A 54761-nucleotide genomic window follows, 5' to 3' on the forward strand; every position below is an offset into this window, starting at 1 on the left:
GCGCGCTCAGGCGTCGTGGGCAGCCGCACATCGACGGCGCGCTCCTGCTGCTCGCGCAGGGCGCGTTCGCGGTCCTGCTGGCGCAGTTCTTCGATGAAGGGCTGGGGGGCCGAGGGGGCGGTCTGGGCTGCGGCACCACCGGCAGCCATCAAGAGGCCGAGGGTTGCTGAGGTTCGGCGAAGAACGCCGTGGCGATCACGAGAAACGGGCGAAATTCGAAGCGGCATTGCGGGCAAAAAGAAGCGGCCCATGCCGCACCCGCAGAATTTTCCCGTTACACCTGATAAATAATTGTCACGAATCCTTGCCCAAGCGCTCTATGCCGAAATTCGTGCAACGATTGTGAATTAGTTGCAATTTCGCTCTAACGGCTTTGAATTCTTTGGTTCTCACCAGCGCACCTGCAAAACCGGAAGGCCGGCGAGCATCGCTTGCAAAGGCGAGTCCAAAAAGAATCCCAGCACTTACTTCACCTGCTGCTTCCCCAACTTGCGCGCCAGCGTCCGCCGGTGCATGCCCAGGCGGCGCGCGGTCTCGGAGATGTTGAAGCCGGTCTCGGCCAGGGTCTCATGGATGCGCTCCCATTCGAGCGTCTTGATCGAGGTCGAGCGGTTGGTCAGCTCGACGTCGATCGAGCCTTCGGCGCGGCCGAAGGCGGCTTCGATGTCGTCGGTGTTCGACGGCTTGGCCAGGTAGTGGCAGGCGCCCAGCTTGATGGCCTCGACGGCGGTCGCGATGCTGGCGAAACCCGTGAGCACCACGATCAGCATGTCCGGGTCGTGCGCATGCAGGCGTTGCACGCAGGCCAGGCCCGAGGCCTCGCCGCCGAGCTTCAGGTCGACCACGGCGTAGCGGGGCGAACCCGGCGCCTTCGTCAGGTCTTCCACGTCCTCCAGGCTGGTCGCGAGCATCACCGCATAGCCGCGCCGCTCGAAGGAGCGGCCCAGCGTGCGCGCAAAGGCCGCGTCGTCCTCGACGATCAGCAGCCGGCGTGCGGGCGGCCCGGGATCAACTTGCATTCGGTTCCTCTTCTTCCAGAACGACGGCGGACAGCGGCAGCGAGATGCGCACCTGCGCCCCTCCCTCGGCGAGGTTGTGCGCCGTCACGTTGCCGCCGAGCGTGCGCAGCACATTGACGACCAGGAACAGCCCGAGCCCGCCACCTGGCCGGCCCTTGCTCGACTGGTAGGGCTTGCCCAGCTGCGCCAGCATGTGCGGCGCAAAGCCGGGGCCGGCATCGGTCACCGTCAGCATCAGGCGATCGTCCAAGCGCTCGACTTCCAGCTTCACGCGGTGCGGCGATGCCTCCAGGGCATTGTCGAGCACGTTGTGGATGGTCTGCTTCAACGCGGAATCGGAGACCATGGGCAGGTCGTGGCCGAAGCGGTTCTCGTAGAGGAAGGCGGTCACGGGGCGGCTGTCGCGCCACTCCTGCACCAGGTCGTCGAGGAAGACGCGGACGGTGGTGGCCGCGGACGATTCACCGCGCGCCTCCCCGGCCGACAGCAGGATGCCGCTCACGATGGTCTTGCAGCGCTTGAGCTGCGCCTGCATCTCGTTGACCTCCTGCAGCAGCTCGGGGTTCGAGGTGAACTCGGGCATGCGCTTCCAATCGCCCAGGATCACGGACAAGGTGGCCAGCGGCGTGCCCAGCTCGTGCGCAGCGCCCGATGCGAGCAGGCCCATGCGCACGATGTGCTCCTCTTCCGCCGCGCGCTGCCGCAGGCTCGCCAGGCGGGCATCGCGCGCGCGCAGGTTGGCGTTGATGCGGGTGATGAAGATCAGCAGCAGCGACGCGTTGAGCGCGAAGCACAGCACCATGCCCTGGATGTAGGGGCTGGCCAGGCCACGGTCCAGGTCGAGCGGCAGCGCCAGCGGCCGCGAGAAGAGCGCGAGCCCGACCAGGCACAAACCGGTGATCACCACCAGCGTGGCGCTCGACCAGGCCTGCAACAGCACGGCGCCCAGGATCACCTGCAACAGGTAGAGCGATGCGAAGGGATTGGTGGCGCCACCGCTCAGGTAGAGCTGCGCCGTGAGCGTCGCGACATCGACCAGCATGGCCACGAAGAGCTCGGTGTTGGTCGCCTCGCGCCCGGTGCGCCAGCGCAGCAGGCTCGCCACGTTGAAGCCGATGAGCACGGCCAGCACGATGAGCATCGGCTCCAGCGGCAGCGGGATGCGAAAGCCGTAATGCGCCACCTCGATGGTGACGACCTGGCCGAACACGGCGAGCCAGCGCAGCTGGATCAGCTGCTGCATGTTCTTCAGGCCGGTGCGGTCACCGGGCGCGTCTTCCAGGTTGTCGGTCGGCCACATGCCGGGCAGACCCGGAGCCTCAGTCGTGCGCGGCATCCTTGCTTTCGGGGTCGATGGAGTGCGCATTGTCCCCAATGTGGCGGCGCCTGAGCCGGCGCTCGTCACGCGCCACGTAGGCTGCGCCCAGCGCCACCATCAGCGCCAGGCCGTACCAGGTGACGGCATAGACGAAATGGCTGTTGGGGAACGCGATGACGGTGAGACCCCCGACCGGCCAGGTGCCGGGCGGGCCGGCGTCGGCGTCGACGAAGTACGGCGCCACGGCGCCCAGCCCGCTCAAACCGCGTGCTGCCGCGATGGCCGGCAGTTCGCGCGAGAACCAGCGATTGGCGGCGGGGTCGTTGCGCCGCGGGAAGAAGCCGTCGCGCTCGCTCATGCGCAGAAAGCCGGTGACGGTCACGGTGCTGATCGGCACCCCGCCGCGCGAGGCGGGGTCGCGTTGTTCCGGCGGGACGAAGCCGCGGTTGACCATCACCAGGCTGCCGTCGGCGACACGCAGCGGCGTGAGCACCCAGAAGCCGGTGCCGATGGCCGTGGAGGCCTGCACCAGCGTCTCGCGGTCGTGCAGGAAGGTGCCGATGAGACGGACGCGGCGGTATTCATCTCGGTTCGCGTCGACCTGGGGCCACGCAACCTGCGCCGGTGCCTCGACCGGCGCGGCGTGGATGCGCTGGGCGACGCGCTCGATCAGGTCGAGCTTCCAGGCACGCCGCTCGACCTGCCAGGTACCCAGGGCGACGAAGCCGCAGAAAACGACGAGCGCCAGAAACGCCAACGCGGCCAGGAAGGCCGCGGAGCGGGGGCCACGTTCGGCGGCCGGGTCGGCTTGCACGTGCAGGCTCAAGGCATGTTCTTCATGTCGTGCAGCGACGGCATCATGTTGTGGTTGAGGTGGTACATCACCCACAAGGAGCCGGCCAGCGTGATGACCACGAGCACCAGCGTGAAGATCAGCGCCAGCATCGACCAGCCGCCTTCGACCTTGGTGTTCATGTGCAGGAAATAGATCATGTGCACCACGATCTGGACGGCTGCGAAGCCGAGGATGACGAAGGCGGTGGTGCTTGAGCTGTCGAACACCTTGCCCATCACCAGCCAGAACGGGATGACGGTGAGGATGACCGACAGCACGAAGCCGATGGTGTAGCCCTTGAGGGTGCTGTGCGGCACGCCCGCGTCTTCGTGGTGATCGTCGCCGTGGCTGTCGTGGCCGTGCGTGTCGTGACCTGCGCTCATGGCAGCACTCCCATCAGGTAGACAAAGGTGAAGACGCCGATCCAGACCACGTCCAGGAAGTGCCAGAACATCGACAGGCACATCAGGCGGCGGCGGTTTTCCATGGTGAGGCCATGGCGCGACACCTGCACCATCAGCGTGACCAGCCAGATGATGCCGAAGGTGACGTGCAGGCCGTGGGTGCCGACCAGCGTGAAGAAGGACGACAGGAAGGCGCTGCGCTGCGGCACCGCGCCTTCATGGATCAGGTGGTGGAACTCATACAGCTCGAGTCCGATGAAGGCCGCACCGAACAGGCCGGTGATGGCCAGCCACACAAGCACCTGCTTCACCTGCTTCTTCTGCATGGCGATCATGGCGAAGCCATAGGTGATCGACGACAGCAGCAGCATCGACGTGTTGAGCGCGACCAGCGGCAGGTCGAACAGGTCGGCACCCGACGGGCCGGCCGCGTAGCTGCGGCCCACCACCGCGTGCACCGCGAACAGGCACGCGAAGATGAGGCAGTCGCTCATCAGGTAGAGCCAGAAGCCCAGCAGCGTGCCGTTCTCCGGATGATGGTCGCCAGGCACGTAGAAGCGCTGGTTGTCGGGCGCGTGGACGTCGCCCGAATGCAGGGTGGCGGCGGTATCAGACATGGCTGGCAAGGAGACGGGTGCGGGCGCCTTCGGTGCGGATGACTTCGTCCGCATCGATGTGGTAATCACGCTTGTAGTTGAAGGTATGGAAGATGGCGGTGCCGATCAGCAGCACGAAGCTGAGCACGGCCACCGGCCACATGTGCCAGATCATCGCGAAGCCGAAGACGGTGCTCAGGCCGGCGAGCACGATGCCCGCCCAGGTGTTCTTGGGCATGTGGATCGGGCGGAAGCCCTGCAGCGGACGCTCGTAGCCGCGCTGCTTCATGTCCGACCAGGCGTCGTTGTCATGAATGACCGGCGTGAACGCGAAGTTGTAGGCCGGCGGCGGCGACGAGGTCGACCATTCCAGCGTGCGGCCGTTCCACGGGTCGCCCGTGAAGTCGCGCAGCGACTCGCGGCGGCGGTAGCTCACCACCAGCTGGATCAGGAAGGACGCGATGCCCAGCGCGATCAGGAAGGCGCCGAAGGCGGCGATCTGGAACCAGATCTGCAGCGACATGTCCTCGAAATGGCTCACGCGGCGCGTGACGCCCATCAGGCCGAGGATGTACAGCGGCATGAAGGCCATCCAGAAGCCGATCAACCAGAACCAGAAGGACATCTTTCCCCAGAACGCGTCCAGCTTGTAGCCGAAGGCCTTCGGGAACCAGTAGTTGATGCCGGCCATGAGGCCGAACAGCACGCCACCGATGATCACGTTGTGGAAGTGGGCGATCAGGAACAGGCTGTTGTGCAGCACGAAGTCGGCCGGCGGCACGGCCAGCAGCACGCCCGTCATGCCGCCGATCACGAAGGTGACCATGAAGCCGATGGTCCACAGCATCGGCACTTCGAAGCGGATGCGGCCGCGGTACATCGTGAAGAGCCAGTTGAAGATCTTCGCCCCGGTCGGGATCGAGATGATCATGGTCGTGATGCCGAAGAAGGAATTGACGCTGGCGCCCGAGCCCATCGTGAAGAAGTGGTGCAGCCACACCAGGTACGACAGGATGGTGATCACCACCGTGGCGTAGACCATCGACGCGTAGCCGAACAGGCGCTTGCCCGAGAAGGTCGAGACGATCTCCGAGAACACGCCGAACAACGGCAGGATCAGGATGTAGACCTCCGGGTGGCCCCAGATCCAGATCAGGTTCACGTACATCATGGCGTTGCCGCCGAAGTCGTTCGTGAAGAAGTTCGTGCCGACGTAGCGGTCCAGCGACAGCAGCGCGAGCACGGCGGTCAGCACCGGGAAGGCGGCCACGATCAGCACGTTGGTGCAGAGCGACGTCCAGGTGAATACCGGCATCTTCATCATGCCCATGCCCGGCGCGCGCATCTTCACGATGGTCGCGAGCAGGTTGATGCCCGAGAGCAGCGTGCCGACGCCGGCGATCTGCAGCGACCAGATGTAGTAGTCGACCCCCACGTCGGGGCTGTGCAGGATGCCCGAGAGCGGCGGGTAGGCCAGCCAGCCGGTGCGTGCGAACTCGCCGACGAACAGCGAGGCCATGACCAGCACGGCGCCGCTGGCGGTCATCCAGAAGCTGAAGTTGTTGAGGAAGGGGAAGGCCACGTCGCGTGCGCCGATCTGCAGCGGCACCACGTAGTTCATCAGGCCCGTCACCAGCGGCATCGCCACGAAGAAGATCATGATCACGCCGTGGGCCGTGAAGATCTGGTCGTAGTGGTGCGGCGGCAGGAAGCCCTGGTTGTCGCCGAAGGCCATGGCCTGGTGCAGCCGCATCATGATCGCGTCGGCAAAGCCGCGCAGCAGCATGACGATGCCCAGGACCATGTACATGATCCCGATCTTCTTGTGGTCGATGCTGGTGAACCAGTCACGCCACAGCGTGCCCCACACCTTGAAATAGGTGAGCGCGCCCAACAGCGCGATGCCGCCCAGTGCGACGGCCGCGAAAGTCGCCAGGAGGATCGGCTCGTGCAGCGGGATGGCTTCCCAGCTGAGTCGGCCGAAGATGAGCTTCGTGAGGTCGAGTGATTCGAACATGGGGATCCGGGAGAACAATTACAGCGGCTGCGTGGCAGCGGGCGCGGAGAGCGGGAACGCATCCACCGGATCGTTCACCGAGCACATGGCGCCGACGTAGGTGCGTGCGCGGCCCAGCTCGACGCCGGGTGCCAGACCCTGGCGCGCCCGCGTGGCAGCGTCCATCGAGGCGACGTTGAAGGCGCCGGGGATGCCCTGGCCGCCGTTGGCGTCGATCGCCATGATGTCCTTCATGCACATCCGGTTGGCTTCGACGCAGCGGTTCAGGATGGCGTCGTACAGGCCGGGCGCGACCGTGGCGAAGCGGCGCACCGGGTCGCGCTCGGACGGCTTTTCCAGCTGCAGGTAGGCGCCGCGGGTGAGTTCGCTGCCGGCCGCCTTGTTGCGCTGCACCCACTTGTCGAAGTCGGCGTCGTTCAGGCCGTGGAACTTGAAGCGCATGCCCGAGAAACCGGCACCGCTGTAGTTGGCGGAGAAGCCCTCGTACTCGCCCGGCTTGTTGATGACCGCGTGCAGCTTGGTCTCCATGCCCGCCATGGCGTAGATCTGGCCGGCCAATGCGGGGATGAAGAAGGAGTTCATCACCGTCGACGAGGTGATCTTGAACTGGATCGGCCGGTCGACCGGGGCCGCCAGCTCGTTGACCGTCGCGATGCCCTGCTCGGGGTAGAGGAACAGCCACTTCCAGTCGAGCGCCACCACCTCGACCACCAGCGGCTTGGTGTCCGCCGGGATCGGCCGCTGGGCGTCGATGCGCGCCAGCGGGCGGTACGGGTCGAGCGTGTGGGTGCTGATCCAGGTCAGGGCGCCCAGCGCGATGATGATCAGCAACGGCGCACCCCAGATGGCCAGTTCGAGCTGGGTCGAGTGGTCCCAATCGGGCGAATAGGTCGCTTCCTTGTTCGACTGGCGGTACTTCCAGGCGAAGAACAGCGTCATGGCGATCACCGGCACGATGATCAACAGCATCAGCATCGTCGAGATGACGATCAGCCGCCCTTGCTGCGACGCGATGTCGCCCGAGGGGTTGAGCAGCACCATGTTGCAGCCCGCCAGCAAGCTCAGTGGCAGCAGGAACAACACACGCGGAATCTTGAAGGAATGCATGCCAGGGAAAGGGAGCTTGTAATGGGGCGAGAAGCCTGCGAATCTACGCCGATCGGGGCCCGACGGGCATTGGACGTTTTGTCCTACGGCATCGGAGGTCTCCTGGTGCAAAATTTGCGCCGAATGCAATGTGCGTTCGTCCCAAGTCGGCTGCGACGTCCATTTTCCGAAGTTCTTGTAGGCATCCCATGACAACGTCCTCCATCGCACACCCAGGGGGCCAGCCCGGCCAGACCGGCAACGCCACCGGCCGGGATATCGCCCATGCCGTTGGCGGCGACACCGAACACGTCGATCCGAGCGACGTCGCCGTCGGTGTGGTGATCGGCCGCGCTTCCGAATATTTCGACTTCTTCGTCTACGGGATCGCCTCCGCGCTGGTCTTCCCTTCGGTGTTCTTCCCCTTCGCCGACCGTCTGACGGGCACGCTCTACGCCTTCGCGATCTTCGCCCTCGCCTTCATCGCCCGCCCCTTCGGCACCGCGCTGTCGATGGCCATCCAGCGCCGTTATGGTCGCGAGGCCAAGCTCACCGCCGCGATCTTCATGCTCGGCACCGCGACCGCGGGCATCGCCTTCCTGCCGACGTACGAGAGCGCGGGCGCCACGGCCATCGTCCTGCTGGCGGTCTTCCGCATCGCCCAGGGCATCGCACTGGGCGGCAGCTGGGACGGCCTGCCGTCGCTGCTCGCAATGAGCGCTCCGCAGAACCGGCGCGGCTGGTACGCCATGCTCGGCCAGCTCGGCGCCCCCTTCGGCTTCCTGACGGCGGCCACCCTGTTCGCCTTTCTCACGGCCAGCATCCCGGCGGAGGATTTCCTGTCGTGGGGCTGGCGCTATCCCTTCTACGTCGCCTTCGCCATCAACGTGGTGGCCCTGTTCGCCCGTCTGCGCCTGGTCGCGGCCACCGAATACTCCAAGCAGCTGGACGAGCGCGAGCTCGAACCCACCGGCATCGTCGAGATCGCGCGCGCCCAGGGCGGCAACATTCTCATCGGCGCCTTCGCGGCTTTGGCCAGCTACGCCCTCTTCCACATCGTGACCATCTTCCCGCTGTCGTGGATCACGCTCTACTCCGAGCAGTCGGTGAGCCAGTTCCTGGTGATCCAGGCCATCGGTGCCTGCCTGGCCGCACTGGCGATGGTCGCCTCCGGCAAGATCGCCGACCGCATCGGCCGGCGTCGCACGCTCGGCTCGCTGGCGGTGGCGATCGCGGTCTTCAGCGGCTTCGCGCCGACGCTGCTGGACGGCGGCAACATCGGGCAGGACACCTTCATCCTGGTCGGCTTCGTCCTGCTGGGCCTGTCCTACGGCCAGGCCTCGGGCACCGTCACCTCGAACTTCGCCGCCCGCTTCCGCTACACCGGCGCGGCCCTGACGGCCGACGTGGCCTGGCTCATCGGCGCGGCCTTCGCCCCGCTGGTGGCGCTCGGCCTGTCGGCGCACTTCGGCCTGGGCTACGTCAGCGTCTACCTGCTGTCGGGCGCGGCCTGCACGCTCACCGCGCTGTGGGTCAACCGCGCGCTCGAGCAGCGGGACTGACCATTTCGGCCTAGAACGCGGCGACGATCCCGTCCGAGCGCGGGTCGAAGCCGCCTTCGAGGCTGCCGTCGGGCTTGCGCAGCAGGCAGCCGGCATGCCCGAAGGTCTCGTCGAAGTCACCCAGCACATCGACCTCGTGGCCGCGCGCACGCAGCGCCGCCACCGTCTCGGCGGGAAAGCGTGACTCCAGCTTGAGCGAATCGGTGCTCTGGCCCCAGGTGCGGCCGAGCAGCCAGCGCGGCGCGCTCACTGCATCCTGCGGGTTCAGGCCCTGCACGACGGTGCGCGTGAACACCGCCGACTGGCTCTGCGGCTGGCCGTCGCCGCCCATGTTGCCGTAGACCATCGTGCGGCCGTCGGCCAGCAGCGCCAGGCCGGGAATCAGGGTGTGGAAGGGCTTCTTGCCCGGCGCCAGCGTGTTGATGTGCTCGGGCTTCAGCGAGAAGGACGCCCCCCGGTTCTGCCAGTTGACGCCACTGCGCGCCAGCACCACGCCCGAGCCGAACTCGTGGTACACGCTCTGGATCATCGAGACCGCACGCCCCTCGCCGTCGATCACGCCCATCCACACCGTGTCGGCCGGCCCCTTGCCGCTGCCCCATGGGGCCGCGCGGGCCATGTCGATGCGCGCGGCCATCGCGTCGAGCGCGGCCGGCGTCAGCAGCTCGGCGGCCGCGATGCGCATGTGGGCCGGGTCGGTGATCTCGCGGTCGCGCACCGCGAAGGCCTGCTTGACCGATTCGACCGCGGCATGCACGTAGTCGGCGCTCAGGTGGTCGTAGCGCTCGACGCCCAGGCGCTCCATCAGGCCCAGGATGATCAGCGCGACCACACCCTGCGTCGGCGGCGGCATGTTGAAGACCCGGCCGTGCCGGTGCGCCAATTCGAGCGGTTCGCGCAGCAGGCCGCGGTGCGCCTCGAAGTCCGCCAGGGTGATCGGGCTGCCCGCACGCGCCAGGTCTTCGGCCATCGTGCGGGCCAGGTCGCCACGGTAGAAGTCGTCGAGGCCGGCGCGCGCCAGGTGCTCGAGCGTAGCCGCGAGCCGGGGCTGGCGGAACAGCGCACCTGTCGACGGCAGCTTGCCGCCCGGCATGTACGTTTCTGCGAAACCGTGCACGCCTTCGAGCTCGGCACGCTTGCCGCGCACCGTGCGCGCCAGGCTGGCCGTGACCGGCGCGCCGTGCGTGGCGTAGTCGATCGCATCGGCCATCAGGCGGGGTAGCGGCAGGCGCCCGCCGAGCTTGTCGCGACTCAGCGCCAGCGCCTGGTCCCAGCCGCTGATCGTGCCGGCCATGGTGATCGCCGCCGACCCGCCGCGAAACGGAATGGCCTGCTGGCCCGCGTACTGCGCCCGGTCCACGGCCCCGGCCGCGGCGCCCGAACCATCGATGGCGACCACGTCGTGCGCGCCGCCCCTCGGCGTCGACACCAGCCAGAAGCTGTCGCCACCGATGCCGTTCATGTGCGGATAGACCACCGCGATCGTCGCAGCCGCGGCCACCATGGCTTCGATCGCATTGCCGCCCTCGCGCAGCACGGCCAGGGCGGATTGGGAGGCGAGCGAGTGCGGCGCGACCGCGATGCCGCGGCGGCCCTGGATGGCGTTGGCCATGACGGATCCTTCTGAGGGTTGAACGGGAACGGGCAACGCGCCCGCGCCGACCCCGAGGGATCCGCAAGTTCCGTGCGCGCGCCGTGATGTTAAGACGCGCGCGCCGTCACCTTCATTCGGCCTCGATGCCGGCCGCCTTCACGATGCGGTCCCACTTCTGCGACTCGGCGGTCTGGAACTTCGCCATCTCCTCGGGCGTGGTGGTGAAGACCTCGGTGCCGGTCGGCTGGTAGAACGCTGCCTTGGCGGCCTCGCTCTTCGCGGCCTTCACCAACAGCTCGTTCAGGCGCTTGACCACGGCGGGCGGCGTCTTGGCCGGCGCGTAGGCGGCGAACCAGTAGCCCATCTCGTAGCCCTTCACGCCGGCTTCGGCGATGGTCGGCACGTCAGGCGCCAGCGGTGAGCGGGCGGCGCTCGACATGCCCAGCGCGCGCAGCTTGCCCGACTTCACCTGCGGCAGGCCGGTCGTGGTGTCGGTGATCATCATGTGGATCTGGTTGCCCAGGAGGTCAGTCACCGCCAGCGTGTTGCTCTTGTACGGCACGTGCAGCAGCTTGATGTCGGCCATCTGCTGGAGCAGTTCGCCGGCCATGCGGCTCGACGAGCTGCCGCTGCCGAAGCTGTACTTGCCCGGCTCCTTCTTCGCCAGCGCCACGAACTCGGCCACCGTGGTCGCGGGAAACGACGGGTTGACCACCATGATCTGCCCGCCCTTGCCCAGGCCGGTGATCGGCGCGAAATCCTTCACCGGGTCATAGGGCAGCTTCTTGTAGAGATGCTCGTTCGCCGCGTGCGTGGTGTTGGTGGTGATCAGCACCGTGTAGCCGTCGGCCGGCGCCTTGGCCGCGAACTGCGAGGCGATGAAGCCGCTGGCGCCGGCCCGGTTGTCGATGACCACCGACTGCTTGGTCTCGGCCGTGACGCCGTTGCCGATCGCGCGCGCGATCTGGTCGGTGGCGGTGCCGGCCGCGAAAGGCACGACGAAGGTGATGGGCTTGTCGGGGAAGGCCTGCGCCTGGCTCAGCGCCGGCGCCAGGGCGAGCGCGGCGGCAGCCAGGGCGAGGGTTGGAATGCGGTTCATGGTTCTTGTCTCCTGTGGTTTGCGAAAAAGGATCAGCCTTCGTTGGGGCCGGCGAGCAAGGGTTGCAGTTCGGCCGGCACGTCGATGCGCAGGTCGAGCAGCAGAAAGGACAGCGACTTGCCGTGCGTGTCGAGGTTCAGCGCGTCGTTCACGCCGCCGTCGAGCACCGCGTCGAGCACGAAGTTCATCGCATGCAGCTTCGGCAGCAGAAAGCGTTGCACGCGGCTCGGCGCGCGGTGGCGGAACTGCGCCGCCACGGCCTCGGGCGTGACTTGTTCGACCAGCAGCGGCCACAGCGCCGGGTGCCAGGCGATCACGCTGATGTTCGAGCGGTCGCCCTTGTCGCCGGTGCGGCCGTGGGCGGCGCGGTAGAGGGGAACGGTGACCATGGTCATACACCAGCCTCCACCATGGCGAAGCCGACCGGCACGCGCTCGCGCGGCAGCAGGCAGGAGATCGTGTTGAGCCGCGGTGTCAGCGCGGTGCGCACGCCGCCACCGCCGGCCGGTCCGCAGGTGTAGAGCGCCATCACTTCTCGGCCCACGCGCTCGGCCTCGGCGCGGTCGGCATGGCTCGCGGCCACGCGCAGGCGCACGTCGCGCGCGCCGCCGTCGGGCATGGCCGCGAGCGCACGGCCGGCGTCATCGGCCAGGATGCTGATCGCGCCGATCAGGTCGATGCGCAGCGTGAGCCCGACGAGCCGGCGTCGCAACACATCGGCCGCCAGCCGGGCCCGTGCCTCGGCGCGCGGGCCGGCGTACGAGATCTCGCCCTCGGCCAACCACCCGCCTTCGTGGCAGACGTTGACCTTGTAATGCGTCGGCCGTGCATGGCCGCGCACGCCGCCGAGCGCCACGCGGTCGTCGCCCACGGCCTGCACCTGGGCATCGCCGATGTCAGCGACCACGTCGGGTGTCAGGTAGGCGGCGGGGTCGTGCACTTCGTAGAGGAGTTGCTCCTTCACCGTCGCCTCGTTCACGAAGCCGCCGGTGCCTTCGGATTTGCCGATGGTGCAGCGACCCTCCGCGTCGATCTCGGCGATGGGAAAACCGACGTTCTCGAGGCCCGGCACGTCCTTGTAGCCGGGGTCGGCGAAATAGCCGCCGCAGACCTGGGCACCGCATTCCAGCAGGTGGCCGGCCATGGTCGCGCGGCCGAGCACGTCCCAGTCATCGGGCGCCCAGCCGAAGTGCGACATCGCCGGCCCGACGGTGAGCGAGGGGTCGGCGACCCGGCCGCACACCACGATCTGCGCGCCGGCGTCGAGGGCAGCGGCGATCGGCTCGGCACCGATGTAGGCGTTGGCGCTGACGATGCGCAGGCCGTCCATCGCGGCGCCCAGCGTGTCGTGCAGCAGCGCCTGGTGTTCCGGCGCCGACAGGTCGTCGCCCTCCACGACCGCGATGCGCGGCGCGGGCTGGCCGAGCTCGCGCGCCATGCGGGCGATGTGCCGGGCCGCAGCACGCGGGTTGGCCGCGCCGAAGTTGCTGACGATGCGGATGCCGTGGGCCAGGCATGTCGCCAGCACCGGGCGCAGCATCGCATCGAGCAGGGGTTCGTAGCCCGCCTCGGGGTCGGTGCGGCGGCGCAGCTGCGCCAGCGCGAGCGTGCGCTCGGCCAGGGTTTCGAAGATGAGGAAGGCACGCTGACCCGGCGGGCCGGACGTCAGCCGTGCGACCAGCGTGTCGACCACGGGGCCGGCCACGTCGGTGCGGTCGCCCGAGAAGCCGGCGGCGCAGCCGATCAGCAGCGGTGCGCGCACGGGCAATGCCGAAGGGGCCTGTGTTGTCATGTCTCCGATGTCTCGCTTCGGGTGTTGTGGCGTCAATGTAGGCCTGCTTTCTCCATCCGTAAAATCGAAAGTTCAGATCGATTCATTCGAAAGACGGATCACGCCATGAAGATGCCCGACCTCACGGCACGGCAGTTGCGGGCCTTCGCCGCGCTGGCCGAGCAACGCAACTTTACCCGCGCGGCACAGCTGTGCCACCTGTCGCAGCCGGCCTTCAGTGCGCTCATCCGCACGCTCGAGGAAGCGCTGGGCACGCGGCTGTTCGACCGCGACACGCGCAGCGTGCAGCTCACGCCCGAGGGGCGGCTGTTCGAGGGCGCGGCGCAGCGGCTGCTCGACGACATGCGCGGTGCCGTCGCCGACCTGGCCGACCACGTCGAGCGCCGCAAGGGGCGGGTGCGGGTCGCCGCGCTCCCCTCGCTCGCCGCCGGCTGGCTGCCGGCGGTGTTCGCCGAATTCATGGCCGCCTGGCCGGGCATCACCATCAGCCTGGACGATGCCCTGTCCGACGCCTGCATCGCGCGCGTACGCAGCGGCGAGGCCGACTTCGCGCTGGCGTCGTCCGGCGCGGGCACCACGGCCGCTGGCGATCTGCGCAGCCGCAAGCTGTGCAGCGACCGCTTCCACCTGGTGTGCCGCGCCGACCATCCGCTCGCCGCCGAGACGCGGCTGAGCGCTCGCAAGATCGCGCCCTACCCCTTCATCCAGATGGCGCGCCACAGCAGCGTGCGCCAGTCGCTCGACGCCGCACTGCACCCGCTGCGGTTGAACGCCGTGTTCGAGGTCGAGCATCTGGCCACTGTGATGGGGCTGGTCGAAGCGGGCCTGGGCATCAGCGTGGTGCCGGCGCTCACGCTCTTCCATTTCCGCCGCGAGTCGCTGGTGACCCGGCCGCTACCGGTGCCGGGGCTGCTGCGCACGGTCTATCTGGTGCAGCGGCGCGAAGGCAGCCTGTCGGTGGCGGCACAGACCTTGCACGACCTGATCGTCGCGCGGCTGGGCAAGCTCGTCCTCTCGTGAGCACCCGGCGCCGATAATCGAACGCCCGTCAACGCCCCACCAACGACCCCGCGAAAAGGCATCCGCCCATGCTCGACCTCCTCGTGCGCAACGCCACCCTCCCCGACGGCCGCACCGGCATGTCGATCGCCGTGCAAGACGGTCGCATCGCCGAACTCACGGTAGGACTCGATGCCCCCGCGCACGAGACGCTCGACGCACAGGGCCTGCTGGTCACGCCGCACTTCGTCGACCCGCACTTCCACATGGACGCGACGCTCAGCTACGGCCTGCCGCGCGTCAACGAAAGCGGCACGCTGCTCGAAGGCATCGCGCTGTGGGGCGAACTCAAGCCGCTGCTCAAGCAAGAGGCGCTGATCGAACGCGCGCTGGCCTACTGCGACTGGGCGGTGGCCAAGGGGCTCCTGGCCATCCGCACGCACGTCGACACCAGCGACCCGAGCCTGCTGGCGGTCGACGCGCTGCTCGAAGTCAAGCGCCTCGTCGCGCCTTATCTCGACCTGCAGCTCGTCGCGTTTCCGCAGGACGGCGTGCTGCGCTCGCCGGGCGGCGTCGACAACCTGAAGCGCGCACTCGACAAGGGCGTCGACGTGGTGGGCGGCATTCCGCATTTCGAACGCACCATGGCCGACGGCGCGGCCAGCGTGACGCTGCTGTGCGAGATCGCGGCCGAGCGCGGGCTGCGGGTCGACATGCACTGCGACGAATCCGACGATCCGCTGTCGCGCCACATCGAGACACTGGCCTTCGAGGCCCAGCGCCTGGGCCTGCAGGGCCGCGTCACCGGATCGCACTGCACGTCGATGCACAGCATGGACAACTACTACGTGAGCAAGCTGCTGCCGCTGATCGCCGAGAGCGGCGTCGCCGTGATCGCCAACCCGCTCATCAACATCACGCTGCAGGGCCGCCACGACAGCTACCCCAAGCGCCGCGGCATGACCCGCGTGCCCGAGCTGATGGCCGCCGGCGTGAACGTCGCCTTCGGCCACGACTGCGTGATGGACCCGTGGTACGGCATGGGCTCGGGCGACATGCTCGAAGTCGCGCACATGGGCCTGCACGTGGCGCAGATGACCAGCCAGGCCGGCATCCGCCGCTGCTTCGAGGCAGTGACGACGAATGCGGCGAAGGTCTTCCATCTGCCGGCCTACGGGCTCGAGGCGGGCTGCGACGCCAGCTTCGTGCTGCTGCAGGCACGCGACCCGGTCGAGGCGATCCGCCTGCGCGCCACGCGGCTGAAGGTGTACCGGCGCGGCAGGCTGCTGGCCGAGACGCCGGCCACCACCGCGGCGCTACATCTGCCGGGGCGCGTCGGCAGCACGTCGTTCATGCCCGTGCGCTCGAGCGAGGTCGCGCCACCCACGGGGCGCTGAAGCGTCGGTGTGCGGCCCTCGGCGGGTCAGGCAGCGCCTGCCGGCCGGCCGCTCGGGTCGTTCTCGAGGTCCTCGGCAAAACGCTGCAGCAGGCGCACCAGATTCGCCACATCATCCGGTTCCCAGGTCGCGAAGATCGCACGGCCGATGCGCTCGCGCGCCGCATCCACCGCGTCCGTCATCGTCTTGCCCTTGGCCGTCACGATCGCCTCGCGCACCCGACGGTCAGCCACCCCGGCCTGCCGCTGCACCAGCCCCAGGCTCTCGAGTTTCGCCACCTGTCGGCTGACGGTCGTGTAGTCGCGCCCGGCGCGATCGGCCAGTTCCACCACGCCGATGGGGCCCAGGCGTTCGATGCCGACCAGCAGCGGAAACAGGGCGCGGTCGAGCGAAATGCCCGCCTCGCGCACCATCGCCTCGTCGCGCTGCGGGCGATTCATGATGCCCACGACGCGGATCAGCGCGTCGTGCAGGGTCCGCAATTGCGGCGAGATATGTGTATCTTGCACTTTTTTCTTGGGTGACATAGCATCCGCTCCATTGAGTGCATATTACACATGATTGGAGCTCGTATGAAGACGCAATATTCCGCCGACGTCCTGGTTTGCGGCGCCGGGGCGGCCGGACTCACGCTGGCGATAGAACTCGCGAGGCGAGGCATTTCCTTCCGGTTGATCGAGAAGATGGACAGGCCATTCGCCGGCTCGCGTGGCAAGGGCATCCAGCCCCGGACGCAGGAAATCTTCGAGGACCTGGGCATCCTCGACCGCATCGTGGCGGCCGGGGGGCCCTACCCACCGCAGCGGTCATACCGCGAGGACGGCAGCAGCACCGACGCGGACGTCATGGCGCACGACGCGCCGACACCTGCCGAGCCCTATCGGCTCCCACTGATGGTGCCGCAGTTCCTGACCGAGGGCGTGATGCGCGACCGCCTGGCCGAACTGGGCCATCGGCCGGACTTCGGGTGCGAGCTGGTGGGTTTCGAGCAGGACGAGACGTGCGTCACCGCTCGCCTCTGCGGCACGGCGGGCGACGAGGTCGTTCGCGTGCGCCATCTGGTGGCGGCCGACGGGGGCCGCAGCTTCGTGCGCCACGCGCTCGACATCGGCTTTCCGGGCAAGACGCTGGGTGTCCGCGCCGTGGTGGCGGACGTCGTGCTGACCGGCCTGCCCCGCGATGCTTGGCACCGCTTCAACGACAGCGCCATGGCGCGGCAGCTGTCGCTGTGCCCGTTGGCTGGCACCGAACTGTTCCAGTTGCAGGCGCCGATCCCGCTCGAAGGCGCTGTCGACCTGTCGGCAGCCGGCCTGAACGCGATGGTCGCCGAGCGCACCGGCCGCGACGACATCCGCATCAAGGCCGTGTCCTGGGCCTCGGCGTTCAGCATGAACGCACGGCTGGCCGAGCGCTACCGCGTGGGTCGCGTGTTCCTGGTCGGCGACGCCGCGCATGTCCATCCGCCGACCGGCGGCCAGGGTCTGAACACCAGCGTGCAGGACGCCTACAACCTGGGCTGGAAACTCGCAGCGGTCACTGGCGGCGCCCCCGACGCCCTGCTCGACAGCTACGAGATGGAACGCCGGCCGATCGCCGCCGCGATGCTGGGGCTCGCCACCCGACTGCTCGACGCCGCGAAACACGGCGACATCCGCCGCGGTCGCGAGGTGCAACAGCTCGACCTCGGCTACCCCGAGTCGCCGCTCTCGCTCGAAGCGCCGCCACGCGCCCCCAGGCTGCTTGCCGGAGACCGGGCGCCGGACGCACCGCTGCGCGGCGCAGCCGGTTCGTGGACCCGCCTGTTCCATCTGTTCCAGGGCACGCACTGGACCTTGCTGGGCGACCACACGGTGCGCGATGCGGTGGTACCTCGACCGGGACTGCACATCCACACGGTCGGCGCGCGCGGCGACCTCATCGACGAGGCGGGCCACCTGCGCGATGCCTATGCGCTGGCGCCCGGCGAAGCGTTGCTGGTACGGCCCGACGGCTATGTCGGCGCTTTCGTGGGGACGGCCCGTCGCGACGCGCTGGCGTCGTACCTGCGCCAGGTGGGGCTGGGGGAAGAAACGTTCATCGCGGTGTAAGCGTCTCGCCGTGGTGTCGGCGGGAATGCCGGATTCAGGGGTCCTGCGCTACCGCAGCGTTGGCGACACGCTCGGCCACCCACGCGGCAAAGGCGCGTTCGGCGTCCATGCGGAAGGCGTTGCGCGCCTGATTGCAGGCCGCATGCGCCAGGCGACGGTGCTTCTGCGTGCGCACACTGCCCAGGGTGGCGTCGTTGAGGTGCTCGATGGTGGCCGAGGCCGGCCGGCCGTGCGGTTCGGCAAAGTCCATCGCCAGCCCGCACCAGTGGCAGCGGTCGCCGAAGGTCGATCGCAGCGCCTTGACGCTCATGCTGCCAATTGCTCGGCCACGGCCGTCAATGCCGCACCCACCGGCTGCTCGACCTTCAGCGTCAGCAGGTCGTCGGCCCGCGTGCGCCCCAGGTTGACGGCCGCCACCGGCTTGCCCGCCGCCACCGCCGCCTGGACGAAGCGGAAGCCCGAATACACCATCAGCGACGAGCCGGCGACCAGCATGGCATCGGCCTCGGCCAGCGCCGCATAGGCGGTGGCCACGCGGTCGCGCGGCACGCTCTCGCCGAAGAACACCACGTCGGGCTTGAGCATGCCGCCGCACAGCGGGCAGGCCGGCACGTCGAAGCTGGCGAAGTCGCGCCCGTCCAGGTCGGCGTCGCCGTCGGGCGCGGCTGTCGCCTCCAGCGCGGCCCAGGCCGGGTTGCGCTCGCGCAGTTTCTGCTGCAGTTCGGCGCGCGGCGTGCGGGTGTCGCAGCCGAGGCAGCGCACGGTGTCGATGCGCCCGTGCAGGTCGATGGACTGGCGGCTGCCGGCGGCTTCGTGCAGGCCGTCGACGTTCTGCGTGAGCAGCATCCCGACGCGGCCCGCGGACTCGAGCCGGGCCAGCGCAAGGTGCGCGGCACCTGGCCGCGCGGTCGCCATGGTCGGCCAGCCGACCAGGCTGCGTGCCCAGTAGCGGCGGCGCGTGCGTTCGTCGCCGGTGAAGGCCTGGAAGGTGACCGGCGACGGCCGCTTCCAGTCGCCGTTGACATCGCGGTAATCGGGGATGCCCGAATCGGTGCTGCAGCCGGCACCGGTGAGCACGAAGAGACGCGGATGGCGCTTGGCGAAATCGGTGAGCGAGGCGACAGCGGGCGGGGCGAAGGCGTCCATGGCGATGGAGGATACGGCGACGTGCCTTGCCGCGCAGGCGTCGGGGCTCTAGCGAAACTGCTTGCGCAGGAAGGGCTTGTGTCGGTCGATGTGCGCGAGCTGCGCCTCGGCGACGATGCCGCCCAGGTCCACGCCGTCGCCGTTGAGCACCGCGTTGGCCTGCACCAGTGCGCGGGCGACCACCTCCTCCTCGCTGACACCGACCTGCGCGGCCAGGTCGAGCGCCACGCGCTTCATGGCGCGCTGCGACAGCATCCACATGGCGCCGAAGGCGTCCCAGGCGGCGGCCGCCTCCTTGAAGTGCTCGCGATCGGCCAGGATCTCATTGAGCGGCTTGGCCAGCAGCTCGTTGACCGCATCGAGTTGCTCGGTCAGTGCCGCATGCTGCGCCTGGGCTTCGCGCAGCGCATCGGCCGCACTGTCGGCCGGCGGCGGCACCGGTGCGGCAAAAGTGCCGTCGGGGTTGGGCCTTGGAATCTGGAGCTTGTCGGTCAGGGACATGGTGATGCCTTTCTTGGGGCGACGTGCGGGCTCAAACGCCGGTCAGCGCACGGTAGGCATCGCGCGTCTTCGGCGACACCGAGGCGAGTGCCTTGGCATGCGAGGTTCCGTGGCGCAACTGCAGGCGCGCATTGGCCACCGCGCGCGAGCGGCAGAACCAGTGGCAGGTGTGCTGCATGAGAAAGAGCTCGGCCGACATCGTGAAGGCCTTGGCTTTGGGGCTCTGCCCCGCGACATTGGCGGCGGCGTCGGCGATGCCGCGTGCATGGATCGCGAAGGCCTCGCGTGCATCGAAGGTGACGGCCGGCAGCAGCCGGTCGACCATCGGGACCGCGATCGGCAGCTTGCTGACGCGCGCCTGTGCTGCGTCGACCTTGGCGAAGTCGCCGGCGAACCGTTCGAACTGCGATGCGAGGGTCTGCTCGCTCTGCGCGAGCAGCGACCAGATCTGCGACTGCCGTTCCTCCTCGCTCTCGCCAAGGCAACGCAGGTAGCCTTCGGTCAGCGTCTCCATCAGCTTCTCGATCTGGTAGTGGCCCAGGTGGCCACCCAGCAGGCGGATGCGGCGGGCCTGGTCCGTGGCCTTGAGCACGTAGAGGCCGATGGCGACGAAGGCCACCAGGGTGAAGAATTCCATGCGATGCGAACGACGTTGGTTGGAAACGAACGTCGAGTGTAGTGACCGCGCCGCACGCGACGGCTGAGCCCCACCGCAGTGCAGCGCGGTCCGTGGCCCTTACTTCGGCAGCAGCACCTTGTCGACCACGTGAATCACGCCGTTCGACTGCACCACGTCCGCGATGGTCACGGTGGCGGTGCCGCCCTTCTCGTCGGTGATCATCACCTTGCCGCCGCTGGTCTTGGCGACGAGCGTGCCGCCGGCCACGGTCTTGAACGAGGTGGTGCCCTTGCCGTCTTCCATCATCTTCATGAGCATCTTGGCGTCGATCTTGCCCGGCACCACGTGGTAGGTGAGGATGCCCGTGAGCATCGCCTTGTTCTCTGGCTTGAGCAGCGTGTCGACGGTGCCGGCCGGCAGCGCGGCGAAGGCTTCGTTGGTCGGCGCGAAGACGGTGAACGGGCCCGGACCCTTGAGCGTGTCGACCAGGCCCGCGGCCTTGACCGCAGCCACCAGCGTGGTGTGGTCCTTGGAGTTGACGGCGTTGTCGATGATGTCCTTGTTGGCGTACATCGGCGCGCCGCCGACCATTACCTGGGCGTAGGCCGTGACAGCGCCCACCGACAGCGCGGCGGCGAGCGTGAGGGAAGCGAGGTGCGAGAACTTGGATTGCATGGATGGCTCCTGTTGGATGTGTCGCCACGGAGATGCGTGGCGACCCTCCTCATACGCAGCGAGATCGCGCCTGGATTCCAACGCGCCGCCCCGCAGCGCTTCGCGCGGCCATCTCCTACGTCCCAGGCCCCTACGCCAGCGGGTTGATGACCCCCGCGGCCGGGATGTTGCCCTGGCCCTTGTGCTTCTCCGTGAAGTTGAAGAGATCACTGATCTTGAACTTGCCGTCGGCCGATGGCAGTTCCTCGCCCGGCTTGGGCGGATTGCCGAGCAGGCTCTCGGGGTCGTCCTTGAGCAGGCCGACGAAGACCTCCGCCACGATCGCTGCGCCGGTCGGACCGAGGTGCTGGCTGCCGGCCTTCACCTCGGCCTCCTTCAACAGGTAGAACCACAGCGGCGTGTGCTCGCCGATGTTGAACTTCTTGATCACCGCGCCGCCGGTGCCGCTCTCCAGTTCGGCCTTGGTCAGCAGCGGCATGCCCATGCGGCCGGCCACGGCCTGGCCGGTGGGCAGCTTGTAGTGCATCGAGCCACGCAGCAGGTTGAGAGCAGCCAGCGGGCGCCCCGGCGGCGCGCCGATCATGAGCTGGTCGGAGATGGATGCGTCGATGGCCGAGGCCATCTGCGGCGTACGGCCCAGGTCGGGGAAGAAGGCGCCGAAGTCGAGCAGCCAGTTCGTCGGGTACTGCAGCAACGGCCCGCCCGGCGCCGTGGCGAAGCCATCGCCGGTGAAGGCGAAGGCCAGGCGGAAATCGGTGCCCGCGACGAACACGCGATTGAACTCGTACTTGGAACGCACCATGCTGTGGCCGAAGCGGTAGGCCGCCCCCGAGAACTCGAGCGGAATGAAGGGCTCGGTGGCCAGCTCGCCGGGGCCGATGCGATAGAACTTCAGTTCGGTCATCGCGTCGTCGACCGCCTGCTGCCCCACGATGAGCGGCAGGAACTGGTTGAGCAGGATGCGCTGGTAGTGGTGGATCACCAGCCGGCGCACGTCGAGGAAGGACTTCTCCGGGAAGGCCAGGCAGATGGCATTGTGGAAGTGCAGCATCGTGCGGTGCAGCTGCGCGACGATCAGGTTCTCGTCGTTGCGCTTGTCGCCGAGGATGGCCGTCGCATCGCCCTGCAGGAAGCAGGTGCGCGGCAGGTCGTAGGCGGCGCCGTCGAGCGCATGCACCTGCGGCAGTTCGGTGCCCGGCCCCGGGCCGGAGTCCTTGACCGGCCCCAGGATGAACTGGTTCGCGCTGGTCTGCGTCTGCCGCCGATAGAGGAAGGGCTGGTCGCGCGGCCCGGAACCGTAGAGGCTGTCGAGGTCGAGTGCCGGCGAACGGAAGTTGACGAGATCGGCCACGTCCACCGCGTTCTCGCCGAGGCTGGTCGGGTCGAAGGTGATGTCGTGGTCGACGAACTGCCCGAAATAGGTGAAGCCGGCCGGGATCACGCCGGGCGTCGGGCTGGTCACCGGCGCATGCATCGCGGCGCCGAGTTCCTCGGCCACCTGTGCATCGGTCGTCGGGTTGCCGGTGGTCCACGGGCTGGTGGAAAGCTCGGGAAACAGAAAGCCGAAGCGGCCGGGTTTGACCATGTTGCTGCGTACCGGGTCGGCATTGGCCGTGCTGTAGCCGTGGCTGCGGGGTGGGGGCGGTGGCGTTGACGAGGCGTGCGACTTGCCGGTCGACTTGGTGGCGGGCATGGACGTCGGCGGCGCGTTCTTCTTCATGGCGGTCTCCTCGAGGGTGGCGGGCATTCATCGTGGAACTCCGCGTGCTGGCGCGGATGTGTCGGCCACCCGTGTGGAACGGGCGCCGATGCAGCGCATGCCTCATGGCGCGGACGGTGCCGCGCGCCATCGAGGCGTGCCTATTGAAAGCCCATCACCTGATTTGTCCAACGCCTCCGCGGCGTGCATCGGCCATAGGCCGACTCCCCGAAAGTCGGGGGCCTCATCCCGCAGAAGTGGTAGTGCTGGCGTGCACACAACGCGCGATGTGACAGCGTGTGTGCGGGCCCTGTGGCTGCGAAGGAATTCGTTACGACACGCGGCCGGGGCCGTGATCGAACGACACCAGGCTCACCCGTGCCCGCAGTCCGCCGCCCTCGTTCGGCAGCAGGTCGAGCCGGCCACCGTGGGTCTGCGCCACACGCTGGACGATGGCCAGCCCCAGCCCGGCGCCGGCCGGCCCGCCGCGCGCATCGCCGGCGCTGCGGCGAAAGGGCTGCTTCAGGCGTTCGGCATCGGCCGGGTCGATGCCATTGCCCCGGTCGGACACCTCGAACCACGGGCCTTGCGGACCGCTGCCCGTGGTGATGCGCACCGGCGCGCGTCCGTGTCGCCAGGCGTTCTCGACCAGGTTGACCATGGCGCGGCGCATCGCGGCGGCGCGCAGGGGGGTGGCCGGTACATCGCCCAGGTCCAGGCCCACCTCGCGGCCGTGGTCGGCGTTGCTCGCGGCCACGTCGCGTGCCATCGCATCGAGCGAGGTGGGCACCGGCGCCTCGTCGGCCTCGCTGCGGGCGAAGTCCAGGAACTGGCCGACGATGGCATCCATCTCCTCGATGCTGCGGACCATGCTGGCGCTGACCGCCGGTTCGCTCGCGCTCGCCATGATCTCGACGCCCAGGCGCAGCTTCGCCAGCGGCGTGCGCAGGTCGTGCGACACGCCGGCGAGCATCAGCGCGCGCTCGCGCTCGGTCTGCTGCAGGCTGCCGACCAAGTGATTGAAGCTGCGGCTCACGGTGGCGATCTCGGTCGGCCCGTCCTCGGGCAAGGCCGGCGGCACCTGACCGCTTGCCAGCGCACCCGCCGCCTGCACCACCCGCGCCAGCGGGCGGTTGAGCCGGCGCTGGAACCACAGCGCGCCGATCACGGCCAGCAAGGCGCTGCCCGCCGTGACGGCGAGCCACGCACCGGTGAACTCGCGCGACGGCAACGCGCCGGGCAGCGCGATCCAGTGGTCGGTGCCGTCGATGGCCATGCGCACCGCGAGGCCACGACCACCCTCGCGCCGCCACACGGCCTCGGTACCCTGGGCCGCGATGCGCGCCGACACCGCCCGCACGAAATTGCGTTCCATCGGCGTGAGCAACGTGCGGGCACGGGCACCCGTCCCCTCACGCTCGGCGGGCAACGCCGCGCGCTGGTTGAAACGTTCGATGAAGCCGTTTCGCTCGGCCGCGGGCAGGGCGCGCAACCCGTCGCGCAAGGCGTTGACGGTGCGTGCCACGCTGTCGGCCGCCTGTTCGACACGGGGACGGATCACCATCTGGCGCACCAGCAGCGCGCCGCCCAGTTGCCCCAGCGCGATCAGCGCCACGATCAGCAGCGCGTTGCGGCCCAGCAGGCTGCGCGGGAACAGCCTCATGCGTCGTTGCCCACGGATGGCGCCGACCCGCGCCCCCCTGCTCGACCGTCGGGCACGAAAACATAACCTTGGCCCCACACGGTCTGGATGTGCCGTGGCTGGGCCGGATCGGCTTCGATCAGCCTGCGCAGGCGCATCACCTGCACGTCGATGCTGCGGTCGGTCGCCGCATGGTCGTGTCCGTGGGCCAGCACCATGAGGCGGTCGCGGCCCAGCGGGCGGTTCGGGTGCTGCGCCAGCGCCTGCAGCAGCTTGAACTCGACCGTGCTCAGGGGCACGTCCTCGCCATCGCGTTCGAGCCGGCGCTGCGAGAGGTGCAGCGCGTACGCACCGAAGCGCACGGTGCCGGCGTCGGCGGCCGGCCCGGCATGCGCGCCCAGCACGCGCTGGCGCCGGATCAGCGCCTGGATGCGCGCAAGCAGTTCGCGCGGCGTGAAGGGCTTGGGCAGGTAGTCGTCGGCGCCCATCTCCAGGCCGACGATGCGGTCGATCGGGTCGCCGCGCGCGGTGAGCATCAGGATCGGAATGGTCTCGCCCTGCGCGCGCAGGCGCCGGCACAGGGCCAGCCCGTCTTCCCCGGGCATCATCACGTCGAGCACCAGCACATCGAAGCGCTCGCGGGCCAGCAGCCGCTCCACCGGTTGCGCGTCTTCGACGGTGCGCACCACCAGGCCCTGGTCGCCCAGGTAACGCTGCAGCAGCGCGCGCAGGTCGGCTTCGTCGTCGGCGATGAGGATGCGGCCCGGTGTGGCGGTCATGAGGCGATCGTAGTCGCGGCACTGTCCACCGTACCGCCACGAAACCATGACAAACGATGACACGCCTGCCCCGGCTGTCATGGCTTGCCACCGACAACGACCGCCGTGACACCCTTTCCAGGCGATGCGCGGCGACAGTGAGGCCACGGTGCCGCACGGTGTGGCGCCGGCCCTCGAAGGAGTCGTCCCATGACACACGCCCTGTCCATTTCTACCCTCGGTGCCGCGCTGCTGGTCGCCGGCTTCGCCATCACCACCGACGCCGAAGCGGCCAGCCGCCGCGTCGTGCGTCCCAACGCAGCCGGCGGCACAACCGCGACGGCGGCCGTGGTGCGACAAGGCCCCTATGGCGGGGGCATCGTCCGCGGCCGCGCCGTCGCGACCGACGGCCAGGGCAACGCCACCGCCGTGCGCGGCGGTACCGCGCGCGGACCGAACGGCGGCACGGCCTCGCGCACGGGCACCAATACGCGCAACGCCGACGGCTCGGCCACCCACCAGAGCAGCCTGTCGGCCAGCGGCAGCCAGGGCAGCGTGCAGAGCAGCGGCAATGCCAGCCGCGACGCCTCCGGCAACGTGACGCAGAGCCGCAGCACCAGCGCCACCAGTGCCGCGACGGGCAACAGCGTACAGAGCAGCAGTTCGTACAACCAGGACACCGGGCTGACCCGCAGCGCCACTTGCTACAACGCCAGCGGCGCCGTGATCGCCTGCCGCTGATCCCCCGACATGCAGGAGAAGACCATGAAGCTCGCCCGCCCCACCCACTGCCTTGCAACCAGCGCAGGGGCCGCCCTGCTGGTGCTGGCCAGCGTCGCCGCCTGTGCGCAGGCGCCAGCCGGCCAGCGTGCCGAACGCATGCAGACCGAACTGCACAAGCGCTTCAGTGCCGCCGACACCAACGTCGACGGCCAGCTCACGCGCGATGAAGCCAGCAAGATGCCATGGGTGTCGAAGAACTTTGATGCCATCGACACCACCCGCAAGGGCTCCGTGACCATGACCGAGATCGAGGCCTACGCGATGACGCAGCGCGGCGCACGCCAGGCCGGGAAGTAAGGAGCGACGCATGTCCTTGAACGCTCTCGGCGAAGCGCTGGGCACCGACGCCCTGCGCTGGCTGGCGCTGCTGCCGCTCGTCGTGATCGGCATCGCCACGCTCGAAGGCCTCGTGCGCACCTACTGGTTGCGCCGCGCCTACGACTGGCGTGCCTTCGCCGCATCGATCGCCGACGCACTGGGCCGCCGCGCCATCGATGCGCTCGGCCTCTCACTGGCCGCGCCGTTCCTGCTGTGGGCCCACGCGCACCGCCTGCAGACACTGGCGCTCTCGACGCCGCTGGCCTTCGCGCTGCTCTTCGTCGGGCAGGAGTTCTTCTACTACGGGTACCACCGTTGCGCGCACCGGGTACGCTGGTTCTGGGCGACGCACGCGGTGCACCATTCGCCCAACGAACTCACGCTGGCTGCGGCGATGCGGCTGGGCTGGACCGGCAAGCTCACCGGCACCGCGCTCTTCTTCACGCCACTGGTGTGGCTGGGCTTTCCGCCGAGCGCGGTGCTGGCGAGCGTGGCGCTCAACCTGCTCTACCAGTTCTGGCTGCATGCGCCGTGGATGCCGCGGCTCGGTCCGCTCGAATGGGTGCTGAACACGCCGACGCATCACAAGGTGCACCACGCATCCAACACCGAGTACCTCGACTGCAACTACGGCGGCGTGCTGATCGTGTTCGACCGGCTCTTCGGCACCTTCGTTGACGAGCGGGCCGACGTGACGATCCGCTATGGCCTCACCACGCCGCTCTCCACGCACAACCCGCTGCGCATCGCCTTTCATGAATGGCTGAACCTGGGCCGCGATCTGTGGGCTGCGCGTGGCTGGCGGGCGCGATTGCTCACCGTGTTCGGACCACCCGGAGCCCAGCCATGAAACCGATGATTCGCGTTGCCCTCTCCGCCCTGCTCGCCCTCGCGGCCATTGCGGCCTTTGCCGCAGCGCCCACCGACGTGCGCCGCCTCGACGACCTGCCCTACGGTACCGACGCGCGGCAGCGCATGGACGTCTTCCTGCCCGCCGCCCCGCGCGGTGCACCGATCCTGCTGATGGTGCATGGCGGCGCCTGGATGGTCGGCGACAAGTCGATGTCGCGCGTGGTCGACGCCAAGGTCGCGCACTGGGTCGGCGAGCGCGGCTACGTCGTGGTGTCGATCAACTACCGCATGGTGCCGCAGGTCGACGTGATGACGCAGGCACGCGACGTGGCCACCGCGCTGGCGACCGTGCGGGCACGCGCCGCCGAATGGGGCGGCGACGCGTCGCGCCTGGTGCTGATGGGCCACTCGGCCGGCGCGCACCTGGTGGCGCTTTTGAGTGCCGATCCGTCGCGGGCCGCGGCCCAGGGTGCGGGGCCATGGCGCGGCACGGTGGTGCTGGACTCGGCCGCGATCGACACGGTCGCGCTGATGTCGCGGCGCCACCTGCGCTTCTACGACCGCGTGTTCGGCGCCGACCCGGCGTCCTGGCGCAGCGTCTCGCCGACCGCCGCGCTCACGCCGCGCGCCGTGCCGACCCTGGTCGTGTGCTCGACGCTGCGCCGCGACGACTCGTGCGACCAGGCGCGGGTGTTCGTCGAGCGCGCCCGCGCCATGGGCGCGCGTTCCGAGCTGCTGCCGCAGGCGCTCGACCACGCAAGCGTCAACGGCGAACTCGGCCGACCGGGCGCGTACACCGCATCGGTCGATGCGTTCATCGACCGGTTGATGGCCGACCGCTGACGCCAGGGACTACTTGCGCAGCCCCTGCAGCTTGGCGAAGGCGCTCGCCATCTGGCCCGCGGGCTGCGGCGCGTTGTCGCGGCGCGCGCCCTGCTGCTGGCCGCGGCCCGCCCCTTCGAAGCGGTTGTCGCGCGGACCGTCGCGTCGTGCCGGTGCGGCATCGAGCCGCATCGACAGCGCGATGCGCTTGCGCGCCACGTCGACCTCCATCACCTTGACCTTGACGATGTCGCCGGTCTTGACGATCTCGCGCGCGTCCTCGACGAACTTGTTGGCGAGCTGGCTCACGTGCACCAGGCCGTCCTGGTGCACGCCCAGGTCGATGAAGGCGCCGAACTGCGCCACGTTGCTCACCGTGCCTTCGAGCACCATGCCCTCCTTCAGGTCGGCGATGTCGTCGACGCCGTCGTTGAAGCGCGCGACCTTGAAGTCCGGGCGCGGGTCGCGGCCCGGCTTCTCGAGCTCGCCCAGGATGTCCTTGACCGTGATGACCCCGAACTTCTCGTTGGCGAAGAGTTCGGGCCGCAGCGTCTTGAGCATCTCGGCGCGGCCCATCAACTCGGCGATGGGCTTGCCGGTCTTTTCCATGATCTGTTCGACCACCGGGTAGGTTTCCGGGTGCACGCCGGTCACGTCGAGCGGGTTGCTGCCGCCGCGCACACGCAGGAAGCCGGCACTCTGCTCGAAGGCCTTGGGGCCGAAGCCGGTCACTTCGAGCAGTTGCTTGCGCGTCGCGAAGGCGCCGTTGGCCTCGCGCCAACGCACCACCGCCTTCGCCACGCTGGCCGACAGGCCCGACACGCGCGACAGCAACGGCACGCTGGCCGTGTTGAGGTCGACGCCCACGGAGTTCACGCAGTCTTCCACCACCGCGACCAGCGTGCGCGCGAGCTCGCTCTGGTTCACGTCGTGCTGGTACTGGCCGACGCCGATCGACTTCGGGTCGATCTTCACCAGCTCGGCCAGCGGGTCCTGCAGGCGGCGCGCGATGCTGGCGGCGCCGCGCAGGCTCACGTCGACATCGGGCATTTCCTGCGAGGCGAATTCGCTGGCGGAGTAGACCGAGGCGCCGGCCTCGCTCACCACCACCTTGTCGATGGCCATCGGCGGCGCACCGGCCTGCTCGGCCATCTTGGCGAGCAGCTTGATCAGGTCGCCGGCCAGCTTGTCGGTCTCGCGGCTGGCGGTGCCGTTGCCGATGGCGATCAGGTTCACGCCGTGCTTGGCGCACAGCTTGCCCAGCGTGTGCAGCGAGCCTTCCCAGTCACGGCGCGGTTCGTGCGGGAACACGGTGGCGGTCTCGACCAGCTTGCCGGTCGCGTCGACCACCGCCACCTTCACGCCGGTGCGGATGCCGGGGTCCAGCCCCAGCACCACGCGCGGGCCGGCCGGCGCGGCCAGCAGCAGGTCGCGCAGGTTGTCGGCGAAGACCTTGATCGCGACCTTCTCGGCCTCTTCCCGCAGGCGGGTGAACAGGTCGCGCTCGGTCGAGAGCGCGAGCTTCACGCGCCAGGTCCAGGCGACGCACTTGCGGATCAGGTCGTCGGCCTTGCGGGCCGAGTGGCTCCATCCGAGATGCAAGGCGATCTTGCCTTCGGCAATGGACGGCTTGCCCGGCTCGGGTTCGACCGGCAGCACCAGCTTGGCATCGAGGATGTCGAGCGCGCGGCCGCGGAACACGGCGAGTGCGCGGTGCGAGGGCACGCGACCGATCGGCTCGTCGTAGTCGAAGTAGTCGCGGAACTTGGCGACGTCGGCGTTGTTCTCGTCCTTGCCCGTCATCAGCGTCGACTTGAGCAGGCCTTCGGCCCACAGCCATTCGCGCAGGCGCTGCACCAGACCAGCGTCTTCGGCCCAGCGCTCCGACAGGATGTCGCGCACGCCGTCGAGCACGGCCGGTACGGTGGAGAAGTCGGCGCCCGGCTTGCCGTCGTCCAGCGTCTCGGGCGGCTTGAGGAAAGCCTGCGCCTCCACAGCGGGGTCGAGCGTCGGGTCCGCGTAGAGCTTGTCGGCCAGCGGCTCGATGCCGAACTCGCGCGCGATCTGGCCCTTGGTGCGGCGCTTCTGCTTGAAGGGCAGGTAGAGGTCTTCCAGCTCCTGCTTGGTCGCCACGGTCGCGATGGCAATGCGCAGCGCGTCGGTCAGCTTGCCCTGCTCGTCGATGCTTTTGAGCACCGCGGCGCGGCGGTCGTCGAGCTCGCGCAGGTACGACAGGCGCGCTTCGAGTTCGCGCAACTGGATGTCGTCGAGGCCATCGGTCACTTCCTTGCGATAGCGGGCAATGAAAGGCACCGTGGCGCCCCCGTCGAGCAGCTCGATGGCCGCTTTCACCTGGTGCTCGCCGACCTTGATTTCGGCGGCAAGCTGGCGAATGATTTTTTGCATGTTCGAACGAGTCCCTGGCGCGCAATGAAGCGCAGAAGTTTGCCATAGGCCTCCGGGCGCGCAGGGTCGCCATCGCAGGCGCCGGCCGGTTCGCTAGTTGAAGGCGGCGTCGCCGGCCCCGAGCAAAGGCGGGCGCGTCAGGTCCTGGTCGATGCCCATGACCTCGCTGGCGCGCTCGACGGCCTGCCAGAGCGGCGCGGGCATCTTCAGAATTTCTTCGGGCGAGTTCGCACGCGCAATCCAGTCGCCGATCTGGCGGTGCTGCTCAGGGGTGAGCAGGTCGAGGTTCAGCATCTCGTCGATGGTCTTCATGGGGGGTAGAACAGTGGCTCTTCAATGTGCGCATCGGCGAAGGCCGATGGCTTGGGTATGACCATGGTGCCGCAAAATCCGGCCGATGACCGATCTGCCCTTCAGCACCGCCGCCGAGCGCAACAAGCAACCCATCCTCGACGCCCTGCGCGACCTGCTGGGCGAGCGCGGCGCTGCCCTCGAAATCGCCTCCGGCACGGGCCAGCATGCGGTGTGGTTCGCCGCGGCGCTGAAGGAGTGGGTCTGGCAACCCACCGACGCCGATGCCCGCGCGTTGCCTGCGATCGCCACCCGGATCGCGCAGAGCGGCCTGCCCAATCTGCGACCGCCGGTGCTGCTGGACGTCATGTCGACGCCGTGGCCCGCCGTCGATGCCCCCTTCGCCGAACGCTTCGACGCGATCTTCTGCGCCAACATGCTGCACATCGCCCCGCCCGCCACGTGCGCCGCGCTCATGCAGGGCGCGGCCCGCCATCTGCAGCCGGACGGTGTGCTGATCACCTATGGCCCTTACCTCGAGGACGGTCCGGTCGCGCCAAGCAACGAGGCCTTCGATCGGAGCCTGCGGGCGCGTGATCCGGCCTGGGGCATCCGCAGGCTGGACGAGGTGGTGCGCGAAGCGGACCGGTCGGGCCTCGCGCTGTGCGCACGGCGTCCGATGCCGGCGAACAACCTGTTGCTCGTGTTCGGCGGCGATGCGGCGGCTCAACGCTTTTTCCAGGTTCGCCCGTCCACGGAGCGGTAGGTGCCGCCCGTGGCGCAGCACCCGCCCGCGCCGATGGCCATGCGGCCGAGCGTGACGGTCAATACGCCGGCATCGAACGCCAGGGACTCGCGTTGGCACACGGTCCAGAACGGATAGAACTCGGGGGCCAGCACACTGACCCAGCGGACCCCGCCCCCTTCGCGGCGTTCGACCCGGTACACCTCGCAGTCGTGCAGCACCAGGAACGTGGGTTCACCCGCCAGCCGGCCCTGAAAGACGCGTTCTGCAGGCGCTTCGCGCGTGGCGATAGCCTCCTTGCTCATCAAGGGATCGGAAGGCGTCGCCGTGAACCCTTGGAGGTCGCAACCCGACAGGCTGCCCAACGCCAGCAGCCAACCCAAGGCACGACACAGTTTTGCGGTCATGGCCTCGAGCATGCCACCGCTGCCGGCAGCGACATCGGCGCCCGCATTCAGCGCCGGATGCGCCGAACCGTCGACGATGCCGCCACGTCCGCCTCGGCCTCGCTCGCCTGCAGGCGCCGTGCGTCCATGATGTTCGGCAGGTTGAACTCGATCCAGTCGGCCAGGGCCTCCACGCGCAGACCCACCTCGCGCCCCAGCGGCGTGAGGCTGTATTCGACGTGCGGCGGCACCGTCGCGTACGACTTGCGCAGCACCAGGCCATCGTCTTCAAGCCAGCGCAAGGTCTGCGACAGCATCTTCTCGCTCACGCCGCCGACCTTGCGGCGCAGCTCGCTGAAGCGGTGCACGCCGCCCATCAGCGCCACCAGCAGGAGCACGCCCCAGCGGCTGGTGACGTGCGAGAGCACCTCGCGAGAGGGACATTCGCGCGACATCAGTTCGCCGCGCTGAAGCGCCTCGGCCAGCAGGCGCGGTTGGGCCGATTCGGAGCGCGTGGCAAGCCGGGGCGCATTCATTTTACTAACCTCCAGGTACGTACTTACGAAAAGTAAGTTTGGTGGCTATTCTGCCCGTCTTCCCTTCACCACTCCAGGAATTTCACATGATCGTCGTCACAGGCGCTACCGGCCAACTGGGCCGTTTGACCCTTCAGGCGCTGCTGCGCAGCGTGCCCGCCCACCAGATCGTCGCGGCCGTTCGCACGCCGGCCAAGGCACACGACCTCGCCGCCCTGGGCGTGGTCGTGCGCGAGGCCGACTACACGAAGCCCGCGACGCTCGACACCGCCTTCGCCGGTGCCGACAAGCTGCTGCTGATCTCTTCCAGCGAAGTCGGCCAACGCGCCGCACAGCACCGCGCCGTCATCGATGCCGCCCGGCGTGCCAAGGTCCAGCTGATCGCGTACACCAGCGTGCTGGACGCGGGCGATTCCCTGCTGGGCCTGGCCGCCGAGCACCGGGAGACCGAGGCGATGCTCGCCAGCTCCGGCCTGCCCTTCGTGCTGCTGCGCAACGGCTGGTACACCGAGAACTACACCGCATCGGTGCCCACCGCGCTGGCGCACGGCGCGCTGATCGGCAGCGCCGGCAGCGGCCGCATCGCCTCGGCCGCGCGTGCCGACTACGCCGAAGCCGCCGCCGCCGTGCTCACACGCGACGACCAGGCCGGCAAGGTCTACGAACTGGCCGGCGACGCGAGCTACACGTTGGCCGAGCTGGCCGCCGAAGTCGCCAGCCAGGCCGGCAAGCCGGTGGTCTACCAGGACATGCCCGAAGCCGACTACAAGGCAGCGCTGCTCGGCGTCGGCCTGCCCGACTTCGTGGCGGCGCTGCTGTCGGATTCCGACGCCGCCGCGTCGAAAGGCGCGCTGTTCGACGACGGGCGCCAGCTGAGCGCGCTCATCGGCCACCCGACGACCCCGATGGCAGCGACCGTGAAGGCGGCGCTGGCAGGATGAGGCACTGACGCGCGGCGGCATCCCGTGGCGAGCCGACGCGACGGCTCCCTGTCCGCTCACTGCTGCGCGGCGAGGCCCGCCGGCAGTGCGCCTGCAGAGCGCCAGACGGCCGTGCCGTCCGCCCGGGAGAGCACCAGGACGCCATCGTTTCCAAGCGCAGCCGCCGTGCCCCCCGATCCGGTGTTACCGCTTTTCCAGATCGGCACCAGGTCGAGTCCATACAGCACCAGATGGCCCTCGCTGCCCAGGGCCAGGCGCGCCGCCGGCTTGCCCGCGGTGCCCGACTGCCAGCGCACGGTGCCGCTGGCGTACTCGGTCAGCACGAGGTTGCCGCTTTCCTCGAAGGTCAGGCCGAAGCGGCCGTCCGGCGACGCCAGGCGCTGGCCCGGAATCAGTTGTTCTCCCACTGTCAGGCGATCCTTCGCCGTCGGCGCGGCGCCGGCCACGAAGCTCCAGTTGTCGATCTGATGGGCGGTGGCCTGTTGGCCATTGGCGGCCGTGAAGCCGAAGTACAGCTTGGCACTGTCGACCACCCGCTCCAGGTTGATCTCACGCTGCAGCACAGGCTGCGCCGGTTTGACGGCGGTGGCATCGCGCGAGAGAAACACCGACAGCCTGCGCGAGCGTGCGTCGTAGTCCACCCACATCGTGTGCGCGAAGCCGTCCGCCAGGGTGAATGGCGCGTCGGCATAGGCATCGGCCAGCAGGCTGCCGTTGAGCAGGATGCCAACGTGGTTGCCGTTCGGGTCCTGCCCCAGCGTGGCGCGCGTGTCGAGCTTGACGGCCACGCTGCGTCGGATGCCGCCGTAGCCCAGGGCGCTGCCGCCCTCGCCCAGCGTCGACGAGTCGTTGCCCTGCACCACGAAGGTCATTCCCTCGCCGCCACCACTCCCCATCTTGAACTGAAACCGGGTGCTGAACGAGGTGTCCCCGCCCAGCGCCACCGGCGCCCGGTAGAAGGCAGCGCCGAGCTGCCCGGCCTTGGGGTCGGTCAGCATCAGCACCCCGGCGCTGTCGATGTGCGCCGAGCCGTTGCGGCCGACATCGGCGGTGCCGAGGAAGGACGGCAGGTGCGCCGCCAGGGTGAACTGGGCCGGCACCGCCGTGCTGCCGATGCGCACGATCTTCGCCACGGATGGCACGCCGGCATCGTCGAAGGCGAACACCATGTAGTGCCCCGGCGGCACCACGTTGGCGTTCCCGTTCAGCTTGATCTTGAGGCGGGTGCCGTCCTGGGTGAAGGGCAGTTCGAGGAAGCGCTGCTCGAAGTCGTAGGAGTGGGTCACCGAGCCGGTGCGCACCAAGGTCACGCGCTGGATCGGGTGCGCCGCGATCACCGACATGCCGAAGTCCTTGCCCAGGGTCAGGTCGCTCTCCCCCGCCACGATGATCGGGCGCGGCAGACGCCGGCCGCTGCCGTCCTTGGCAAACAGGTAAGGCGGCGCATAGACCTCGCCGTTCAACTGCACCACGGGCCCGGGCGAGCCGCCGCCGACCGTGAGCACGGTGGCATCGGGCAGCAGCAGCGCCGTGGAATGGTAGAGGCGGTACTTCTGCGCCGAGGCGCCGACGCTCCATTTGCCGGTCTTCGGGTTCCAGATACTCGCCGCGAGGGATACATCGAACGCCACATTTTCCCGGCCCGAACCACCGGTGGCCAGCACCTGGCCGTCGGGCAGCACGGTGGTGGATGCCCAGATGCGGTTGGTCCCGATGCTCTCGGTCTCGGTGACGACCGGCGTGGTGGTGTTGACGTCCACCACCGAGACCTTGCCGCCGGCGCGCACGAACAGCGCCTTGCCCTTGTCGAACATGGCCCAGGGGAGCTGCCATCTGACGTCGGAGGGCAGCGCGCCGACCTGGGCCATGGCGCCGTTTCCGTCGGTGTTGATGCCGTACAGGGTGCTGCCGCTGGCCACGACCAACTGGCCGGTCGGGGCGAGCATCGTGCGCGGATAGAACAACTCGCCCGGCCAGCGGATGCCGGTGAGCGTGCGCCAGCCCTGGCCGGCGGTGTAGACCTCCGGATACTCGGCGCGCGCGCCGCTGGCTTCCATGCCGGCGAGCACGAACACGCGACCGTCCGACAGCGTGGTCAGCGTGTCGTACCAGCGCGAGTAGTTCATCGGCGTGCCCGAGGCCTTGATGGACTGCGCCACCGGATCGAAGAGATTGACGTCGGCCACGCCGGTGTTGACCAGCAGGTTGCCCGCCGCGTTGCGCAGGTTCTGCCCTCGTACGTCGCCGCCCGCGAGCAGCACCTGGCCCGACACGGGCAGCACCAGCTGGGCATTGCAGAAGAGGTCGGTGCCGGTGGTGTGTTGCAACAGGGCATGGGCCTTGGTCACCGGGTTCCAGACGTCGTAGTAGAGCTGAGCGCCCTGCTCCCCGCTCGGGTTGCTGCCGTAGGTCATCACGTTGCCGTCGGGCGTCAGCACCGCATGGATGGCGTTGATCGGCCAGGTCTCCGGTGCCGACCACAGGCCCTTCGTGCCCGCCTCGCGCAGCTCCTGCGTGAGTGCCGGCACCGGCTGGGACGGCCCGGGGGGCGGGGGCGGCGACACCGGCGGTACCGGCGGCGGCGCCCCAAGGTCGATCGGTGCGCCTGGCGTGTCCTGCTCGGCCGCGACGATGGCGGCGACCTCCGGCGTCATCGCGGCGGTGCCGGCGCTTGCACCACTCCCCTGCCCGCCGTCTCCGCCACCCCCGCCACAGCTGGCCAGCATGGCCGTCGCCGCGATGAACACGCCTGTGCGCGTCCACACGCGTATGGCTGCCGCATTCCTGTCGATCCATGCGTTCATTCGACGCCCTCCCTGATTGAAGGAGGTGTTTATAGATTGAACACAAAAGTTCACAAAATTGAATTCGGTGCTTTCTGCCAATACCACGCTTTGATGCCCGCGCGCCCCGGGAAGGCGCGGTGACCATCGATCGCATGGCCGCCTTTCAGCAGCGCCCCCCGGGCACGTGGCACGCACGGCACGGGCGCTCGCGCGGGTGCTGGCGCCGTCCTCAGCGACGCGGCCGAGGCCGACCTCGGAAAAGGCATACTCCGCCTGCCCGGTTTTCGCCGGGCTCGCGCGACGGGCGGTGGAGGCCGCCCGCGCGTGATAACACCAAGTAAAAAAGGGAATGAAAAATGAAAAACGCACTTGTGTTGCTGACGATCGTCGCCGCTGTCACGGCCTGCTCCAAGCAGGAAACGCCCCCCGCCCCAGCGCCGGCGCCCGCCGCACCGGCAGCCACTGCGCCGGCCGCGCCACCTGCGTCGTCCACCGCGGCGCCAGCCACCACCACCGCGGCGTCGGCGGACCTGCCGAAGGAATGTCAGGACTACCTCGACAAGGTCAATGCCTGCATCGGCAAGCAGAGCGGTCCCGCCGCCGACGCGGTGAAGGCGTCCATGGACCAGACCAAGGCCGCGTGGGCCAGCTACGGTGCCAACCAGGCACAACTTGGTGCGGCTTGCAAGGCGGCATCCGACGCATTCGCCGCCCAGGCGGCTGCGATGAAGTGTTGATACGCTCATCGCCCGGGTGCCCGGGTTGACCCCGGGGATACCGCCCGCGACACCATGACCGCGCCGCGCCCGCTCTGGAAGACCTTTGCGTTCTTCCTCGCCCCCATGCTGCTGAGCAACATCCTGCAGTCGCTGTCGGGCACGCTCAACAACGTCTATGTCGGGCAGATGATCGGCGTCGGCGCGCTGGCGGCGGTATCGAGCTTCTTCCCGGTGATGTTCTTCTTCATCGCCTTCACCATCGGCCTGGGCGCCGGCGCATCGGTGCTCATCGGGCAGGCCTGGGGCGCACGCGACATCGCCAAGGTCAAGGCCATCGCCGGCACCACGCTCACGGTCGGCATCGCCTTCGGGTTGGTGGTCGCGGTGTTCGGCGGCGCCTTCACGGCACCGCTGCTGAAGGCGCTGCACACGCCGCCGGACATCCTGGCCGACGCGACGCGCTATGCCCGCATCATCCTGATCGCGATGCCGGGTCTGTTCGTCTTCCTGCTGTCCACCGCCATGTTGCGCGGCGTGAGCGACACGGTGACGCCGCTGTTCACGCTGGGCATCTCCACGCTCATCGGCCTCGTGCTGACGCCGGCGCTCATCCGCGGCTGGGGCGGGTTGCCGATGCTGGGCGTGGCCAGCGGTGCGGCAGCTACGGTGGTGTCCTTCGTGGTCGCCACCGTCTGGCTTGGCTTCCGGCTGCGCCGCATGCAAAGCCCGCTGGCGCCGGACCGCGCCTTCGCACGCAGCATGCGCATCGACTTCGCGATCCTCAAGATGGTGCTGCGCGTCGGCGTGCCCACCGGCGTGCAGATGATCGTGATCGCGCTGGCCGAGATCGCCTTGCTGTCGCTGGTCAACAGCTACGGCTCCGAAGCCACCGCCGCTTACGGCGCGGTCAACCAGGTGGTGGCCTACGTGCAGTTCCCGGCGATCTCGATCGCGATCACGGCATCGATCCTCGGCGCCCAGGCCATCGGCGCGGGCCGCACGGCGCAACTCGGCGCCATCGCGCGCACGGGTCTGATGATGAACCTGGTGCTCACCGGGTCGCTGGTCGTGCTGGGCTACCTGTTCTCTCGACGGCTGATGGGCTTCTTCATCACCAGCGCACCGGTGATCGAACTGGCGCAGACACTGCTGCACATCATGCTGTGGGGCACCGTGATCTTCGGCATGGCATCGGTGCTGTCGGGGATCATGCGGGCCAGCGGCTCGGTGCTGGTGCCGACCGCGATCTCGATCGCCTGCATCGCGTTGGTCGAGGTACCGGTGGCCTACGTGATGAGCCATCGCATCGGGCTCCATGGGGTCTGGATCGCCTATCCGGCCGCCTTCATCGCCATGCTCGCACTGCAGACGGCGTACTACCGCCTGGTGTGGCGCAAGAAGGCGATCCGGCGGCTGGTGTGAAGCGCCGCCGCTCGCCGAGGCCGTGCCGGGCTGCCTGTTCGTCTACCCAAGTGCCAGCACCCCTCAACTTTTCATGCTTCGTGCCGATATACCCGGAGAACTACCACGCTCCGATCTGCACAGGCCTCGCATGCGACCCGAACCCACCCCCCGCCGAGCGGCACCGACCGACTGGCCACGCTATCCCGTCCTGCGGGCCGTCGTCAACGGCTTCGGAACGATGACGGGCAGGCGGCCGCGCGACAGCGAACGGCCTTTGCAAGCCATCGAGCCCATCCAGACGCTCGAGCTCGATCAGCGCGTGCGCGAACTCGGCGAGTGGTAGCCGCACGGCCTCATCCGAGGCACCGCCTGCGCGTCCGCCCTGCAGTCGCCTATCCACGAGCATCGATGGAAAGACCATCAGCTCGACGAGCGCCGGCACTTGAATAACGCCATCTCCTTCTTCGAACCTAGGGCTTCACCATGTCTCAACGCTCCCACCTCACCCTGCGAAAAAAACTCATCGGGCTGATTCTCTTTTTCGTCGCCACGCTGATCGCCGTCGGCGCGATCGGCATGCAGCAGGTCTGGAGCGTCAGCCAGAGCCAGCGCGCCATGTACACCGAGACGGTGGTGCCGGTGCGCATCGTCATGGACGCGGCGCGCCAGGGCGCGACGCATTTCCGCCGCATGTACGTGTACATCCTGAACGCCGACCGAAAGGCGCGCGACGGCGAGCTCAAGTTCAACGAGCAGTCGGAACAGACGGTGCTCGAAGCGATCCAGCGACTGAAGGGCAACACCACCGATGCACCGCTGCGCGAACTCGGCACCAAGCTCGCCGACACCTGGAAGAACTACAAGGCCGCCGTCGCCAACGTGCAGGCCCTGGCCGACAGCGGCGATCCGACCGCGATGGACGTGCTGCACAAAGATGCCGCCGGCCTGCACGTGGCGGCCCGCAACATCCTGCTGGAAGCCAGCAAGCGGCAGGAAGAACTGGCCCGCCTCGACATCGAGCACGCCGCTGCTGCCGTCGAGCGCACCTTCTGGGCCCTGTCGGCACTCATCCTGCTGGGCGTGGTCCTGAGCAGCGCACTGGGCCTGTGGCTCGTGCGCTCGATCATGCGGCAACTGGGCGGCGAGCCCGCCTACGCGGCGGAGATCGCACAGGAAGTGGCCAAGGGCAACCTGGCCGTGGCCGTCGCGCTGCGCCCGGGCGACGACGTCAGCGTGCTGGCCGCCATGGACGGCATGCGCGCCAACCTGGCGCAGCTGGTGAGCGAAGTGCGCCACTCCAGCGAATCGATCGCGACCGGGGCCAACCAGATCGCCACGGGCAATGCGGACCTGAGCCAGCGCACGGAAGAACAGGCGTCGAGCCTGGAAGAAACCTCGGCCTCGATGGAACAGATGAACGCGACCATCAAGCAGAGCGTGGACACCATGCACACGGCGTCGCAGCTGGCCAACTCGGCCAGCGTCACGGCCGCGCGCGGTGGCGAGGTGGTGCGCAACGTCGTGCACACGATGGAACAGATCACCACCAGCTCGCGCAAGATCGGCGACATCATCGGCGTGATCGACTCGATCGCCTTCCAGACCAACATCCTCGCGCTGAACGCCGCCGTGGAAGCGGCCCGCGCCGGCGAACAGGGCCGCGGCTTTGCGGTCGTGGCGAGCGAAGTGCGCAGCCTCGCGCAGCGCAGCGCCGAAGCCGCCAAGGAAATCAAGCACCTGATCGGCGAGAGCGTGAGCAAGGTCGAGACCGGCTCCACGCTGGTGAACGAAGCCGGCAGCACCATGGGTGACCTGGTGGGCCAGGTGCGCCGCGTGGCCGACCTGATCAACGAGATCGGCACAGCGACGCGCGAGCAGGGGCAAGGTGTCTCGCAGGTCAACGACGCGGTGAACCAGCTCGACCAGACGACGCAGCAGAACGCCGCGCTGGTGGAAGAGTCCGCCGCCGCCGCCAGCAGCCTCAGCGAGCAGGCCGCGAAGCTGGTGCAACTGGTGAGCGTCTTTCAACTCGCCCAGAGCGACGCACCCTCGGCCCGGCCTGCAGCGCGTGCATCGCTGATACGTTCTGCACCGAAGGCAGCGCTCGGGCCGGTGCGACTGCGCGCGACCTCCGCGCCCCGCGCCCCAAGCAAGCGACTGGCTGCCGCACCCGCCGCCAAGGCCTCGGCCGTCACGGCAGGCGGCGACTGGGAAACTTTCTAAACGGCGTCCCCTATCCCGGTCATGAACATCTTCAAACCCACCACTGGGCGCGTTGAACGATCATCGCGGCAAGGAGAAATGCCATGAAAGTCCTTCGTCTCTGGGTCGGCAGCGCGGTCTCGCTGTCGGGCGCCGCCATCCTGCTGTCCCGACTGTTCTGATCCGCAAAAAGCCGCGCCCGACGCTACGGCGCCGCGCAGGGAACGCCGGGGTTTTGCAGTAGCTGCGCGATGTGCCGTGCGATGGCTTCCGACGCATTCGATGCCACGCGTTGCGCGCCTTGCGCCAATGCGTCGATCCCATTGCCCACGGGTTCGCTGGTGCGCCACTGGCAGGTCGTGCTGAGGTCGGCGTCGGACCGGCGCACGGTCCAGCTCAGGGCCGCATCGACGCGCGTGTTCTCCACCGCATCGAACTGCCTCAGCTGCACCGCGATGCGCCACGCGGGCGTATTCGGCTGACGGCCGCCTTTCGTCACGTCGATGGCGCCCAGGCGCGTCGCAATGCCACTCGACAAGGCATCGCGCAATTCGTTCTCGAAGGACGAAGACCAGCGGTGCTGCTCCAGCAGCGCGACCTCGGCGCTCCGCCCCCCCGCCTGGTGCACCACCATCTGCGGCCGCGCGAGGCGTTCGGGCACGGCGACCGGCGCCAGTTCGATGAACACCGGTGCGCCGGACGCAGGCGCCGCGCTCGACGGGCCGCCGGGCGCTGCCAGGGTGTAGTAACGGTCCGGCGCACTGGCGCAGCCTGCGACGAGCACGGCGGCCGCGAGGCAGGCCGCAGCAAGAGAAGTCGGATATCGCGTCATTTCTTCGTGTCTTCCGGTTTGCCGCGCAGGAGCGACTCGGGGTGGCGTTCGAGGTAGTCGGTCAGCACGCGCACGGAGCCCGCCGCACGTGTCAGCTCCTGCAGCGTCTGGCGCATGTCCTGTTGCAGGGGCGAATCCTGTGCCAGCGTGCGCTCGGCGGAGTTGATGGTCTTGCGCGCGTCCTTCATCGCCGCGGTGATCTCCGGCGACACATCGTTGTTGAGCGTGCGCGTGAGCTGCTCGGCGCTCACCAGCGTCTTGTTGAGCGTGGCGAGCGCGGTACGCACGTCAGCGCCGATCTGCTCGAAGGGCACCTTGTTGACCTTGCTCACGATCTCCTGCACCTGCGACTGCAGTTCGTCGAGGCTGTTCTGCATCGTGGGGAGTTCGACCGGGTCCTTGTCGATATCGACGGTCGCCTTCGGCGCGTTGGGAAAAAAGTCGAGCGCGATGTAGTTCTGCCCGGTCAGCAGGTTGCCGGTGCGCATCTGCGCGCGCAGGCCCTTGCCGACGAGGAAGCGCAGCCGCTGCCGTTGCGTGAAGCGCGACTCGGCCACTTCGCCGGGCTTGCGGGAGCGCAGACGGTCGGGGTAGACCGTGGCGACCACCGGCATGCGGAACTCGCGCTCGCTCCGGTCGAACTGGATACCGATCGATTTGACCTCGCCGATCACCACGCCACGGAAGTCGATCGGCGCACCGGGCGACAGGCCGCGCAGCGACTGGTTGAAGTGCAGCAGCACCGTCTCGGCGGGACCGTCCGGCGGCTTCATCGCGGCGCCCTCGTCGTCGGCGAGTGCGAAGGCGGTGTTCTCGCCCGCGACCGGCCCGTTCTCGTTTTCCGGTGCGCCGAAGGCGATGCCGCCGAGCAGGATGGTGGCGAGCGACTGGGTGCGCAGCGTGATGCCACTGGCGTTGAGCCGCATGTCGAGCCCGCTGGCCTGCCAGAAGCGCGAGTTGCCGCCGACGAACTTGTCGTACGGCGCGTTGACGAACACCCGCAGCGTCACGCCGCGTCCGTCGTCGTTCAGCTCGTAGGCCGCCACCTGGCCGACCTTGATGCGGCGGAAGTACACCGGCGAGCCGACGTCGAGCGAACCGATGTCCGGCGCGCGCAGCAGGAACTGCTTGCCCGACGCATCGCGCGTCACGATGGGCGGCACTTCGAGCCCGGTGAACTCCTTGGCGCTCTCTTCCGACGTGCCGGCGTCGGCGCCGATGTACGCGCCCGAAAGGAGCGTGCTCAGGCCGGAAATGCCCGAGGTGTCCAGCCGCGGCCGCACCACCCAGTAGCGGGTGTCCTCGGCGGTGAAGGCGTTCGCATCCTTGTTGAGTTGCAGCGTCACGCGCACATGCGAACGGTCACGCGCCAGGCGCAGGCTCTGCACCACGCCGATCTGCACGTCCTTGTACTTGACCGCGGTCTTGCCGGCCTCCAGGCCCTCGGCGGTCTTGAAGGTCAGCACGATCTCGGGCCCGCGGTCGATCAGGATGCGCGCCACCAGGAAGATGCCGACCAGCGCAGCCACCACCGGGATCAGCCAGATCAGCGACGGCATCCAGTCGCGTCGCCGGGCCACGCGCGGCGGCGGCAAGCCGCCGGAATCCGCGGGCGCGGGTGAAGGCGCGGGACGTGGATCGTTTTCACTCATGTGCGTACTTCCCTTGTGTGTTCTTCGTCATCCGTTGCACCGTCCCAGGTCAGCTTGGGGTCGAAGCTCAGCGACGCGAGCATCGTCAGCACCACCACCGCGCCGAAGGCCGCGATGCCGACACCTGCCGTGATTTCGGCGAAACCTTGAATGCGCACCAGCCCGGCCAGCAGCGCGACCACGAAAACGTCGAGCATCGACCAGCGGCCGATGATCTCGATCACGTGGTAGAGCTTGGCCCGTTCGGCGCGTCGCCAGGTGCTGCGCCGCTGCGCGCTCACCACCAGCACGAACAGGGCCGCCAGCTTGAACAGCGGCACCAGGAAACTGGCGACGAAGACGATGGCGGCGAGCCCGTAGGCACCGGTCACCCAGAAATAGATCACGCCGCTCATGATCGTGTCGTCGCTCGTGCCGAACAGCGTGCGGGTGATCATCACGGGCAACAGGTTGGCCGGCAGGTACATCAGGCAGGCCGCGATCAGGAGGGCCCAGGTGCGGTTCAGGCTGTCGGTCTTGCGGATGTGCAGCGGCGTGCCGCAGCGGCCGCAGTGCGTGCCCTCCTCGGCGTCCTGCCAGACGGTGCCGCAATGGCGGCAGCCGATCAGGCCGCTGTCGATGGCGCGGGCGGTGCGTGCAAAGGGGGTTTCAGGTGCCGTCAAGCGGCTTCCTCGCGGCCGGCGGCTTCTGCCTCGGCCTTGTGCATCGTGCCCTCGGCCATCTCCCAGAAGCCGCGCGGGTCGAAGGCCAGCACGGCGGTCAGCAGGACTGTCAACGCCATGAAGGCATAGAGCGCCGGACCGGGCAGCACCGTGGCCATGCTCGAGAGCTTGACCAGCGCCACCAGCACGCCCAGCAGGAACACTTCGACCATTCCCCAGGGCCGCAGCGACTGCATCGTGCGCACCAGCCAGGCGAAGCCGGCCACCACGCGTTCGTGCCGCCGCAGCGGCACCAGCAACCAGAGCAGGATCAGCAATTGCAGCAGCGGGAAGAGGATGGTGGTGGCTAGCACAAGCAGCGCCACCAGTGACATGCCCTCGCCCGCCAGCGCCACGACGGCGCCGGCCAGGGTGGTCTGGCTGCGCAGGCCGCGCAGCTCGATCTCGACGATGGGGAACAGGTTGGCCACGCCGAACATGATGAGCCCGGCCACGGCCAGCGGCAGGATCCGCTCCTGCTGGCCGCCCAGGTGGCGCTCGAGTTCGGTCCCGCAGACCGGGCAGCGGGCGACTTCGCGCTCGCGCAGCGTCGCGCGGCCATAGACCGCGTCGCAGCCCTCGCAAACGATCGCCTCGGGAATTTCCTTCATCGGCACGAGCTTAATGGCTCGGCGACGGCGACACCCTCAGACGAAGGCTGCTGCAGATGCCAGCCAGCGCCGCACAGGTCGCCGCCAGCACCAGCGCGATGACCGGCCCGCGCCCCTCGTGGGGCGTCCAGATGCTGAACACGGCTGCAATGACGACTGCGCCGAGGGTCTGGCCGGTCAGGCGCGCGGTCCCCAGCATGCCGCTGGCCGCGCCGCTGCGATGCCGCGGCGCCGAGGTGACGATGGTGTGGTTGTTGGGGGACTGGAACAACCCGAACCCGATGCCGCACAGGGCCATGCGCCAGGCGATGTCCAGGTCGCCAGGATGCGCCGGCAGCGCCGCGAGCAGCGCCAGCCCGCAGGCCAGCAGACCCAGGCCGATGCCGCCGAGCAGGCCGTCGGGGTAGCGGCCGATCAGCCGCCCGACGATCGGCGCCATCACGACGATGGCCAGCGGCCACGCCGTGATCAGCAGGCCCGCCTGAAGGTGGGTGCGGCCGTAGACGTCGAGCAGCAGGAAAGGCAGCGCGATGTACGACAGCATCTGCGCGGTGAACGCGGCCACCGAGGTGCCCATCGACAGCGCGAACACGGGGATGCGCAACAGGTCGACCGGGAACAGCGGGAGCACCATCGTGCGTTGGCGACGCAGATAGACGAAGCCGACCGCCAGCCCGGCCCCCAGCAGCGCCCAGCCCATCGCCGGCGTGCCGGCGGCCCCGCCTTCGCGCACACCCAGCCGGTCGACGCCCAGGAAGACGAGCGAGAACATCGCGATGTTGAGCAGCACGTCGACCGCCGAGAAGCGCGTACCCGGCACGGTGGCGGCGCGTTGGTTGGACGGCAGCGCCCGCAGGCCGATCGCCAGCACCACCAGCCCCAGCGGCACGTTGAAGGCGAAGAGCCAGGGCCACGAAGCCACCGACAGGATCGAGGCTGCCACCGACGGGCCGGCCACCGAGGCGGTGGCCACCACCATCGAATTGATCGCCATCCCGCGCCCCAGTTGCGACGAGGGGTAGATCAGCCGCACCAGCGCGGCGTTCACGCTCATGATGCCGGCGGCACCCAGGCCCTGCAGCGTGCGCGCCGCGATCAGCGTGCCCATCGAATTCGACAGCACGGCGGCCAGCGAGGACACGGTGAAGAGTCCCATGCCGAGCAGGTAGATGCGACGGTAGCCGAACAGGTCGCCCAACGACGCCAGCGGCAGCAGCATGACCAGGATCGCGATCTGGTAGGCGTTGACCACCCAGATCGCGTGCGATGCGCTGGCGCCCAGCTCGCGCGCGATGCTGGGCAGCGCGAGGTTCATGATCGTGCCGTCGAGCACCGCAACCGCGATGCCCAGGATGATGACGGCCATCGCACGCCCGCGCTGCGGCGTCGGCAGGCCGTCGGGCACGGCGGCGTCGTTGGCCGGGTTCGCCGAGTTCGCCGCAACAGGCAGGATCGCTGTCATGTCATGCGCTCCGGCCGGCGACCACGGGCGTCTTGGACCCGGCACCGCCGAGCGTCAGCCAGGTCAGCAGCAGGGCCACCAGTGCACCGCCGGCCATGCCCGCCACCATCGGCAGCGGCCGCCCGTCGGTGAACAGGCCGACGATGGCCATCACCACCGCGCCGGTCAGCATCTGCAGGGTGCCGAGCAGCGCCGACGCGGTGCCGGCGATGGCGCCGTGCTTTTCCAGCGCCAGCACCGAGGTCGTCGGAATCACCAGCCCCATCAGGCCGCTGGCAATGAAGTAAAGCACCAGCAGCACCCACATCGAATCGCCGCCCAGCAGGAAGTACACGAACATCGCCACCATCACCGCGCCGCAGGCACCGACCGCGCCCTTGACGACGCGCACCAGCCCGAAGCGCTCGCCCAGCCGCCCGTTGAACTGCGCCGCGGCGAAGAAGGCGGCGGCATTCACGCCGAAGGCCACGCTGTAGACCACCGGCGACAGGCCGTAGTGGTCGATCAGCACGAAGGACGAATTGGCCAGGTAGGTGAAGAACCCGGCCATCGCAAAACTGCCGATGAAGACCAGGCCCAGGTAGTGCCCGTCGCGCAGCAGCACGCCGTAGGCGCTCAATGCGCTGCGCAGGCTGCTCTCGACCCGCTGGTGGGCCGGGCGCGTCTCGGTGAGCGAGGTGGCGATCAGCACCAGCCCCGCGACGGCCGCGATCGTGACGGCCCAGAACACGCCGCGCCAGCCCGCCACCGCGATCACGCCGCTGCCCACCAATGGCGCGAGGATGGGCGAGATACTGAAGACCAGCATGAGCAGCGACATCAGCCGCGCCGCGTCGTTGCCGGTGTGCAGGTCGCGCACCACCGCCCGCGGGATCGCCATGCCGGCCGCCGCGCCCAGCCCTTGCAGGAAGCGCAGCACGATCAGCGTCTGGATGTTGTCGGCCAGCGCGCAGCCCACGCTGGCGATCGCGAAGAGCACCAGCCCGAAGTACAGCGGCGGCTTGCGGCCGACCATGTCCGACACCGGGCCATAAAACGGCTGGCCGGCCGCCAGCGCCAGGAAGAAGACGGTCAGGCTCATCTGCACCGCACCGATGTCGGCGCGCAGGCTGGCGCCGATGGCCGGCAGCGCCGGCAGGTACATGTCGATGGCGAACGGGCCGATGGCCGACAGCAGACCGAGCACGAGCGCGATCCGGAAGAAACGCGGAGAAGTCATGGGCCGATTGTCGCCAAGGTCGCAAAGGCTTCCGCAAGCGCCACTCGGACGGCTGTGCTAGCGCGCTGCCTCTTGTGGCCGAGGGTCGCATGCACCCGCCGACGCAGCCGCGATTGTTTCCAATGCCCGAACGCCGTGATTCCTTCGAGAGGCGTTGCAAGGCCCGTTGCCGTCGCACACTTCATCCCACAGACCAACAGCACACGTTGATCTGGGTGAACAGGCCACCGAGCGAGCGGGCCGCCTCGACAACGAAGCGGAACACCCACCCAAGACCGGTTCGACATCATCCAAATCATTGAAGGACATCATCATGAACACCCGCAACATCCTCGCCGCCGCAGCCCTCTCCCTCTTGGCCGCAGCCGGCGCACACGCCGAAACCTACGACGGCGTGTTGACCGTCACGCCCTCGGTGAGCCGTTCCGCCGTGCAAGGCCAGGCTGTGGCGGCCGCCCGTGCCGGCGACGTCTTCGGCGAAGGCTACGCCAGCGGCGTGCAGACCGTGAACACGACGGCCGACCGCGGTGCCGTGCGCAGCCAGGCCGTGGCCACGGCACACGACTCGCTGCAGAACCTGAACGCGAAGTCGTACTTCCGCGATCAGATCCCGGCCGAGTACAAGAAGACCAGCCTGTCGTTCACGCGTCAAGCGGCTTACTGAGTCTGAAGAGCCCGGTTCTTCCGGCTCTTCCTCATAGATCGTCGAACAGGGGCGCGGTGCCAAGGGGCCGCGCCCCTTCTTCCGCCAGCATGCGCAGCTTGGCCAGGGCGCCGCCCGGTGCGGAAAAGCCGCCGGGCCGACCGTCGGCAGCCATCACACGGTGGCACGGCACGATGGGCGCGAAGGGGTTGCGCCCCAGCGCCTGGCCGACCGCCCGCGCCAGGCCCTTGCTGCCCAAGGCCTCGGCCACCTCGCCATAGGTGCGCGTTTCGCCGGGCGGGATGCGGCGCGCGAAGTCGTACACGCGCCGGTGGAAGGCGGGAACGCCCGCGTCGTCCAGCGGCACCTCCAGCAACAGGTCCTTCGATGTGCCTGCCAGCACGGCGACGAGGGCGTCGATGACGGCCTGCACCGACGGCGGCGGCGACGCCTCCTCCCCTGCAGGAAAGCGCGCGGCCATGCGGGCCAGCGTCGCGGCCGCATCGTCCTCGGCCTCCGGCAGCTGTGCGCCGGCGATGCCGCGCGGGCTCCACGCGATGCCGCAGGTGCCGACGGCCGTCGGGAAGATGGCGAAGCCATGGGTGGCCGTCATGCCATGCTCCGGGTCGCGCCGTCGAGCTTCACGTGCGCGACCAGAAAATCCAGCATCGCGCGCACCCGCGCCGGCAGCCGGCCGGCCTTGCCCAGGTAGACCGCATGGATCGGCTCCATCTCGTGCGGGTTGAACTCCTCCATGACCTTCACCAGCCGGCCCGCGTCGATGTCGGCCTGCACGTGGTAGAGCGACAGCCGCCCCAGGCCGACGCCGTCGAGCACCAGCCGCCGCAGCGCCGAGCCGTCGCCGACACGCATGGTGCCGACGATCGGCATCCCGACGAACCGGCCGTCGACCGACAGCGGCCAGTCGGGCACGGCGCGCCGGTAGCTGGTGCCCAGGCGGTTGTGGGCTTCGAGCTCCTGCGGCGTGTGCGGCGTGCCGTAGCGCGCGAGATAGGCCGGCGACGCCACGATCGCCTGGCCGGTTTCGCCGAGCCGTCGCGCGACCAGATCCGACGATGGCAACTGCCCCCAACGCACCGCGATGTCGGTGCGCTCGTCCATCAGGTCGACCACACGGTCGGTCAGCGAGACGTCGACCGTGACCTGCGGGTGCCCTTCGAGAAAGCGCGGCATCAGCGGCAACAGCACGTGGTGGCCGAAGGGCACGCTCGCGTTGATGCTGACCCGCCCGCGCGGCGCGGCGCCCGATGCCGCACAGCGTTCGGCCTCGTCCATGTCGGCCAGCACCCGCACGCTGCGCTCGTGGAACTGCTGGCCTTCGGGCGTCAGCGTGAGCTTGCGGGTGGAACGGTGCACCAGCTGCACCGCCAGGCGCGACTCGAGCCGCGCGACCAGCTTGCTCACGGCCGAGGGCGTCATGCCGAGCGCGCGTGCGGCGGCCGAGAAGCCGCCGCGCTCGACCACCTGCACGAAGGCTTCCATCTCGCCGGAACGGTTCACGTCGATGCGGGGCATATGTGATTTCAATTCACAGCTGTCGATCTGGAAGGCATTCTAGTCACAGAGCAGGAGCGCCGGCACAGTCGACCCATCATGCCCATCGCTCTTCTCGCCCTCACCGTCGGTGCCTTTGGCATCGGCACCACCGAATTCGTCCTCATGGGCCTGCTCCAGCAGGTCGCGGACGACCTTCATGTGTCCATCGCCGCCGCCGGGCTGCTGATCTCCGGCTATGCCGTCGGCGTCGCCATCGGTGCGCCGGTGCTGACCCTCGCCTCCCGCCGGCTGCCGCGCAAGACGGTGCTGCTCGCGCTGATGGCGATCTTCACGCTCGGCAACCTCGCCTGTGCGCTGGCGCCGAGCTACGGCTGGCTGATGGCGGCGCGCGTCGTCACGGCGCTCGCGCACGGCACCTTCTTCGGCGTCGGCGCCGTGGTGGCGACCGGCCTGGTCGCGCCGGAGCGCCGCGCCTCGGCCATCGCGATCATGTTCACCGGCCTCACCGCCGCGACCATCCTCGGCGTGCCGGCCGGCGCGTGGCTCGGGTTGCACCATGGCTGGCGCGCCTCGTTCTGGGCCGTCGCGGCGATCGGCGTGCTGGCCTTCGCGGTGCTCGCGGTCTTCGTGCCGCGCAGCAAGCGGGATGGCGCCCTGCCCCCGCTGCGCGACGAGCTGGCCGTGCTGACCCGGCCGCAGGTGCTGCTCGGCCTGGCGATGACGGTGGTCGGCTACGCCGGCGTGTTCGCCGTGTTCACCTACGTGCAGCCGCTGCTCAACCGCCTCACCGGCTTCTCCGACGGCGCGGTGTCGGCGGTGCTGCTGCTCTTCGGCGGCGGCATGGCCATCGGCAACCTGCTGGGCGGTCGGCTGGCCGACCGCGGCGTGATGCGCGCCGTGTTGTGGACGCTGAGCGTGCTGGCGCTGGTGCTGGCCACGATGCAGTTCGCCATCAGCTCGGCCGTGCCGGCGATTGTCTTCTTCGCGGTGCTCGGCGTCGCGTCATTTGCGACCGTGGCGCCGTTGCAGATGCGCGTGCTCGAGAAGGCCTCGGGCGCCGGCCAGAACCTAGCGTCGAGCCTGAACATCGCGGCCTTCAACCTCGGCAACGCCATCGGCGCCTGGGTCGGCGGCGTGACCATCGAGCGCGGGCCGGGGCTGGCATCGCTCGGCTGGGTGGCCGCGGCGATCACGCTGGTCGGCCTGGGCATCGCGCTGTGGAGCCGCGCCCTGGACGGTCGCGCAACGGCCATGCCCGATGGCGTGCCGATGAAGGCCTGAACTTCTTTTGATTCCAACGCGAGAACGACACACCATGGACTACCGCTACCTCGGCCGCTCCGGCTTCCAGGTTCCCGCCCTCGGCTTCGGGGCCGGCACCTTCGGCGGGCACGGCCCGCTCTTCAGCGCCTGGGGCAACACCGACGTGGCCGGCGCGCGGCGCATCGTCGACCTGTGCCTGGACGCCGGCGTGACGCTGTTCGACACGGCCGACGTGTACTCGAACGGCGCATCGGAAAGCATCCTCGGCGCGGCGCTCAAGGGGCGGCGCCACCAGGCGATCGTCTCGACCAAGCTGTCGCTGCGCATGGGCGACGGCCCCAACGACGCGGGCGCGTCGCGGCACCACCTGCTCGCCGGCGTCGATGCGGCGTTGACGCGCCTCGACACCGAGCACATCGACATCCTGCAACTGCACGCCTTCGATGCGATGACGCCGGTCGAGCAGGTGCTGCGCACGCTCGACGACCTGGTGCGCGCCGGCAAGGTGCGCTACGTCGGCGTGTCGAACTTCTCGGGCTGGCAATTGATGAAGTCGCTCGCGGCTTCGGACCGTCTCGGGCTCGAGCGCTACGTCGCCAACCAGACCTACTACTCGCTCATCGGCCGCGACTACGAATGGGAGCTGATGCCGCTGGGCATCGACCAGGGTGTCGGCGCGATCGTGTGGAGCCCGCTCGGCTGGGGGCGCCTGACCGGCAAGATCCGCCGCGGCCAGCCGCTGCCGGCCGACAGCCGCCTGCACGCGACCGAGGGCTTCGCGCCACCGGCCGACGCCGAGCGCCTGTACCGCGTGGTCGACGCGCTCGACGCGGTCGCGGCCGAGACCGGCAAGACCGTGCCGCAGATCGCCATCAACTGGCTGCTGCAACGCCCGACGGTCGCGAGCGTGCTGATCGGCGCACGCGACGAGGCGCAGCTGGTGCAGAACCTGGGTGCGGTGGGCTGGTCGCTCACGACCGAACAGGTCGCGCGGCTCGATGCGGCGAGTGCAGTGACGCCGCCCTACCCCTACTACCCGTACTGGAACGGGCAGTTCGCCGAACGCAGTCCGGTGGCGGTGTGAAGCCGCCGGCCATGCGGCGACCTCCGGGAACTTGCAAGAGCCACGCGTCATCCGAGGGGCCATGAACGCGACTTCCGCCCCAGGCTCTGCCGGTCTGCCCCGCCGCACGGTAGCCGCCGCGCTGGTCGCCGCGCCGGCGCTATGGTTCGGTGTTCGCGCGCAACCCGCGACGACGCGTGTGGCCACGCCATCGCAGACTGAAGGCCCGTTCTACCCGGTGCGCCTGCCGGCGGATGCGGACAACGACCTCCTGCGTAACGGCACTTTGAACTACCGGGGCGGTCAGCCGACCTGGGTCGACGGCATCGTGACCGACCTCGACGGCAAGCCCCTGCGTGGGGCGCAGGTCGAGATCTGGCAGTGCGACGAACACGGCCACTACCACCACCCGGGTGATGGCGACCGCGCCGACGCCGCGTTCCAGGGCTTCGGCCGCGTCAGCGTGGGAGCCGACGGCAGCTACCGCTTCCGCACCATCCGACCCGTGCCCTACACCGGCCGCACGCCGCACATCCACGTCAAGGTGAGACTCGGCGCACGCGAACTGTTGACCACGCAGCTCTACGTGGCGGGCGACGCCGGCAACGCCCGCGATTTCCTGTGGAGCAACCTGTCGCCGGCAGCGCGCAATGCGGTCACGGTGCCCTTCGAGCGCAGCGTGGACGGGTTGCGAGCGCACTTCCCGATCGCCGTGGCGACCTGATCGCAGGCCACCGGCACACGGCGTTACATCGCGGCAACACGCGCTGCTTACGATGGCGCTTCTTCAGGAGACCGCCATGACCAGCAAGAACACGATCTGCCTGTGGTACGACGGTGACGCCGTCGACGCCGCGAACTTCTATGCCACCACCTTCCCCGACAGCGCCGTGGGCGCGGTGCACCATGCACCGGGCGACTACCCCGATGGCAAGCGGGGCGATGTCCTGCTGGTCGAGTTCACCGTCGTCGGCATCCCGTGCATCGGGCTCAACGGTGGCCCGCAGTTCAAGCACAGCGAGGCCTTCTCCTTCCAGATCGCGACCGATGACCAGGCCGAGACTGACCGCTTGTGGAACGCGATCGTCGGAAATGGCGGTCAGGAGAGCGAGTGCGGCTGGTGCAAGGATCGGTGGGGGCTGTCGTGGCAGATCACGCCGCGGGTGCTCGTCGCCGCATTGGCGAACCCCGATCGCACCGCGGCCAAGCGCGCCTTCGACGCGATGATGACCATGCGCAAGATCGACGTCGCAGCGATCGAGGCGGCACTTCGGGGCTGACCCTGCCCAGACGCATCACGTCGACTCGCACGCCGTGGCGAGGCCTCGCGTCAGCTGCCGCCCTTGAGCCGCTTGTATTCGCTGCGCTTCATCGCCAGGTAATCGGCACGCTCGACCTCGTGCAACTGAAGCGCATACCGTTCGGTGCCGTCGAACCATGCGGCCAGCCGGCGATCGACCTGCTCCGGCTTGGGTGAGTCGAGGAAGGCATCGATGGCGAGGTAGTAGCGCATGGTGTTGCGCTCGACCACGCCGCGCACGCCGCCGATCTGCTCGGGGGCGCCCTGGGCGCCACGGCCGGTCACGGTGAAGCCGACCTTGCCGCTGCCGAGTGTGCCGAGGTAGGCCTTCATGGCGAGCCGTGCTGCCGTGCCGTAGGCGTAGGAATAGGACAGGTGCACGAAGCTCTTGCCGGGGGCAATGGGCGCCGCTTCGAAAACGATGCGGTAGTCCCGCGTCGACAGCGGCCCCTCGGCGGCAGACAGCTGCACGGCCAGGTAGTCGGCACCGCTGGACATCGACTTCCACGCGAACTGCACCCGCTGGGCCTTGTCGAGCGGCTGATCGAACTTGCGCCCGACGGCCACGTCCAGCAAAGCGCCGTCCCCCTCGCCCTTGACCACGCAGTGCTTGGTGTTCAGGTGCAGCATCAGCACTTCGCACCAGTTCGCCGGCTTGGCGAGTGCGCCGATGTCCGCGAAGGGATGATCGACGACCGCGTAGATGTCCCCGCTCAGCCGGTCGGGCTTTTCTGCAGAATCGAGCACCAGCGGGCGCTGAAACGGGTTGTCGGCCAGCCGGGACGCGAGCGCGGTGTGTTGGCCCTGCAGCGCGTTCCTGTCCTGTGCAACGGCGGGCGAGGCCAACGCCAAGGCAACCAGCGGGGCGAGCAGCAGGTGCGGCACGCGGCGGAATACGGTGTGGGAAGCGGCGTGAAAACAGAGCATGGTGCAGCCAAGCTAGCACGCCGCCGCCGCAGGGCGTGTAGTTCAGGACCGCAGTTGCGCGCGCAGTTGCTGTCCGATGTCGGGCCGCTCCAGGAAGGGGTCGGCCGGGTTGGTGATCGACACGATGCTGTCCATCCGGCTCTTCACGTTGCCCAGCGCCTTCGGGTGGCTGAAGACGTAGAACTGGTTGGCGGCGATGGCGTCGAACACCTTGCCCGCCACATCGGCGGCGCTCACCTTGCCGCTGCTCACGGCCTTGGCCGTCATGGCCTGGCCGATCAGCTGACTCTTGGTGAGTTCACCGGCGGGCAGCGTGCCGGGGCGGTTCCGTTCACTGCTGTGGATGCCGGTCGCCACAAAGTACGGGCACAGCAGGCTGGCGCCGATCTGGTCGGTGACCAGCGCCAGGTCCTGGTACAACGTTTCGGTCAGGCTCACGACCGCGTGCTTGCTGACGTTGTAGACGCCCATGTTGGGTGGCGTCAGCAGGCCGGCCATGCTGGCGGTGTTGACGATGTGGCCGCGGTAGGCCGGGTCTTTCGCGGCGGCGGCCAGCATCATCGGCGTGAAGAGGCGCACGCCATGCACCACGCCCCACACGTTGACGCCCAGCACCCACTCCCAGTCGGCCACGCTGCTCTCCCAGACCAGGCCGCCGGCACCCACGCCCGCGTTGTTGAAGACGAAGTGCGGCGCGCCGAAGCGCTGCTGCACCGCCTCGGCCAGGGCCTCCATCTGGTCGGCCTTCGACACGTCGACCCGGCGCGCCAGCACCTGCGCGCCGGCTGCCTCCATCTCGGCCTGGACGCGGTCGAGTGCGTCCTGCTGCACGTCGACCAGCACCAGGTTCATGCCGCGCGCGGCGCCGATGCGCGCGCATTCGAGGCCGAAGCCCGAACCGGCGCCGGTGAGCACCGCGGTCTTGCCGTGAAAGTCCTGGATCATGTCGTTGTCTCCGATGTTTTGAGGACGTAGCCGATGCGCGGGAAGTGCACATGCAGCGTGCCCGCACGCGGGTCGGTGCGGCGCAGCGTGTAGTGGGTCCGCGTGGCGGCGATCAGCTCACCCTCGGTCGGCTCGGGGCCGAAGCTTTCCGAGGTGATGCTCACGCGGCTGCCCAGCGCGATGCCATGCTCGTCCTGGAAGGTGCTGTCGGTCAGCAGCGTGTGCGGCACCGATGCGGCGGCATGCGCGATGGCAGTGGCGGCGTCGGTCGTTTCCATGGTGCCGTGGCCGATGGCCGCCATGCGATCCATCCAGTCGAGCACCGCCGGCGTCAGTTGCAGCACGCCTGCCATCGAGGGTGTGCGCTTGCGCGTGAACCACAGCGGGTGGTAGCAGGCAAAGTCGGCAATGGTCGGCACCTCGCCCAGCAGGTAGGGCGTGTCGTCCAGCATGTCCGACAGGCGGCGCAGGTACGACTTGTAAGCGCCGGTGGCATCGGCCGGCCGCAGGCGGACCCGGTTGCCGCTCATCGCGCGCCGATCTTCCACAAAGGCCTTGGCCGCGTCCGGCGGCGCCTTGGCAAACAGAT

Annotated in this window: 55 protein-coding genes (1 of these 55 running past the window's edge); 19 read left to right on the forward strand and 36 right to left on the reverse strand. The window is 68.8% G+C overall.

Features of this window, described 5'->3' with window-relative positions; all coding sequences use genetic code 11:
* Positions 1-464 precede the first annotated feature (464 nt).
* The 7 genes from ACSFA2_RS21760 to cyoA are packed head-to-tail and all read right to left on the reverse strand — an operon-like array spanning position 465 to position 7296.
* On the reverse strand, positions 465-1019 hold the full coding sequence (locus tag ACSFA2_RS21760) for a response regulator transcription factor (RefSeq protein WP_435457406.1): 555 nt from the start codon (positions 1017-1019) through the stop codon (positions 465-467).
* Positions 1009-2355: an ATP-binding protein gene (locus ACSFA2_RS21765; protein WP_435457407.1), complete on the reverse strand. Its 1347-nt coding sequence runs from the start codon at positions 2353-2355 to the stop codon at positions 1009-1011. Before ACSFA2_RS21765 ends, ACSFA2_RS21760 begins: the two co-directional genes overlap by 11 nt.
* Entirely contained in the window at positions 2339-3163 is an 825-nt protein-coding gene (locus ACSFA2_RS21770) for an SURF1 family protein (protein ID WP_435457408.1), read from the reverse strand. The genes ACSFA2_RS21765 and ACSFA2_RS21770 overlap by 17 nt, the downstream gene beginning before the upstream one ends.
* The gene (gene cyoD / locus ACSFA2_RS21775) at positions 3160-3555 is read right to left on the reverse strand and encodes a cytochrome o ubiquinol oxidase subunit IV (RefSeq protein ID WP_435457409.1); all 396 of its coding nucleotides are present in this window, start codon (positions 3553-3555) and stop codon (positions 3160-3162) included. The genes ACSFA2_RS21770 and cyoD overlap by 4 nt, the downstream gene beginning before the upstream one ends.
* Positions 3552-4193: a cytochrome o ubiquinol oxidase subunit III gene (cyoC, locus tag ACSFA2_RS21780; RefSeq protein WP_435457410.1), complete on the reverse strand. Its 642-nt coding sequence runs from the start codon at positions 4191-4193 to the stop codon at positions 3552-3554. The genes cyoD and cyoC overlap by 4 nt, the downstream gene beginning before the upstream one ends.
* The gene (cyoB, locus tag ACSFA2_RS21785) at positions 4186-6189 is read right to left on the reverse strand and encodes a cytochrome o ubiquinol oxidase subunit I (RefSeq protein ID WP_435457411.1); all 2004 of its coding nucleotides are present in this window, start codon (positions 6187-6189) and stop codon (positions 4186-4188) included. The genes cyoC and cyoB overlap by 8 nt, the downstream gene beginning before the upstream one ends.
* Positions 6190-6207: 18 nt before the next feature.
* Complete coding sequence (gene cyoA, locus ACSFA2_RS21790; protein ID WP_435457412.1) at positions 6208-7296, reverse strand: ubiquinol oxidase subunit II; 1089 nt, start codon at positions 7294-7296, stop codon at positions 6208-6210.
* A gap of 188 nt (positions 7297-7484) precedes the next feature.
* On the opposite strand from cyoA, the gene ACSFA2_RS21795 reads away from it, so the two are divergent.
* Entirely contained in the window at positions 7485-8837 is a 1353-nt protein-coding gene (locus ACSFA2_RS21795; protein ID WP_435457413.1) for an MFS transporter, read from the forward strand.
* Between the two features lie 10 nt (positions 8838-8847).
* Here the strand turns inward: ACSFA2_RS21795 and ACSFA2_RS21800 are convergent, their stop codons facing one another.
* From ACSFA2_RS21800 to ACSFA2_RS21815, 4 genes are all read right to left on the reverse strand, one after another.
* Positions 8848-10449: a gamma-glutamyltransferase family protein gene (locus ACSFA2_RS21800; RefSeq protein WP_435457414.1), complete on the reverse strand. Its 1602-nt coding sequence runs from the start codon at positions 10447-10449 to the stop codon at positions 8848-8850.
* Positions 10450-10561: 112 nt separating this feature from the next.
* A complete protein-coding gene (locus ACSFA2_RS21805; protein ID WP_435457415.1) occupies positions 10562-11530 on the reverse strand; it encodes a Bug family tripartite tricarboxylate transporter substrate binding protein in 969 nt (322 codons plus the stop codon).
* Positions 11531-11562: 32 nt separating this feature from the next.
* Complete coding sequence (locus ACSFA2_RS21810; protein WP_435457416.1) at positions 11563-11925, reverse strand: AtuA-related protein; 363 nt, start codon at positions 11923-11925, stop codon at positions 11563-11565.
* On the reverse strand, positions 11922-13322 hold the full coding sequence (locus ACSFA2_RS21815; protein ID WP_435457417.1) for an acyclic terpene utilization AtuA family protein: 1401 nt from the start codon (positions 13320-13322) through the stop codon (positions 11922-11924). The genes ACSFA2_RS21810 and ACSFA2_RS21815 overlap by 4 nt, the downstream gene beginning before the upstream one ends.
* Positions 13323-13427: 105 nt before the next feature.
* Between ACSFA2_RS21815 and ACSFA2_RS21820 the strand changes: the two genes are divergently transcribed.
* Positions 13428-14342 (forward strand): LysR family transcriptional regulator, encoded by a 915-nt coding sequence (locus ACSFA2_RS21820; protein WP_435457418.1) that lies wholly within the window; start codon positions 13428-13430, stop codon positions 14340-14342.
* A gap of 68 nt (positions 14343-14410) precedes the next feature.
* The gene (locus ACSFA2_RS21825; RefSeq protein WP_435457419.1) at positions 14411-15718 is read left to right on the forward strand and encodes an amidohydrolase family protein; all 1308 of its coding nucleotides are present in this window, start codon (positions 14411-14413) and stop codon (positions 15716-15718) included.
* A gap of 26 nt (positions 15719-15744) precedes the next feature.
* Here the strand turns inward: ACSFA2_RS21825 and ACSFA2_RS21830 are convergent, their stop codons facing one another.
* Complete coding sequence (locus ACSFA2_RS21830) at positions 15745-16245, reverse strand: MarR family winged helix-turn-helix transcriptional regulator (RefSeq protein ID WP_435457420.1); 501 nt, start codon at positions 16243-16245, stop codon at positions 15745-15747.
* A gap of 45 nt (positions 16246-16290) precedes the next feature.
* Between ACSFA2_RS21830 and ACSFA2_RS21835 the strand changes: the two genes are divergently transcribed.
* A complete protein-coding gene (locus ACSFA2_RS21835) occupies positions 16291-17805 on the forward strand; it encodes an FAD-dependent oxidoreductase (RefSeq protein ID WP_435457421.1) in 1515 nt (504 codons plus the stop codon).
* 34 nt (positions 17806-17839) lie between these two features.
* Here ACSFA2_RS21835 and ACSFA2_RS21840 read toward each other — a convergent pair whose 3' ends face one another.
* From ACSFA2_RS21840 to ompR, 8 genes are all read right to left on the reverse strand, one after another.
* Positions 17840-18115, reverse strand: coding sequence for a hypothetical protein (locus tag ACSFA2_RS21840; protein ID WP_435457422.1), 276 nt, complete (start codon positions 18113-18115; stop codon positions 17840-17842).
* Complete coding sequence (locus tag ACSFA2_RS21845; protein WP_435457423.1) at positions 18112-18951, reverse strand: NAD-dependent protein deacetylase; 840 nt, start codon at positions 18949-18951, stop codon at positions 18112-18114. Before ACSFA2_RS21845 ends, ACSFA2_RS21840 begins: the two co-directional genes overlap by 4 nt.
* A 48-nt stretch (positions 18952-18999) precedes the next feature.
* Entirely contained in the window at positions 19000-19452 is a 453-nt protein-coding gene (locus ACSFA2_RS21850; RefSeq protein WP_435457424.1) for a hypothetical protein, read from the reverse strand.
* 31 nt (positions 19453-19483) lie between these two features.
* Positions 19484-20089 carry a hypothetical protein gene (locus ACSFA2_RS21855; protein ID WP_435457425.1) on the reverse strand — a complete coding sequence of 202 codons (606 nt, stop codon included), beginning with the start codon at positions 20087-20089 and terminating at the stop codon, positions 19484-19486.
* Between the two features lie 99 nt (positions 20090-20188).
* A complete protein-coding gene (locus ACSFA2_RS21860) occupies positions 20189-20746 on the reverse strand; it encodes a fasciclin domain-containing protein (protein ID WP_435457426.1) in 558 nt (185 codons plus the stop codon).
* Positions 20747-20876: 130 nt separating this feature from the next.
* Positions 20877-22466 carry a peroxidase family protein gene (locus ACSFA2_RS21865; protein ID WP_435457427.1) on the reverse strand — a complete coding sequence of 530 codons (1590 nt, stop codon included), beginning with the start codon at positions 22464-22466 and terminating at the stop codon, positions 20877-20879.
* A gap of 310 nt (positions 22467-22776) precedes the next feature.
* Positions 22777-24108: an ATP-binding protein gene (locus tag ACSFA2_RS21870; RefSeq protein ID WP_435457428.1), complete on the reverse strand. Its 1332-nt coding sequence runs from the start codon at positions 24106-24108 to the stop codon at positions 22777-22779.
* Positions 24105-24866, reverse strand: coding sequence for an osmolarity response regulator transcription factor OmpR (gene ompR / locus ACSFA2_RS21875; protein WP_435457429.1), 762 nt, complete (start codon positions 24864-24866; stop codon positions 24105-24107). Before ompR ends, ACSFA2_RS21870 begins: the two co-directional genes overlap by 4 nt.
* A 189-nt stretch (positions 24867-25055) precedes the next feature.
* Here ompR and ACSFA2_RS21880 point away from each other — a divergent pair, with 189 nt between their 5' ends.
* Genes ACSFA2_RS21880 through ACSFA2_RS21895 form a run of 4 tightly spaced genes read left to right on the forward strand, consistent with a single transcriptional unit; the run spans position 25056 to position 27641 of the window.
* On the forward strand, positions 25056-25586 hold the full coding sequence (locus ACSFA2_RS21880) for a hypothetical protein (RefSeq protein WP_435457430.1): 531 nt from the start codon (positions 25056-25058) through the stop codon (positions 25584-25586).
* Positions 25587-25610: 24 nt separating this feature from the next.
* Positions 25611-25925 (forward strand): EF-hand domain-containing protein, encoded by a 315-nt coding sequence (locus ACSFA2_RS21885; protein ID WP_435457431.1) that lies wholly within the window; start codon positions 25611-25613, stop codon positions 25923-25925.
* Between the two features lie 10 nt (positions 25926-25935).
* A complete protein-coding gene (locus ACSFA2_RS21890; protein WP_435457432.1) occupies positions 25936-26796 on the forward strand; it encodes a sterol desaturase family protein in 861 nt (286 codons plus the stop codon).
* Positions 26793-27641 (forward strand): alpha/beta hydrolase, encoded by an 849-nt coding sequence (locus ACSFA2_RS21895; protein WP_435457433.1) that lies wholly within the window; start codon positions 26793-26795, stop codon positions 27639-27641. The genes ACSFA2_RS21890 and ACSFA2_RS21895 overlap by 4 nt, the downstream gene beginning before the upstream one ends.
* Positions 27642-27650: 9 nt before the next feature.
* Here ACSFA2_RS21895 and ACSFA2_RS21900 read toward each other — a convergent pair whose 3' ends face one another.
* On the reverse strand, positions 27651-30026 hold the full coding sequence (locus tag ACSFA2_RS21900; protein WP_435457434.1) for a Tex family protein: 2376 nt from the start codon (positions 30024-30026) through the stop codon (positions 27651-27653).
* A gap of 93 nt (positions 30027-30119) precedes the next feature.
* Positions 30120-30338 (reverse strand): hypothetical protein, encoded by a 219-nt coding sequence (locus tag ACSFA2_RS21905; RefSeq protein ID WP_435457435.1) that lies wholly within the window; start codon positions 30336-30338, stop codon positions 30120-30122.
* An 85-nt stretch (positions 30339-30423) separates the two neighbouring features.
* Between ACSFA2_RS21905 and ACSFA2_RS21910 the strand changes: the two genes are divergently transcribed.
* Positions 30424-31083 (forward strand): DUF938 domain-containing protein, encoded by a 660-nt coding sequence (locus ACSFA2_RS21910; RefSeq protein ID WP_435457436.1) that lies wholly within the window; start codon positions 30424-30426, stop codon positions 31081-31083.
* On the opposite strand, the gene ACSFA2_RS21915 is transcribed toward ACSFA2_RS21910, so the two are convergent.
* On the reverse strand, positions 31044-31469 hold the full coding sequence (locus ACSFA2_RS21915; protein WP_435457437.1) for a hypothetical protein: 426 nt from the start codon (positions 31467-31469) through the stop codon (positions 31044-31046). The genes ACSFA2_RS21910 and ACSFA2_RS21915 overlap by 40 nt on opposite strands.
* Positions 31470-31516: 47 nt before the next feature.
* On the reverse strand, positions 31517-31984 hold the full coding sequence (locus ACSFA2_RS21920) for a winged helix-turn-helix transcriptional regulator (protein WP_435457438.1): 468 nt from the start codon (positions 31982-31984) through the stop codon (positions 31517-31519).
* 86 nt (positions 31985-32070) lie between these two features.
* Here ACSFA2_RS21920 and ACSFA2_RS21925 point away from each other — a divergent pair, with 86 nt between their 5' ends.
* The gene (locus tag ACSFA2_RS21925) at positions 32071-32925 is read left to right on the forward strand and encodes an SDR family oxidoreductase (RefSeq protein ID WP_435457439.1); all 855 of its coding nucleotides are present in this window, start codon (positions 32071-32073) and stop codon (positions 32923-32925) included.
* Positions 32926-32981: 56 nt separating this feature from the next.
* Here ACSFA2_RS21925 and ACSFA2_RS21930 read toward each other — a convergent pair whose 3' ends face one another.
* The gene (locus ACSFA2_RS21930) at positions 32982-35729 is read right to left on the reverse strand and encodes a galactose oxidase-like domain-containing protein (RefSeq protein ID WP_435457440.1); all 2748 of its coding nucleotides are present in this window, start codon (positions 35727-35729) and stop codon (positions 32982-32984) included.
* A 338-nt stretch (positions 35730-36067) separates the two neighbouring features.
* Between ACSFA2_RS21930 and ACSFA2_RS21935 the strand changes: the two genes are divergently transcribed.
* The 4 genes from ACSFA2_RS21935 to ACSFA2_RS21950 all read left to right on the forward strand — a co-directional run bounded on the left by ACSFA2_RS21935 (position 36068) and on the right by ACSFA2_RS21950 (position 40057).
* Entirely contained in the window at positions 36068-36448 is a 381-nt protein-coding gene (locus ACSFA2_RS21935; protein WP_435457441.1) for a hypothetical protein, read from the forward strand.
* Positions 36449-36502: 54 nt separating this feature from the next.
* A complete protein-coding gene (locus tag ACSFA2_RS21940; protein WP_435457442.1) occupies positions 36503-37852 on the forward strand; it encodes an MATE family efflux transporter in 1350 nt (449 codons plus the stop codon).
* Between the two features lie 130 nt (positions 37853-37982).
* Positions 37983-38177 carry a hypothetical protein gene (locus ACSFA2_RS21945; protein WP_435457443.1) on the forward strand — a complete coding sequence of 65 codons (195 nt, stop codon included), beginning with the start codon at positions 37983-37985 and terminating at the stop codon, positions 38175-38177.
* 140 nt (positions 38178-38317) lie between these two features.
* Positions 38318-40057: a methyl-accepting chemotaxis protein gene (locus ACSFA2_RS21950; RefSeq protein WP_435457444.1), complete on the forward strand. Its 1740-nt coding sequence runs from the start codon at positions 38318-38320 to the stop codon at positions 40055-40057.
* A gap of 184 nt (positions 40058-40241) precedes the next feature.
* On the opposite strand, the gene ACSFA2_RS21955 is transcribed toward ACSFA2_RS21950, so the two are convergent.
* Genes ACSFA2_RS21955 through ACSFA2_RS21980 form a run of 6 tightly spaced genes read right to left on the reverse strand, consistent with a single transcriptional unit; the run spans position 40242 to position 46513 of the window.
* Complete coding sequence (locus tag ACSFA2_RS21955) at positions 40242-40868, reverse strand: PqiC family protein (RefSeq protein ID WP_435457445.1); 627 nt, start codon at positions 40866-40868, stop codon at positions 40242-40244.
* Positions 40865-42520, reverse strand: a complete 1656-nt coding sequence (locus ACSFA2_RS21960) for a PqiB family protein (RefSeq protein WP_435457446.1) — start codon at positions 42518-42520, stop codon at positions 40865-40867. The genes ACSFA2_RS21955 and ACSFA2_RS21960 overlap by 4 nt, the downstream gene beginning before the upstream one ends.
* Positions 42517-43182, reverse strand: coding sequence for a paraquat-inducible protein A (locus ACSFA2_RS21965; protein WP_435457447.1), 666 nt, complete (start codon positions 43180-43182; stop codon positions 42517-42519). Before ACSFA2_RS21965 ends, ACSFA2_RS21960 begins: the two co-directional genes overlap by 4 nt.
* Positions 43179-43832 (reverse strand): paraquat-inducible protein A, encoded by a 654-nt coding sequence (locus ACSFA2_RS21970; protein ID WP_435457448.1) that lies wholly within the window; start codon positions 43830-43832, stop codon positions 43179-43181. Before ACSFA2_RS21970 ends, ACSFA2_RS21965 begins: the two co-directional genes overlap by 4 nt.
* Before the next feature lie 10 nt (positions 43833-43842).
* A complete protein-coding gene (locus ACSFA2_RS21975) occupies positions 43843-45294 on the reverse strand; it encodes an MFS transporter (RefSeq protein ID WP_435457449.1) in 1452 nt (483 codons plus the stop codon).
* Between the two features lies 1 nt (position 45295).
* Entirely contained in the window at positions 45296-46513 is a 1218-nt protein-coding gene (locus ACSFA2_RS21980; protein WP_435457450.1) for a multidrug effflux MFS transporter, read from the reverse strand.
* A gap of 313 nt (positions 46514-46826) precedes the next feature.
* Between ACSFA2_RS21980 and ACSFA2_RS21985 the strand changes: the two genes are divergently transcribed.
* Positions 46827-47177 (forward strand): alpha/beta hydrolase, encoded by a 351-nt coding sequence (locus tag ACSFA2_RS21985; protein ID WP_435457451.1) that lies wholly within the window; start codon positions 46827-46829, stop codon positions 47175-47177.
* A gap of 31 nt (positions 47178-47208) precedes the next feature.
* Here the strand turns inward: ACSFA2_RS21985 and ACSFA2_RS21990 are convergent, their stop codons facing one another.
* Complete coding sequence (locus ACSFA2_RS21990) at positions 47209-47769, reverse strand: methylated-DNA--[protein]-cysteine S-methyltransferase (protein WP_435457452.1); 561 nt, start codon at positions 47767-47769, stop codon at positions 47209-47211.
* Entirely contained in the window at positions 47766-48692 is a 927-nt protein-coding gene (locus tag ACSFA2_RS21995) for a LysR family transcriptional regulator (RefSeq protein ID WP_435457453.1), read from the reverse strand. The genes ACSFA2_RS21990 and ACSFA2_RS21995 overlap by 4 nt, the downstream gene beginning before the upstream one ends.
* A gap of 78 nt (positions 48693-48770) precedes the next feature.
* Between ACSFA2_RS21995 and ACSFA2_RS22000 the strand changes: the two genes are divergently transcribed.
* From ACSFA2_RS22000 to ACSFA2_RS22015, 4 genes are all read left to right on the forward strand, one after another.
* Complete coding sequence (locus ACSFA2_RS22000) at positions 48771-49955, forward strand: MFS transporter (protein ID WP_435457454.1); 1185 nt, start codon at positions 48771-48773, stop codon at positions 49953-49955.
* A 34-nt stretch (positions 49956-49989) separates the two neighbouring features.
* Positions 49990-51021: an aldo/keto reductase gene (locus tag ACSFA2_RS22005; RefSeq protein ID WP_435457455.1), complete on the forward strand. Its 1032-nt coding sequence runs from the start codon at positions 49990-49992 to the stop codon at positions 51019-51021.
* 61 nt (positions 51022-51082) lie between these two features.
* Positions 51083-51724 (forward strand): dioxygenase family protein, encoded by a 642-nt coding sequence (locus tag ACSFA2_RS22010; protein WP_435457456.1) that lies wholly within the window; start codon positions 51083-51085, stop codon positions 51722-51724.
* Positions 51725-51800: 76 nt separating this feature from the next.
* Positions 51801-52280, forward strand: coding sequence for a VOC family protein (locus tag ACSFA2_RS22015; RefSeq protein WP_435457457.1), 480 nt, complete (start codon positions 51801-51803; stop codon positions 52278-52280).
* Between the two features lie 50 nt (positions 52281-52330).
* Here ACSFA2_RS22015 and ACSFA2_RS22020 read toward each other — a convergent pair whose 3' ends face one another.
* The 3 genes in view from ACSFA2_RS22020 to ACSFA2_RS22030 are tightly spaced (at most 42 nt apart) and all read right to left on the reverse strand, a layout consistent with a single transcriptional unit that may run on beyond the window.
* Positions 52331-53227, reverse strand: a complete 897-nt coding sequence (locus ACSFA2_RS22020) for a hypothetical protein (protein WP_435457458.1) — start codon at positions 53225-53227, stop codon at positions 52331-52333.
* A 42-nt stretch (positions 53228-53269) separates the two neighbouring features.
* Positions 53270-54172: an SDR family oxidoreductase gene (locus ACSFA2_RS22025; RefSeq protein WP_435457459.1), complete on the reverse strand. Its 903-nt coding sequence runs from the start codon at positions 54170-54172 to the stop codon at positions 53270-53272.
* A protein-coding gene (locus ACSFA2_RS22030; RefSeq protein ID WP_435457460.1) for a glutathione S-transferase family protein crosses the window boundary here: on the reverse strand, positions 54169-54761 show its 3' portion. The gene runs 352 nt beyond the window's last position; 593 of the gene's 945 nt are visible here — the last part of the coding sequence; the start codon falls outside the window, past its right edge — the gene reads right to left on this strand; its stop codon occupies positions 54169-54171. Before ACSFA2_RS22030 ends, ACSFA2_RS22025 begins: the two co-directional genes overlap by 4 nt.

Source organism: Variovorax cryoconiti (assembly GCF_051216395.1).
Lineage (GTDB): Bacteria > Pseudomonadota > Gammaproteobacteria > Burkholderiales > Burkholderiaceae_C > Variovorax.

Excerpts from the sequence above, each read along its gene's own strand:
- ACSFA2_RS21760 (WP_435457406.1), bottom strand. The coding sequence starts at position 1,019 with ATGCAAGTTGATCCCGGGCCGCCCGCACGCCGGCTGCTGATCGTCGAG.
- ACSFA2_RS21765 (WP_435457407.1), bottom strand. The coding sequence starts at position 2,355 with ATGCCGCGCACGACTGAGGCTCCGGGTCTGCCCGGCATGTGGCCGACC.
- cyoD (WP_435457409.1), bottom strand. The coding sequence starts at position 3,555 with ATGAGCGCAGGTCACGACACGCACGGCCACGACAGCCACGGCGACGAT.
- cyoC (WP_435457410.1), bottom strand. The coding sequence starts at position 4,193 with ATGTCTGATACCGCCGCCACCCTGCATTCGGGCGACGTCCACGCGCCC.
- cyoB (WP_435457411.1), bottom strand. The coding sequence starts at position 6,189 with ATGTTCGAATCACTCGACCTCACGAAGCTCATCTTCGGCCGACTCAGC.
- cyoA (WP_435457412.1), bottom strand. The coding sequence starts at position 7,296 with ATGCATTCCTTCAAGATTCCGCGTGTGTTGTTCCTGCTGCCACTGAGC.
- ACSFA2_RS21795 (WP_435457413.1), top strand. The coding sequence starts at position 7,485 with ATGACAACGTCCTCCATCGCACACCCAGGGGGCCAGCCCGGCCAGACC.
- ACSFA2_RS21800 (WP_435457414.1), bottom strand. The coding sequence starts at position 10,449 with ATGGCCAACGCCATCCAGGGCCGCCGCGGCATCGCGGTCGCGCCGCAC.
- ACSFA2_RS21805 (WP_435457415.1), bottom strand. The coding sequence starts at position 11,530 with ATGAACCGCATTCCAACCCTCGCCCTGGCTGCCGCCGCGCTCGCCCTG.
- ACSFA2_RS21810 (WP_435457416.1), bottom strand. The coding sequence starts at position 11,925 with ATGACCATGGTCACCGTTCCCCTCTACCGCGCCGCCCACGGCCGCACC.
- ACSFA2_RS21815 (WP_435457417.1), bottom strand. The coding sequence starts at position 13,322 with ATGACAACACAGGCCCCTTCGGCATTGCCCGTGCGCGCACCGCTGCTG.
- ACSFA2_RS21820 (WP_435457418.1), top strand. The coding sequence starts at position 13,428 with ATGAAGATGCCCGACCTCACGGCACGGCAGTTGCGGGCCTTCGCCGCG.
- ACSFA2_RS21825 (WP_435457419.1), top strand. The coding sequence starts at position 14,411 with ATGCTCGACCTCCTCGTGCGCAACGCCACCCTCCCCGACGGCCGCACC.
- ACSFA2_RS21830 (WP_435457420.1), bottom strand. The coding sequence starts at position 16,245 with ATGTCACCCAAGAAAAAAGTGCAAGATACACATATCTCGCCGCAATTG.
- ACSFA2_RS21835 (WP_435457421.1), top strand. The coding sequence starts at position 16,291 with ATGAAGACGCAATATTCCGCCGACGTCCTGGTTTGCGGCGCCGGGGCG.
- ACSFA2_RS21840 (WP_435457422.1), bottom strand. The coding sequence starts at position 18,115 with ATGAGCGTCAAGGCGCTGCGATCGACCTTCGGCGACCGCTGCCACTGG.
- ACSFA2_RS21845 (WP_435457423.1), bottom strand. The coding sequence starts at position 18,951 with ATGGACGCCTTCGCCCCGCCCGCTGTCGCCTCGCTCACCGATTTCGCC.
- ACSFA2_RS21850 (WP_435457424.1), bottom strand. The coding sequence starts at position 19,452 with ATGTCCCTGACCGACAAGCTCCAGATTCCAAGGCCCAACCCCGACGGC.
- ACSFA2_RS21855 (WP_435457425.1), bottom strand. The coding sequence starts at position 20,089 with ATGGAATTCTTCACCCTGGTGGCCTTCGTCGCCATCGGCCTCTACGTG.
- ACSFA2_RS21860 (WP_435457426.1), bottom strand. The coding sequence starts at position 20,746 with ATGCAATCCAAGTTCTCGCACCTCGCTTCCCTCACGCTCGCCGCCGCG.
- ACSFA2_RS21865 (WP_435457427.1), bottom strand. The coding sequence starts at position 22,466 with ATGAAGAAGAACGCGCCGCCGACGTCCATGCCCGCCACCAAGTCGACC.
- ACSFA2_RS21870 (WP_435457428.1), bottom strand. The coding sequence starts at position 24,108 with ATGAGGCTGTTCCCGCGCAGCCTGCTGGGCCGCAACGCGCTGCTGATC.
- ompR (WP_435457429.1), bottom strand. The coding sequence starts at position 24,866 with ATGACCGCCACACCGGGCCGCATCCTCATCGCCGACGACGAAGCCGAC.
- ACSFA2_RS21880 (WP_435457430.1), top strand. The coding sequence starts at position 25,056 with ATGACACACGCCCTGTCCATTTCTACCCTCGGTGCCGCGCTGCTGGTC.
- ACSFA2_RS21885 (WP_435457431.1), top strand. The coding sequence starts at position 25,611 with ATGAAGCTCGCCCGCCCCACCCACTGCCTTGCAACCAGCGCAGGGGCC.
- ACSFA2_RS21890 (WP_435457432.1), top strand. The coding sequence starts at position 25,936 with ATGTCCTTGAACGCTCTCGGCGAAGCGCTGGGCACCGACGCCCTGCGC.
- ACSFA2_RS21895 (WP_435457433.1), top strand. The coding sequence starts at position 26,793 with ATGAAACCGATGATTCGCGTTGCCCTCTCCGCCCTGCTCGCCCTCGCG.
- ACSFA2_RS21900 (WP_435457434.1), bottom strand. The coding sequence starts at position 30,026 with ATGCAAAAAATCATTCGCCAGCTTGCCGCCGAAATCAAGGTCGGCGAG.
- ACSFA2_RS21905 (WP_435457435.1), bottom strand. The coding sequence starts at position 30,338 with ATGAAGACCATCGACGAGATGCTGAACCTCGACCTGCTCACCCCTGAG.
- ACSFA2_RS21910 (WP_435457436.1), top strand. The coding sequence starts at position 30,424 with ATGACCGATCTGCCCTTCAGCACCGCCGCCGAGCGCAACAAGCAACCC.
- ACSFA2_RS21915 (WP_435457437.1), bottom strand. The coding sequence starts at position 31,469 with ATGACCGCAAAACTGTGTCGTGCCTTGGGTTGGCTGCTGGCGTTGGGC.
- ACSFA2_RS21920 (WP_435457438.1), bottom strand. The coding sequence starts at position 31,984 with ATGAATGCGCCCCGGCTTGCCACGCGCTCCGAATCGGCCCAACCGCGC.
- ACSFA2_RS21925 (WP_435457439.1), top strand. The coding sequence starts at position 32,071 with ATGATCGTCGTCACAGGCGCTACCGGCCAACTGGGCCGTTTGACCCTT.
- ACSFA2_RS21930 (WP_435457440.1), bottom strand. The coding sequence starts at position 35,729 with ATGAACGCATGGATCGACAGGAATGCGGCAGCCATACGCGTGTGGACG.
- ACSFA2_RS21935 (WP_435457441.1), top strand. The coding sequence starts at position 36,068 with ATGAAAAACGCACTTGTGTTGCTGACGATCGTCGCCGCTGTCACGGCC.
- ACSFA2_RS21940 (WP_435457442.1), top strand. The coding sequence starts at position 36,503 with ATGACCGCGCCGCGCCCGCTCTGGAAGACCTTTGCGTTCTTCCTCGCC.
- ACSFA2_RS21945 (WP_435457443.1), top strand. The coding sequence starts at position 37,983 with ATGCGACCCGAACCCACCCCCCGCCGAGCGGCACCGACCGACTGGCCA.
- ACSFA2_RS21950 (WP_435457444.1), top strand. The coding sequence starts at position 38,318 with ATGTCTCAACGCTCCCACCTCACCCTGCGAAAAAAACTCATCGGGCTG.
- ACSFA2_RS21955 (WP_435457445.1), bottom strand. The coding sequence starts at position 40,868 with ATGACGCGATATCCGACTTCTCTTGCTGCGGCCTGCCTCGCGGCCGCC.
- ACSFA2_RS21960 (WP_435457446.1), bottom strand. The coding sequence starts at position 42,520 with ATGAGTGAAAACGATCCACGTCCCGCGCCTTCACCCGCGCCCGCGGAT.
- ACSFA2_RS21970 (WP_435457448.1), bottom strand. The coding sequence starts at position 43,832 with ATGAAGGAAATTCCCGAGGCGATCGTTTGCGAGGGCTGCGACGCGGTC.
- ACSFA2_RS21975 (WP_435457449.1), bottom strand. The coding sequence starts at position 45,294 with ATGACAGCGATCCTGCCTGTTGCGGCGAACTCGGCGAACCCGGCCAAC.
- ACSFA2_RS21980 (WP_435457450.1), bottom strand. The coding sequence starts at position 46,513 with ATGACTTCTCCGCGTTTCTTCCGGATCGCGCTCGTGCTCGGTCTGCTG.
- ACSFA2_RS21985 (WP_435457451.1), top strand. The coding sequence starts at position 46,827 with ATGAACACCCGCAACATCCTCGCCGCCGCAGCCCTCTCCCTCTTGGCC.
- ACSFA2_RS21990 (WP_435457452.1), bottom strand. The coding sequence starts at position 47,769 with ATGACGGCCACCCATGGCTTCGCCATCTTCCCGACGGCCGTCGGCACC.
- ACSFA2_RS21995 (WP_435457453.1), bottom strand. The coding sequence starts at position 48,692 with ATGCCCCGCATCGACGTGAACCGTTCCGGCGAGATGGAAGCCTTCGTG.
- ACSFA2_RS22000 (WP_435457454.1), top strand. The coding sequence starts at position 48,771 with ATGCCCATCGCTCTTCTCGCCCTCACCGTCGGTGCCTTTGGCATCGGC.
- ACSFA2_RS22005 (WP_435457455.1), top strand. The coding sequence starts at position 49,990 with ATGGACTACCGCTACCTCGGCCGCTCCGGCTTCCAGGTTCCCGCCCTC.
- ACSFA2_RS22010 (WP_435457456.1), top strand. The coding sequence starts at position 51,083 with ATGAACGCGACTTCCGCCCCAGGCTCTGCCGGTCTGCCCCGCCGCACG.
- ACSFA2_RS22015 (WP_435457457.1), top strand. The coding sequence starts at position 51,801 with ATGACCAGCAAGAACACGATCTGCCTGTGGTACGACGGTGACGCCGTC.
- ACSFA2_RS22020 (WP_435457458.1), bottom strand. The coding sequence starts at position 53,227 with ATGCTCTGTTTTCACGCCGCTTCCCACACCGTATTCCGCCGCGTGCCG.
- ACSFA2_RS22025 (WP_435457459.1), bottom strand. The coding sequence starts at position 54,172 with ATGATCCAGGACTTTCACGGCAAGACCGCGGTGCTCACCGGCGCCGGT.